At 64.7% G+C, this 54,994-nt stretch carries 55 protein-coding genes and 1 pseudogene (2 of these 56 cut by a window edge); 36 read left to right on the top strand and 20 right to left on the bottom strand.

Going from position 1 to position 54,994, the window contains the following annotated elements:
- Positions 1-362, top strand: partial view of a hypothetical protein gene (locus QFZ30_RS20365; RefSeq protein ID WP_307079388.1) — the 3' portion only. It extends 160 nt beyond the left edge of the window; only the last 362 of its 522 coding nucleotides appear in the window; its start codon lies beyond the left edge, outside the window; the stop codon is at positions 360-362.
- Positions 363-513: 151 nt separating this feature from the next.
- Here the strand turns inward: QFZ30_RS20365 and QFZ30_RS20360 are convergent, their stop codons facing one another.
- The gene (locus tag QFZ30_RS20360) at positions 514-1,107 is read right to left on the bottom strand and encodes a hypothetical protein (RefSeq protein ID WP_307079386.1); all 594 of its coding nucleotides are present in this window, start codon (positions 1,105-1,107) and stop codon (positions 514-516) included.
- A gap of 156 nt (positions 1,108-1,263) precedes the next feature.
- Between QFZ30_RS20360 and QFZ30_RS20355 the strand changes: the two genes are divergently transcribed.
- Positions 1,264-1,644, top strand: coding sequence for a VOC family protein (locus QFZ30_RS20355; protein ID WP_307079385.1), 381 nt, complete (start codon positions 1,264-1,266; stop codon positions 1,642-1,644).
- Between the two features lie 110 nt (positions 1,645-1,754).
- Here QFZ30_RS20355 and QFZ30_RS20350 read toward each other — a convergent pair whose 3' ends face one another.
- Complete coding sequence (locus tag QFZ30_RS20350) at positions 1,755-2,159, bottom strand: DUF5997 family protein (RefSeq protein ID WP_307079384.1); 405 nt, start codon at positions 2,157-2,159, stop codon at positions 1,755-1,757.
- Positions 2,160-2,295: 136 nt separating this feature from the next.
- Between QFZ30_RS20350 and QFZ30_RS20345 the strand changes: the two genes are divergently transcribed.
- Complete coding sequence (locus QFZ30_RS20345) at positions 2,296-2,997, top strand: LysR substrate-binding domain-containing protein (RefSeq protein ID WP_307080402.1); 702 nt, start codon at positions 2,296-2,298, stop codon at positions 2,995-2,997.
- A 162-nt stretch (positions 2,998-3,159) separates the two neighbouring features.
- Positions 3,160-3,678, top strand: a complete 519-nt coding sequence (locus QFZ30_RS20340; RefSeq protein ID WP_307079382.1) for a MarR family winged helix-turn-helix transcriptional regulator — start codon at positions 3,160-3,162, stop codon at positions 3,676-3,678.
- Position 3,679: 1 nt separating this feature from the next.
- Here the strand turns inward: QFZ30_RS20340 and QFZ30_RS20335 are convergent, their stop codons facing one another.
- On the bottom strand, positions 3,680-4,015 hold the full coding sequence (locus QFZ30_RS20335; protein ID WP_307079380.1) for a hypothetical protein: 336 nt from the start codon (positions 4,013-4,015) through the stop codon (positions 3,680-3,682).
- A gap of 210 nt (positions 4,016-4,225) precedes the next feature.
- Here QFZ30_RS20335 and QFZ30_RS20330 point away from each other — a divergent pair, with 210 nt between their 5' ends.
- The 3 genes from QFZ30_RS20330 to QFZ30_RS20320 are packed head-to-tail and all read left to right on the top strand — an operon-like array spanning position 4,226 to position 8,459.
- Positions 4,226-4,999: a LamB/YcsF family protein gene (locus QFZ30_RS20330; protein ID WP_307079378.1), complete on the top strand. Its 774-nt coding sequence runs from the start codon at positions 4,226-4,228 to the stop codon at positions 4,997-4,999.
- A gap of 5 nt (positions 5,000-5,004) precedes the next feature.
- A complete protein-coding gene (locus QFZ30_RS20325; protein ID WP_307080399.1) occupies positions 5,005-6,693 on the top strand; it encodes a 5-oxoprolinase subunit B/C family protein in 1,689 nt (562 codons plus the stop codon).
- On the top strand, positions 6,693-8,459 hold the full coding sequence (locus QFZ30_RS20320; protein WP_307080397.1) for an acetyl/propionyl/methylcrotonyl-CoA carboxylase subunit alpha: 1,767 nt from the start codon (positions 6,693-6,695) through the stop codon (positions 8,457-8,459). Before QFZ30_RS20325 ends, QFZ30_RS20320 begins: the two co-directional genes overlap by 1 nt.
- A gap of 106 nt (positions 8,460-8,565) precedes the next feature.
- Here QFZ30_RS20320 and QFZ30_RS20315 read toward each other — a convergent pair whose 3' ends face one another.
- The gene (locus QFZ30_RS20315) at positions 8,566-8,688 is read right to left on the bottom strand and encodes a hypothetical protein (RefSeq protein ID WP_307079376.1); all 123 of its coding nucleotides are present in this window, start codon (positions 8,686-8,688) and stop codon (positions 8,566-8,568) included.
- 233 nt (positions 8,689-8,921) lie between these two features.
- Entirely contained in the window at positions 8,922-10,178 is a 1,257-nt protein-coding gene (locus QFZ30_RS20310; RefSeq protein ID WP_307079374.1) for a D-arabinono-1,4-lactone oxidase, read from the bottom strand.
- A gap of 150 nt (positions 10,179-10,328) precedes the next feature.
- On the opposite strand from QFZ30_RS20310, the gene QFZ30_RS20305 reads away from it, so the two are divergent.
- Complete coding sequence (locus QFZ30_RS20305; RefSeq protein ID WP_307079372.1) at positions 10,329-11,636, top strand: glycoside hydrolase family 27 protein; 1,308 nt, start codon at positions 10,329-10,331, stop codon at positions 11,634-11,636.
- Positions 11,637-12,132: 496 nt separating this feature from the next.
- Here the strand turns inward: QFZ30_RS20305 and QFZ30_RS20300 are convergent, their stop codons facing one another.
- Both QFZ30_RS20300 and QFZ30_RS20295 read right to left on the bottom strand, forming a co-directional pair.
- Entirely contained in the window at positions 12,133-12,654 is a 522-nt protein-coding gene (locus tag QFZ30_RS20300) for a class I SAM-dependent methyltransferase (RefSeq protein WP_307079370.1), read from the bottom strand.
- Between the two features lie 172 nt (positions 12,655-12,826).
- The gene (locus QFZ30_RS20295) at positions 12,827-12,988 is read right to left on the bottom strand and encodes a hypothetical protein (RefSeq protein ID WP_307079368.1); all 162 of its coding nucleotides are present in this window, start codon (positions 12,986-12,988) and stop codon (positions 12,827-12,829) included.
- Between the two features lie 466 nt (positions 12,989-13,454).
- On the opposite strand from QFZ30_RS20295, the gene QFZ30_RS20290 reads away from it, so the two are divergent.
- The 3 genes from QFZ30_RS20290 (at position 13,455) to QFZ30_RS20280 (ending at position 15,854) form a co-directional block, all read left to right on the top strand.
- Positions 13,455-14,825, top strand: a complete 1,371-nt coding sequence (locus tag QFZ30_RS20290) for a sensor histidine kinase (protein WP_307079366.1) — start codon at positions 13,455-13,457, stop codon at positions 14,823-14,825.
- A complete protein-coding gene (locus QFZ30_RS20285; protein WP_307079363.1) occupies positions 14,818-15,501 on the top strand; it encodes a response regulator in 684 nt (227 codons plus the stop codon). The genes QFZ30_RS20290 and QFZ30_RS20285 overlap by 8 nt, the downstream gene beginning before the upstream one ends.
- A 92-nt stretch (positions 15,502-15,593) precedes the next feature.
- Complete coding sequence (locus QFZ30_RS20280; protein ID WP_307079361.1) at positions 15,594-15,854, top strand: hypothetical protein; 261 nt, start codon at positions 15,594-15,596, stop codon at positions 15,852-15,854.
- Positions 15,855-15,953: 99 nt separating this feature from the next.
- Here QFZ30_RS20280 and QFZ30_RS20275 read toward each other — a convergent pair whose 3' ends face one another.
- Positions 15,954-16,775 carry an MBL fold metallo-hydrolase gene (locus tag QFZ30_RS20275; RefSeq protein ID WP_307079360.1) on the bottom strand — a complete coding sequence of 274 codons (822 nt, stop codon included), beginning with the start codon at positions 16,773-16,775 and terminating at the stop codon, positions 15,954-15,956.
- Between the two features lie 114 nt (positions 16,776-16,889).
- Here QFZ30_RS20275 and QFZ30_RS20270 point away from each other — a divergent pair, with 114 nt between their 5' ends.
- Positions 16,890-17,705, top strand: coding sequence for a hypothetical protein (locus QFZ30_RS20270; RefSeq protein WP_307079358.1), 816 nt, complete (start codon positions 16,890-16,892; stop codon positions 17,703-17,705).
- A gap of 126 nt (positions 17,706-17,831) precedes the next feature.
- On the opposite strand, the gene QFZ30_RS20265 is transcribed toward QFZ30_RS20270, so the two are convergent.
- The 3 genes from QFZ30_RS20265 to QFZ30_RS20255 form a co-directional block, all read right to left on the bottom strand.
- Complete coding sequence (locus QFZ30_RS20265) at positions 17,832-18,356, bottom strand: GNAT family N-acetyltransferase (RefSeq protein ID WP_307079356.1); 525 nt, start codon at positions 18,354-18,356, stop codon at positions 17,832-17,834.
- The gene (locus tag QFZ30_RS20260) at positions 18,353-18,703 is read right to left on the bottom strand and encodes an ArsR/SmtB family transcription factor (protein ID WP_307079354.1); all 351 of its coding nucleotides are present in this window, start codon (positions 18,701-18,703) and stop codon (positions 18,353-18,355) included. Before QFZ30_RS20260 ends, QFZ30_RS20265 begins: the two co-directional genes overlap by 4 nt.
- An 84-nt stretch (positions 18,704-18,787) precedes the next feature.
- A complete protein-coding gene (locus QFZ30_RS20255) occupies positions 18,788-19,528 on the bottom strand; it encodes an aquaporin (RefSeq protein WP_307079352.1) in 741 nt (246 codons plus the stop codon).
- 45 nt (positions 19,529-19,573) lie between these two features.
- Here QFZ30_RS20255 and QFZ30_RS20250 point away from each other — a divergent pair, with 45 nt between their 5' ends.
- The 6 genes from QFZ30_RS20250 to QFZ30_RS20225 all read left to right on the top strand — a co-directional run bounded on the left by QFZ30_RS20250 (position 19,574) and on the right by QFZ30_RS20225 (position 24,405).
- On the top strand, positions 19,574-20,248 hold the full coding sequence (locus QFZ30_RS20250) for an arsenate reductase/protein-tyrosine-phosphatase family protein (protein ID WP_307079349.1): 675 nt from the start codon (positions 19,574-19,576) through the stop codon (positions 20,246-20,248).
- A gap of 148 nt (positions 20,249-20,396) precedes the next feature.
- A complete protein-coding gene (locus tag QFZ30_RS20245; RefSeq protein WP_307079348.1) occupies positions 20,397-20,819 on the top strand; it encodes an arsenate reductase ArsC in 423 nt (140 codons plus the stop codon).
- Between the two features lie 29 nt (positions 20,820-20,848).
- Positions 20,849-21,838 (top strand): thioredoxin-disulfide reductase, encoded by a 990-nt coding sequence (gene trxB / locus QFZ30_RS20240; protein ID WP_307079346.1) that lies wholly within the window; start codon positions 20,849-20,851, stop codon positions 21,836-21,838.
- 203 nt (positions 21,839-22,041) lie between these two features.
- Positions 22,042-23,418: an FAD-dependent oxidoreductase gene (locus tag QFZ30_RS20235; protein WP_307079344.1), complete on the top strand. Its 1,377-nt coding sequence runs from the start codon at positions 22,042-22,044 to the stop codon at positions 23,416-23,418.
- A 54-nt stretch (positions 23,419-23,472) separates the two neighbouring features.
- Positions 23,473-23,907: an arsenate-mycothiol transferase ArsC gene (locus QFZ30_RS20230; protein WP_307079342.1), complete on the top strand. Its 435-nt coding sequence runs from the start codon at positions 23,473-23,475 to the stop codon at positions 23,905-23,907.
- A gap of 24 nt (positions 23,908-23,931) precedes the next feature.
- Entirely contained in the window at positions 23,932-24,405 is a 474-nt protein-coding gene (locus tag QFZ30_RS20225; RefSeq protein ID WP_307079340.1) for a universal stress protein, read from the top strand.
- A gap of 151 nt (positions 24,406-24,556) precedes the next feature.
- Here QFZ30_RS20225 and QFZ30_RS20220 read toward each other — a convergent pair whose 3' ends face one another.
- Positions 24,557-25,513: a phosphotransferase enzyme family protein gene (locus QFZ30_RS20220; protein WP_307079338.1), complete on the bottom strand. Its 957-nt coding sequence runs from the start codon at positions 25,511-25,513 to the stop codon at positions 24,557-24,559.
- Positions 25,514-25,675: 162 nt separating this feature from the next.
- Positions 25,676-26,284 carry a glyoxalase gene (locus QFZ30_RS20215; protein WP_307079336.1) on the bottom strand — a complete coding sequence of 203 codons (609 nt, stop codon included), beginning with the start codon at positions 26,282-26,284 and terminating at the stop codon, positions 25,676-25,678.
- Positions 26,285-26,435: 151 nt separating this feature from the next.
- Here QFZ30_RS20215 and QFZ30_RS22100 point away from each other — a divergent pair.
- The 4 genes and pseudogenes from QFZ30_RS22100 to QFZ30_RS20200 form a co-directional block, all read left to right on the top strand.
- Positions 26,436-26,621: pseudogene (locus QFZ30_RS22100) on the top strand (AAA family ATPase); the annotation flags it as partial.
- Positions 26,593-26,754 carry a hypothetical protein gene (locus tag QFZ30_RS20210; protein WP_307079332.1) on the top strand — a complete coding sequence of 54 codons (162 nt, stop codon included), beginning with the start codon at positions 26,593-26,595 and terminating at the stop codon, positions 26,752-26,754. The pseudogene QFZ30_RS22100 and the gene QFZ30_RS20210, both read left to right, overlap by 29 nt.
- 128 nt (positions 26,755-26,882) lie before the next feature.
- Complete coding sequence (locus QFZ30_RS20205; protein ID WP_307079330.1) at positions 26,883-27,332, top strand: helix-turn-helix transcriptional regulator; 450 nt, start codon at positions 26,883-26,885, stop codon at positions 27,330-27,332.
- A 10-nt stretch (positions 27,333-27,342) separates the two neighbouring features.
- The gene (locus tag QFZ30_RS20200; protein ID WP_307079328.1) at positions 27,343-27,744 is read left to right on the top strand and encodes a VOC family protein; all 402 of its coding nucleotides are present in this window, start codon (positions 27,343-27,345) and stop codon (positions 27,742-27,744) included.
- 65 nt (positions 27,745-27,809) lie between these two features.
- Here the strand turns inward: QFZ30_RS20200 and QFZ30_RS20195 are convergent, their stop codons facing one another.
- Positions 27,810-28,517 (bottom strand): alpha/beta fold hydrolase, encoded by a 708-nt coding sequence (locus tag QFZ30_RS20195; protein ID WP_307079326.1) that lies wholly within the window; start codon positions 28,515-28,517, stop codon positions 27,810-27,812.
- Positions 28,518-28,594: 77 nt separating this feature from the next.
- Complete coding sequence (locus QFZ30_RS20190) at positions 28,595-30,055, bottom strand: glycoside hydrolase family 43 protein (protein ID WP_307079324.1); 1,461 nt, start codon at positions 30,053-30,055, stop codon at positions 28,595-28,597.
- 311 nt (positions 30,056-30,366) lie between these two features.
- Here QFZ30_RS20190 and QFZ30_RS20185 point away from each other — a divergent pair, with 311 nt between their 5' ends.
- The 7 genes from QFZ30_RS20185 (at position 30,367) to QFZ30_RS20155 (ending at position 38,375) form a co-directional block, all read left to right on the top strand.
- The gene (locus QFZ30_RS20185; protein WP_307079322.1) at positions 30,367-31,698 is read left to right on the top strand and encodes an ABC transporter substrate-binding protein; all 1,332 of its coding nucleotides are present in this window, start codon (positions 30,367-30,369) and stop codon (positions 31,696-31,698) included.
- Positions 31,699-31,803: 105 nt separating this feature from the next.
- Positions 31,804-32,706, top strand: a complete 903-nt coding sequence (locus tag QFZ30_RS20180) for a carbohydrate ABC transporter permease (RefSeq protein WP_307079320.1) — start codon at positions 31,804-31,806, stop codon at positions 32,704-32,706.
- 11 nt (positions 32,707-32,717) lie between these two features.
- Entirely contained in the window at positions 32,718-33,671 is a 954-nt protein-coding gene (locus QFZ30_RS20175; protein WP_307079319.1) for a carbohydrate ABC transporter permease, read from the top strand.
- Positions 33,672-33,674: 3 nt separating this feature from the next.
- Entirely contained in the window at positions 33,675-35,057 is a 1,383-nt protein-coding gene (locus QFZ30_RS20170) for an arabinan endo-1,5-alpha-L-arabinosidase (RefSeq protein WP_307079317.1), read from the top strand.
- Entirely contained in the window at positions 35,054-35,704 is a 651-nt protein-coding gene (locus tag QFZ30_RS20165; RefSeq protein ID WP_307079315.1) for a YesL family protein, read from the top strand. The genes QFZ30_RS20170 and QFZ30_RS20165 overlap by 4 nt, the downstream gene beginning before the upstream one ends.
- Positions 35,705-35,782: 78 nt before the next feature.
- On the top strand, positions 35,783-37,333 hold the full coding sequence (gene arfA, locus QFZ30_RS20160; RefSeq protein WP_373462869.1) for an arabinosylfuranosidase ArfA: 1,551 nt from the start codon (positions 35,783-35,785) through the stop codon (positions 37,331-37,333).
- Between the two features lies 1 nt (position 37,334).
- The gene (locus tag QFZ30_RS20155; RefSeq protein ID WP_307079312.1) at positions 37,335-38,375 is read left to right on the top strand and encodes an arabinan endo-1,5-alpha-L-arabinosidase; all 1,041 of its coding nucleotides are present in this window, start codon (positions 37,335-37,337) and stop codon (positions 38,373-38,375) included.
- Here QFZ30_RS20155 and QFZ30_RS20150 read toward each other — a convergent pair.
- Together QFZ30_RS20150 and QFZ30_RS20145 are read right to left on the bottom strand one after the other, a co-directional pair.
- Positions 38,372-39,406: a LacI family DNA-binding transcriptional regulator gene (locus QFZ30_RS20150; protein WP_307079310.1), complete on the bottom strand. Its 1,035-nt coding sequence runs from the start codon at positions 39,404-39,406 to the stop codon at positions 38,372-38,374. The two genes, QFZ30_RS20155 and QFZ30_RS20150, sit on opposite strands and share 4 nt — an antisense overlap.
- A 104-nt stretch (positions 39,407-39,510) precedes the next feature.
- Positions 39,511-40,554: a LacI family DNA-binding transcriptional regulator gene (locus tag QFZ30_RS20145; RefSeq protein WP_307079308.1), complete on the bottom strand. Its 1,044-nt coding sequence runs from the start codon at positions 40,552-40,554 to the stop codon at positions 39,511-39,513.
- Between the two features lie 230 nt (positions 40,555-40,784).
- On the opposite strand from QFZ30_RS20145, the gene QFZ30_RS20140 reads away from it, so the two are divergent.
- The 5 genes from QFZ30_RS20140 to QFZ30_RS20120 all read left to right on the top strand — a co-directional run bounded on the left by QFZ30_RS20140 (position 40,785) and on the right by QFZ30_RS20120 (position 49,974).
- On the top strand, positions 40,785-42,044 hold the full coding sequence (locus QFZ30_RS20140) for a sugar ABC transporter substrate-binding protein (protein ID WP_307079306.1): 1,260 nt from the start codon (positions 40,785-40,787) through the stop codon (positions 42,042-42,044).
- Positions 42,045-42,076: 32 nt separating this feature from the next.
- Complete coding sequence (locus tag QFZ30_RS20135; RefSeq protein WP_307079304.1) at positions 42,077-43,045, top strand: carbohydrate ABC transporter permease; 969 nt, start codon at positions 42,077-42,079, stop codon at positions 43,043-43,045.
- A complete protein-coding gene (locus QFZ30_RS20130; protein WP_307079301.1) occupies positions 43,042-43,860 on the top strand; it encodes a carbohydrate ABC transporter permease in 819 nt (272 codons plus the stop codon). The genes QFZ30_RS20135 and QFZ30_RS20130 overlap by 4 nt, the downstream gene beginning before the upstream one ends.
- An 89-nt stretch (positions 43,861-43,949) precedes the next feature.
- Entirely contained in the window at positions 43,950-45,872 is a 1,923-nt protein-coding gene (locus tag QFZ30_RS20125) for a glycoside hydrolase family 127 protein (RefSeq protein WP_307079299.1), read from the top strand.
- A 160-nt stretch (positions 45,873-46,032) separates the two neighbouring features.
- Positions 46,033-49,974 carry a LamG-like jellyroll fold domain-containing protein gene (locus QFZ30_RS20120; RefSeq protein WP_307079297.1) on the top strand — a complete coding sequence of 1,314 codons (3,942 nt, stop codon included), beginning with the start codon at positions 46,033-46,035 and terminating at the stop codon, positions 49,972-49,974.
- A gap of 57 nt (positions 49,975-50,031) precedes the next feature.
- Here the strand turns inward: QFZ30_RS20120 and rsgA are convergent, their stop codons facing one another.
- Positions 50,032-51,195: a ribosome small subunit-dependent GTPase A gene (rsgA, locus tag QFZ30_RS20115; RefSeq protein ID WP_307079295.1), complete on the bottom strand. Its 1,164-nt coding sequence runs from the start codon at positions 51,193-51,195 to the stop codon at positions 50,032-50,034.
- Between the two features lie 301 nt (positions 51,196-51,496).
- Entirely contained in the window at positions 51,497-52,156 is a 660-nt protein-coding gene (locus tag QFZ30_RS20110) for a DUF2306 domain-containing protein (RefSeq protein ID WP_307079292.1), read from the bottom strand.
- A 104-nt stretch (positions 52,157-52,260) separates the two neighbouring features.
- Here QFZ30_RS20110 and QFZ30_RS20105 point away from each other — a divergent pair, with 104 nt between their 5' ends.
- Together QFZ30_RS20105 and QFZ30_RS20100 are read left to right on the top strand one after the other, a co-directional pair.
- Positions 52,261-52,986, top strand: a complete 726-nt coding sequence (locus tag QFZ30_RS20105; protein WP_307079290.1) for a TetR/AcrR family transcriptional regulator C-terminal domain-containing protein — start codon at positions 52,261-52,263, stop codon at positions 52,984-52,986.
- A gap of 124 nt (positions 52,987-53,110) precedes the next feature.
- On the top strand, positions 53,111-54,262 hold the full coding sequence (locus tag QFZ30_RS20100) for a GGDEF domain-containing protein (RefSeq protein WP_307079288.1): 1,152 nt from the start codon (positions 53,111-53,113) through the stop codon (positions 54,260-54,262).
- A 50-nt stretch (positions 54,263-54,312) separates the two neighbouring features.
- On the opposite strand, the gene QFZ30_RS20095 is transcribed toward QFZ30_RS20100, so the two are convergent.
- Positions 54,313-54,994, bottom strand: partial view of a Gfo/Idh/MocA family protein gene (locus tag QFZ30_RS20095; RefSeq protein WP_307079286.1) — the 3' portion only. It continues 431 nt past the right edge of the window; 682 of the gene's 1,113 nt are visible here — the last part of the coding sequence; the start codon falls outside the window, past its right edge; the stop codon is at positions 54,313-54,315.

Raw genomic sequence — 54,994 nt, 5'->3', positions numbered from 1 at the left:
AGGGGAACATGCCCACCTATGTCAGGTTTGCCCCTTCCCCTTCTGTGGCCGGGGAAAAGCTCAGCAGTTCGGCCCCGTTGATGGCGGAGTGGGCTGACCGTGGTCTTGGCGCCGTCAGGCCCCTGGCAAGTGCCAACGGACAGCTGACCGAGGCGGTGAAAACAGCCCTGGGCGACGTCACAGCCATGGTGGTGCCGGTGGCGCCGGGAGCTGAGGTTTCGGTTGACCACCTGACGGTGGATCAGGCCATGCTCTGGGGCCAGGCACTGGCAAGCCTGCAGGGGAGGGATCGGCCGGGATTTCCCGTCCGATCCGGACGCCGGCCGGCCGGGAAGTGTACGCCGGCTCCGACGAACCCTTGACGCGGGCCATCCGCGCAGTAGAAGGGATGCTTGCGGAACTGGATCCGCGCCACCGGAGTGGGTCCGCGACCTGCACTCATCCCTGGTGGGGCATCAAAGCTGGCATCGGGAGCGCCTCTTGCGGAACCGGTTCTGACCCCCAGTCAATCCTTCATTCCGCGGCGGCAGGAATTCCGGCCGCCTTTTCGGCTTCGGTCAAGGCCATGCGCAGGCGGGCGACGGCGGGGGCATACCCCTGCTGCGGGACGGTGCGGAGCTGCTCGGCTTCCCGCATTGCCCTGATCACTGCCGCGGTTTCGGGCTGCCGGACGTCGGTCATTGCCGGGTAGTCGATGCAGCATGCCGGGTCCAGCTCGTAGCGGCTCCACCGGGCCAGCAGCGTGGTGTGTTCGGCCTGAGCCGCCGTGTAGAGGGGCTGCTCCTGCCGGCGTTGCCGCCGCGTGGACTGCCACGCCCTGATCCTCGGGTGGCTTCGGTAGGCGACCACCCCGGTTGCCCCGCCCACCGCGGCCAGCGCCACACCCGCCCAAGGCGAGCCCAGTGTGGGAATAAGGATTGCCGGGACTGCCACCGCGGAGCCCATGAATACGTCCCAAAACAGGGTGTCGGACGCGCGGCCGGCGGGCTCGAGCACAGAGTGCTGGCGCACGGCAAAAACCGTGGCCGCCACTGCGCAGGCCAGCACGGCTCCCCAGAACAACAGCTGCCAGGTTCCCGCAAGGACGGATTCTGATATGGCGGGCACCGCGGCACCTCCGAGTGTCAGGCCCGGCCCAGGACTCCGGGTTGCTACTTCCATTGCAACCCCTGCAGGCACCGGGGTCAATGGGCAGGACGCCGGGCCGGGGAAGGCCCTGGAACGAAGCTACGCAGCGGCGGCCGCACCGCGTAGCGTAGGACCATGAGACTCAAAATGTGCAGCATCCATGTCCAGGACCCGGCCACCGCCCATGCTTTCTACACGCAGACTCTGGGTTTCGACACGTTGATGGCCATGCCCGAGTACAACCTGTTCATCGTCAAGGACCCCGGAGCTGACGCCGGATCGGTGGGGCTGCTGCTGGAGCCGAGCGACAACCCGATCGGTGCGGACTACATGAATGCACTGCACGGCGCCGGCATCCCGGCCATCGTCTTCGGCGTACAGGATGTGCAGGCTGAATACCGCAGGCTTGTTGACGCCGGGGTGGCCTTCCAGGGCGAACCGACCGAGGATCCATCCGGGGTCACCGCGGTGTTCGATGACGGCTTCGGCAACTTCGTCCAGCTGCACCAGGACTGACCCGACCTTGTCCGCCGGTCCTGACCTTTACGGCCCGGATCTGCGGACAAGCCTGGGATTTCACGGCCGAGCGGTGGGCCGGGTGCCCGCCGCAGTATGCCGGGCTGAGGTTACTCGGCCGTGGCGCGGGCCTTTTTGGCTTCCTTCTTGGCGGCCTCGTCCTTGACGCGCTGCGCTTCGGCCCGGACGGCTGCGTGGGTTGAGCGTTCGGCGACCAGCCAGGCAGGGGGAGCCTGCAGCAGCGCGGTGATTTCCGCCGTCGTCAGCGCCTCCTCCACGCCACCCCGGGCCAGGCCGCTGATGGAGACGTTCAGCTTCTGGGCCACCACGGGGCGCGGGTGCGGACCGTTGCGGCGAAGCTCGGCCAGCCACTCCGGCGGGTTGGCCTGGAGTTCGGCGAAATCTGCGCGGCTGATGGTTGAATCCTGGAACTCCTGGGGCGTTGCGGGCAGGTAGATACCAAGCTTCTTGGCAACAGTGGCCGGCTTCATGGACTGGGAGTTTGCAGAGGTCATGCTTCAAGGGTATCTGGCTGCCTGCTCGCAGAGCACCAAGCAGCACCAGCACCGGTAGCACGGGGCCGGCGGGCGGTACTGTGAAGACGTGCCCGCTGACAATGATTCCCCGCAGAACCCCGTCCCCGCCGAATCCATGGAGCCGGATGCGCCGCGCGTGCTGCGGTTTGCGTACGTGGCGGGAGTGACGCCCGGGAAGTGGATCCGCCGCTGGGAGGAGCGCGTCCTGGACATCCCGCTGCAGTCCTTTATGTCCGACGACGGAGCCCAGGTGGCGGTGCTGCGTGACGGTTCCGCGGATCTCAGCTTTGTCCGGCTGCCGGTGGAGCGCGACGGCCTGAACGTCATTCCGCTCTATGAGGAGCAGCCCGTGGTGGTGGCGCCGAAGGGGCACGAGATCTCGGTGTTTGAGGAAGTGGCCCTGGCCGATCTGGCCGAGGAGACGTTCCTGGACGTGGCGGAACTGGGCGGCCCTGAGCCTGCCATGCAGGTGGTGGCCTCGGGCGCGGGACTGGTAATCCTGCCGATGTCCGTGGCCCGCCACTTCAACGTCAAGGACACAGTGGCCCGCCGGCTCACGGGTGCGCCGGTTACGGAAATCGCGCTGGCCTGGCCAAGCGATGCCACGGATGAGGTGATCGAGGAATTCATCGGAATCGTCCGCGGGCGCACGGCCCAGAGTTCGCGGCAACCGTCCGCCCAGCAGGAGAAGCCCAAGAAGGAACCCAAGCCGGACAGGCGGGGAACAGGTGTCAAGAAGCCCAAAGTGGCGCAGCGCTACGCGCCCAATCCGGACAAGGGCCGGGGCAAAGGTTCACGGAAAAAGGGCAAGCGCTAAGCTCAGGCTGCCGTTTGGGTGCCTCAAGAGGAGGGCACTGAGCCAAATTAGTAAGCATACTTGCAAAGAGGATGCTAAGCATGCTTATGGTAGAGGCTGTAGCGACGCATGAAGGGGTAATGACACCCTTGATTCCGCCATCCGACAGGAAGGTCGCGGCCGGTGAGCAGCAATCTTGATCCAGATGCCCGGAACAGCTACCGGTTACTGACCGTGGCGGCGCGGCTGGTGCAGCGGCGCCAGGACGATGCGCTGGCTCCGCTCGGACTGACCCGGGCGGCCGTGATCGCCCTCGAAGGACTCGCCGCCGGACCGTTGAACCAAGAGCAGCTCGCCGCCCTGATCCATGTCCAGAGCCAGACGCTCGGCAGGGTCCTGATCCGGCTCGAAGGTACCGGCCATATCACGCGGACGCGCCAGGCGGCGGACCGCAGGCAGTTCAAGGTGGAGCTCACCGAGGCCGGCAAGGCTGCGCTTGCTGCGGCGCGGTCGGCCGAGGTCGACGCGTATCCGAGCGATGGGGACGTCAGCTGGAAGGTCCTCCGCGAGGAACTCGCCAAGTTTGTCAGTTCCATCCCGGCGCCCCGGCCGGATGCCGCCGTTGTGCCGTTCCCGTTGCCGGAACACCGGGGCGACGGCCGCGGCACCACGCTCCACGGCGTGGATGATGAACGGGAATGAACTAGGCTGAGCAGGCTTCCTTCAGTTCCGTGACAGACCCGGCCGGCACCTGGTCGCCGGCCTCGGCGATCTGGCCCAACGGCGTGGTGATTTCCGAAGGTACGCCGGCAGTGCCGGCTGCGGAGACCAGTCCGCCCAGCAGGGCCTTGTCCTCAACGCTGACCAGGCCGTCCTGCACGACGGCGCACACCTGCTTCTTCACCTCGTCGGCGGCTGCGGTGGCAACTTTGGATGAAGCGTCGCCCGCGGCGGTTTCGGCGGCTTCCTGCACCGAACCACAGCCTGCGAGCAGGAGCATCAGGGGGACGGCGGACAGGGCGGCAAGGCGACGATTCATCCTTCCACCCTAACAACTTCCTCTTCGTGGCCCGCATCCCGTGCGCTGCGGCCAGGTTGTCCTCGTGGCGGTCCAAGTCGGCCAGCAGGAGCGAAATGCTGGTTGGCGGTACAGAATCGCTGTCTACACATCGTTGAATCTAAGGATTGTTGAACAATCTGGATTTATGGTGCATTCTTGGTGTAGTACATCAATGAGATGAGGATCACAATGGCAAGCATCGATCTGAACAGTGACGTCGGCGAATCGTTCGGGCGCTGGACGCTCGGCGACGACGCCGCCATGTTCCGCTCCGTCAGCAGCGCCAATGTGGCCTGCGGCTTCCACGCCGGCGATCCCAGCGTGATCCGCAGGACCTGCCGCAACGCCGCGGCCGCCGGCGTGGTTGTCGGCGCCCACGTGGGCTACCGGGACCTGGCCGGCTTCGGCCGCCGCTTCCTGGACATCAGCCCCACTGAACTTGCGGACGACGTCGTCTATCAGTTGGGTGCCCTCCAGGCACTGGCTGCAGCGGAGGGAGCGCGGGTCCGGTACGTGAAGCCGCACGGTGGCCTCTACAACGCCATCGTCCACCACACCGGGCAGGCGCAAGCCGTAGTGGATGCCGTGAAGGCCGTGGACCCGGGACTTCCGATTCTTGGCCTGCCGGGCTCGGAAGTGCTCTGCCTTGCGGAGGCCGCCGGCTTGCGGGCGGTCCCGGAAGCCTTCGCTGACCGCGCCTACAATCCTGATGGCACCCTGGTGTCGCGCTCGCTCCCGGGCGCGGTCCTGGAAGACCCGGCCGAGGTGGCCGAGCAGGTGCTGCGGATGGCCACGGAATCATCCGTCCGCACCATCGACGGCTCCGTCCTGAAGATCCAGGCGGAAAGTATCTGCGTCCACGGCGACTCCCCGGGGGCGGTAGAAATGGCCACCGCGGTGAAGGCTGCCCTCGCCGACGCCGGCGTCACGGTTTCGGCATTTACCCTGAGCGGCGGGGCCTGATGGCAATGGAAACTGTCAGTAAACCCACAGCGGCGCCCGGGGTGCTCGCCGTCCGGCCGGTGGGCACGACGGCGGTACTCGCCGAACTCTCCGGCCTCCACGACGTGCTTGCCCTGCAGGCCCTCCTGATGGAGCAGCCGCTGCCCGGCCAGGTGGACGTCCTGGCTGCGGCGGAAACCGTGATGGTCAAGGCGGACTCGCCCGCCGCGGCCCGCCGGATGGCAGGCCTCCTGCTGGACATGGACCTGACGGTCCAGGCCCACGCCGAAGGCAAGCTGGTGGTCATCGAGACCGTGTACGACGGCGAAGACGTCGCCGAAGTGGCGCGGCTGACCGGCCTCGGAGTGGACGGTGTCATAGCTGCGCACTCCGGCCAGGTCTGGACGGTAGCCTTTGCGGGCTTTGCGCCTGGGTTCGGGTACATGGTGGGGGAGAACGAGTTGCTGGAAGTTCCGCGCCGCAGCTCGCCGCGGACCGCTGTTCCTGCCGGATCCGTGGCCCTGGCCGGCAACTATTCGGCAGTGTATCCGCGGAAATCACCGGGCGGCTGGCAGCTGATCGGCCGGACGTCGGCCCGGATGTGGGACCTGGGCCGGGAGCAGCCGGCCCTGGCGGCGCCGGGAGACCGTGTCCAGTTCCGGGCGGTGCGGGAACTCGTGCAGGTTTCCGGGACACCTGCCGCTCCTGAAGCGGCGGCTGCGAGGAACGTGGAAGTGCAGTCCGGCCTTCGGATCCTGTCCCCGGGACTCCAGAGCCTGGTCCAGGACCTGGGCCGCCCCGGACACGGCGGGCTGGGAGTGTCGGCCGCGGGCGCGCTGGACCGTTCTTCCCTGCGCCGCGCCAACCGGATTGTCGGCAACCAGCCGTCGGCCGCCGTCGTCGAAACAGTTTCCGGCGGGCTGAGGGTGCAGGCCGCGGGGGACCAGGTGCTGGCGGTGGCCGGGGCGCCCTCCGCACTGACTGTGGTAACGCCGTCGGGCGCCGACGGGACGGACGAAGAACAGGCGGGATCCGGCGAACCCCACCAGGTCCGCACAGTGCCCATGGCCACGGCGTTTGCCCTGCTGGACGGTGAGATCCTGACCCTCGGGGCGCCGGAGCGCGGGTTCCGAAGCTACCTTGCCATCCGCGGCGGCCTGGAAGCCGACGCTGTCCTGGGCAGCCGCTCCACGGACACCATGTCCGGGATCGGCCCGGCTCCGCTGGCTCTGGGACAGGATCTCGCGGTGGGGAGCAGTACGGAATCCAACGTGGTGGGTAACCCCGAGCTGCAGCCAGACTTTCCGGACGACGGCGTTACTGTGCTGGACATCGTGCCGGGGCCCCGTGACGACTGGTTCGATGCCGCCGCCGTGGCATCACTGTGCACCCAGGAGTGGGAGGTTACCCCCAGCTCCAACCGCGTGGGCATGCGCCTGGCCGGGGAACCCCTCAGGCGCAGCCGGGACGGCGAGCTGCCCAGCGAGGGCACGGTTGCGGGCGCCCTCCAGATTCCGCCCGAAGGCCAGCCCGTGCTGTTCCTGGCTGACCACCCGATCACCGGCGGGTATCCCGTGATCGGCGTGGTGGTGGACCACCAGCTGGACCTGGCAGCGCAGGTTCCCATCGGCGGGCGCCTCCGGTTCCGGCTGGCTTCCGGCTACGGGCCGCCCTCCAACCTTCCCCACTCTCCCCTAGACAAAGTGAGCAATTGATGCGCAAGGTCCTGATCGCCAACCGCGGAGAAATCGCCGTCCGCATCGCCCGTGCCTGTGACGACGCCGGGCTGGAGTCCGTGGCGGTCTACGCGGACGTGGATGCCGATGCGATGCACGTGGCCGCCGCCAGCGAGGCATACAGCCTGGGCGGTAACGCGCCCTCGGAAACATACCTGGACATCGCCAAGCTGTTGCGGGCAGCGGCGGAATCCGGAGCCGACGCAGTACATCCCGGCTATGGCTTTCTCTCAGAGAATGCCGGCTTTGCCCAGGCTGTCCTGGACTCGGGCCTGACCTGGATCGGACCCGCGCCGGAAGCGATCCGCCAGCTGGGCAACAAAATCACGGCCCGGGAGATCGCGGTCCGCGCAGGAGCCCCGCTGGTGGCCGGCAGTGACGGCCCGCTGGCCTCGGCTGCCGAGGCACGCATGTTCGCCGAACAGCACGGCCTGCCGATCGCCATTAAGGCTGCGTTCGGCGGCGGTGGGCGCGGCCTGAAGGTGGTCCGGGGGATGGACCAGATCGAGGAAGCTTTTGATTCGGCGGTCCGTGAAGCCGTGGTGGCCTTCGGTCGCGGCGAGTGCTTTGTGGAGCGCTACCTGGACCGGCCGCGGCACGTGGAGGCGCAGGTCCTGGCGGACCAGCACGGGAACGTGGTGGTGGTGGGAACCCGCGACTGCTCCCTGCAGCGCCGGCACCAGAAACTGGTGGAGGAGGCTCCCGCGCCGTTCCTCTCCGCGGACCAGACCCGTCAGATTTACGACGCCGCCAAGGCAGTATGCCGCGAAGCCTCCTACTCGGGGGCCGGCACAGTGGAGTTCCTGGTGGCGGCCGACGGCACCGTCGCCTTCCTCGAGGTGAACACCCGGCTGCAGGTGGAGCACCCCATTACTGAGGAGACCACGGGCATCGACCTGGTGCAGGAGCAGCTCCGGATCGCGGCCGGCGAGCCGTTGCGGATTACTTCCGATCCAGAGCCGCGCGGCCACTCGTTTGAATTCCGGCTCAACGCCGAAGACGTGGGCCGCGGCTTCCTTCCCTCGCCGGGCACCATCGCCACCTTCAGCGGGCCCACGGGACCCGGGATCCGCCTGGACTCAGGCGTCCGGGCCGGCTCCGTCGTGGCGCCGCAGTTCGATTCGCTGTTGGCCAAGCTGGTGGTCACAGGCGCCGACCGCCAGCAGGCGCTGCGCCGGGCACGCCGTGCGTTGACCGAAATGGAGATCACCGGCGTGGCAACCGTCCTGCCGTTCCACCGGGCCGCGGTCCAGGCGCCGGACTTCACCTCCGAAACCGCCCTCGGCATCCACACCAGATGGATCGAGACGGACTTCGCAGGCCAAATCCCCGCGGACGACGAATTCAGCACGTCCGTTCCGGACGGTGCTCGGCGCACCATTACCGTTGACCTCGACGGCCGGCGGCTCGCCGTCGGCCTTCCCGCCGCGCTGCTGGACGGCTGGGCGCGGTCCGGTGCGTCCCTTCCCTCCGGCGTTCCATTGGGTTCCGCGTCCGACGCCGGTCCCGGTCCTTCGGGCGTAACAGCGGATCCGGACGAGTTGCGTGCGGACATGGCCGGGACGGTGGTGAAGTGGCTCGTGGAGCCTGGCGCCGAAGTCTCGGCGGGGGACGCCGTCGTCGTTCTTGAAGCGATGAAGATGGAAACCCAGGTTGCCGCGCACCGCAACGGGACTGTCACTGGGATCCGGGCAGAGGCCGGCGGAGTTGTTTCAGCAGGCGCTGTGCTGGCGCTGATCGGGTAACCCCCCACCTTGGAGTTTTTGGTCAGATAATGCGCGATAAACAGAGTTTGGCGGGTCGCCGTACGGATTTCACTCGCCGTTAATTGACGGGCTCTACGGTGTTCCCTTAGGCATCATCCGTTGGGAGGGATCCATCATGGCTGACATAGCTGCTCTGCTGGGCAGGCTGGCGCAGGACGAGCTCGAAGAGCTCCGGGCCCTTGGTCCTCAGGGATATCTGCCCAGACATCTGATTTCTGCCTTGGACAATGCTGCCGGTGGGCCGGGTGCAGGGCGCGGATATTACGTTCCGACTGGGAGCGTGAGCGAGACAGGGGGTCCCCATCTTGCCCTGCGCAGCGATGTCTCGGACTGGCTCTTCAGGCACGCTCCTCATGCAAGTCAGAACGCGGATGCTCCCGCGCCCGGGGACTCCGTCAACGATTGATCCGGGCTTGGTCCAGGGGCGCACTTTTACCGTGCTTACCGTGTGCTCGCCGCAGGAACCCCCAGGATGCTGTCCAGCAGGGGGTTGCGGAACTTGCCGTCCGGATCGTAAGCCGACGCCATGGAGCGGAAGTCGGCGAATCGCGGGTAGAGCGATTCCCAGTCGTGGCTGGCCGGCGTGAAGAGCTTGCCCCAGTGCGGCCGTGCGCCGAAAGGGCGCAGCAGCTCTTCGAGCTCGGGGAGAACAGCCTCCACCTCGGCTTGCAGGGGTTTCCACGTGAAGTGCAGGGCCACGCTCTGCTGGCGGTAGAACGGGCTGAGCCAGAATTCATCCGCGGCCCCGGTGCGGACCTCGGAGACAATCAGCAGCGGCGCCACCTTGCCCGCCAGGGTGCGGACGGCCTGCAGCGCTGCGGGTGCGTGCTCCAGCGGCAGGATGAATTCGCTTTGAAGTTCCTCGCCGTTGCTGGGAGTGAATTCGTGCCGGAAATGCGGCAGGCGGTCCAGCCATGGCCCGGATTTGTCCAGCTGCGGAGTACAGTTTTCCGCTGACATTCCAGGGAGAGGGTGTCGCTCCTGCACGGCCGGAGTGGCGCCGAAGAGGTCAGTGAGTGCCGGTTCGGAATCGAGCGCTTTCAGCCAGACCTGGCTGATGGCATCCCCGGAGTAGTCGGTGAAGAGACTCACGCTGTAGGCGGCGGAGACGACGGCGGTGAAATTCTCCAGGGCACTCTCCCATGGGAGGTTCTCCAGGACCCGCTGCCGCATCCGGAAGCTCGGCCGGACGGACAGTTCAAGGCCGGTCACGATGCCCAGGGCCCCGAGGCCCACCACACTGGCCAGGAACTCGTCGCCGTCGTCGCGGGAGTGGGAAACCTGCTCGCCTGAGGGGCGGACCAGGTCAATGCGTTCGACGGCGCCAGCCAGGGAGGGGTTGTTCACTCCCGAGCCGTGGGTACCCGTTTGGATGGCTCCCGCCACCGAGATGTGCGGCAGGGATGCCAGGTTGTGGATTGCGACGCCGGATTGGTCCAGCGTGCGGCACAGCGCACCGTAGCTGACGCCGCCGCTCACCCGCACGGTTTGCTGTTCCGAATCCAGCTCGATCTCCTGCGGCAGGCCGTCGAGGAGGATATGGACGCCGTCTGTGTCGCCCACGCGGTTGAAGGAATGCCGCGAACCCAGGGCCTTGACGCGGGCAGCCCTGGCGACCACCCCGGCGAGCTCGTCCACCGAGCCCGGACGGCGGACCTCCGCGGAAGAGTATTCGAGGTTTCCTGCCCAGTTCTGCATTGAATCGACCTTAGGGTGGGGTGCGTGGCTTCCTCAACTGTGAGCGCTAACAAACGGAGTGTCAAGCCGGTTCCGAGTATGGGCGTGGCGTCTTCAGCCTGATGGAAGGAAGTGCTGGCGCGTACATCTATATCGTTGTAGGTTTGCCCGATGACACTCGCGATCACGCCGCCAATGTGCTGGAACAGCTGGGACTGCTACGGCACTACCGTCACGGAGGAGGAGGTGCTGGCCAACGCTTCATTTATGGCTGAACACCTGCTGCCTTACGGCTGGGACACAGTGGTGGTGGACATCCAGTGGTATGAGCCCGCGGCCCGTGCCGGTGGCTATAACGACGCCGCGGCCCTCGAGCTGGACGCCTTCGGGCGGCAACTGCCCGCCGTCAACCGGTTCCCCTCCGCCGCGGGTGGCGTGGGCTTCAAAAACCTGGCGGACAAGGTCCACGGCCTGGGGCTCAAGTTCGGGCTTCACATCATGCGAGGCATTCCGCGGCAGGCGGTCCGGGACGGCCTGCCGGTTGAAAGCACGGACTTCACCGCTGACCAGATCGCCGACCAGTCGTCAGTGTGCGACTGGAACACCGACAACTTCGGCCTGGACCACCGGCACCCAGCTGCCCAGGCGTATTACGATTCCCAGCTCCGGCTGTTCGCGGGGTGGGGCGTGGACTTCGTCAAGGCCGATGACATGCTGGGTCCCTACTTCGCGGCCGAAATCGCCGCCTACCAGCAGGCCATCTCGCGTTGTGGACGGGAGATGGCGCTGAGCCTGTCGCCGGGCCGCGCGCTGTCCCTGGCGCACCTGGAACACCTCCGCCACAACGCCCAGATGTGGCGCGTTTCGGATGACGTGTGGGACGTCTGGGAGGACGTGGAGGCACAGTTCGCCCGGATGGCGCGGTGGGCCCCGCACCAGCGCGCGGGTGCCTGGGCCGACGCCGACATGCTGCCCGTGGGCCGGATCGCACTAAGGGCCGAACGCGGCGGCGAGCGGCTGAGCCGGCTGACCCTGGACGAACAGCGGACCATGATGACCCTCTGGTGCGTTTCGCGGTCGCCGCTGATGCTGGGCTGCGACCTGCCGTCGTCGCCGCCGGAAACACTGCCGCTCCTCACCAACCGCCACCTCCTGGAGGTTCTCAACGCAAGCCGCAACAACCGTGAACTGCTGCGCGAAGGGGACCTTGTGCTGTGGACAGCGGAAAGCACGACGTCGGAGGACCGTTTTGTGGCGGTGTTCAACACCGGGACGGCTGACTTGGTCCGGACCCTCCCGCTGGGCGACCTCGGGCTCACTTCCGGTGCGGCGGGAAGTGAGGCTTCGGGTGTGCATTCCTGGCGCGCGCGGGAGGCCTGGAGCGGTGATGATGCGGTGATCGGGCTGAAGGATGGCCTGCCGGCCCTGGACGTGAAGCTGCCCTCCCACAGTGCCCAGCTCTTCCGGTTCTCCCTCTAGTGGTGCTGTGGCCGTTCACATAGGCTGAAAGCCCTGACCTGCTATCTCCCGCAAGCCTGCGGCGACGCATAGACGGAAGTGAAATGAGGGCTAGTTCGCAACCACTTCCACTCTTGTGGCGCCGGTCTTGACATCGAACGCCTGGCTGCCAGCGGTTGCGGGTTCGCACGTTGCGGTTGCTGTGTAGTGGCCGTCAGGCGCGTGTCCTATTGCTTCCCCGTTCCGGTCTGTAAATCTGCCAACTTCAGTGAAGGCATAGTCCCCGCTGAAGGAAACGAGACATCCCTCCACCGGAGATTGGGTTGCATCGGTGACCACTACGGTGATCTGATGCAATTCCGTTTCGGCCTGGCATGAGACGACAGTGGCAGCCAGAAGTGCGGCCCCCAAGAAGCTAGCGGCCAACGGACACCTACTGGTACCTGCCATGGCTCGAAAGCATACGGTGTCTCCACTCCCGGCTATTGAGCCACAAGGCCGTCCGTTTGACGAACCCTCACCCGGCAATTGCGGCGATAGCTGCGTGAGGTCGTCTGCCGGGGTCCTGGCGCGTTTCGACGTCGAGGACTTCGAACCCGGCATCCGCCAACAGGCGACTAATCTGGCCTACGGACCAGTAATACGCCTCGGTAATTGCATGGTCCAGCGGTTCGGCGGACGCGCCCTCGAAAAAGCCAACGAGCAGGTGCCCTTGCAGACCGAGAACGCGTGCGAGCTCGGAGAGAATATGGGGTAGTTCCGCCGGGGTCAGGTGAATCAGTGAATACCATGCGAGCACGCCATTCAGGCTCCCGTCTGCTACGTCGAGGGCGCGAAGGGAGGAGACCCGAAACGATACGTCGGGGAAGCGGACGCGGGCGCGCTCTATGAATTCGGGAACGAGGTCAACGCCGGAGATGTCGATACCCCGTTTGTGAAGAAAGTCCGTCCAATGTCCTGGTCCGCATCCCGCGTCGATCACCGGACCGCTAATCTTCCCGGCCCACCGTTCAATGCGACGCCGGTCAAGCTCGTGCATGTCTTCTATTGCACCAAGAGCACTCGTGTAGTCCGCGGCACGCGGCGTAGGCCTGGTGAACCTGAACATCAGTCACGCCACAAGTGTAGGGAAGAGTACTAATGATTCGTTGCACCCCCTACCGCAGCACCGTCCCGTATGGGATGTCCCATTTAGACAGTTCAGATCGTCCTCAGTGGCGCGGGTCCACGACCACCTGAACGTCGTCTTCATAAAGGACATGCCCCGGAGTTGGTGAACGAAGTTCTTCCCATTGCACCCCGTAGCGGTCCAGCAGGTTCAGGTAGCTGGGGATCCTGGCCAGCAGGTGGACGGCACTGGTTTTGTGAACCATGCTTGGGCGTGCGGATTATGAGTACGGTCGTAGACGGTGGGATCGATAAGGTTCGGGTCGGGATACGCGGCGTCGTACCAGGCGTTAGCGCTCTGCCACCACTGGTAGTCCTCATCGCTTAGCTTTCCGTCCCTCGCCAATCCGTTGGCCAGGCCGAATATACCGACGTAGATTCCGCGGGTGTTCGGTTGTGTTGCTTGGTATCTGACAAATTCGGGTGCGACATCCATGCAAGCACTGATCCTTCATTTTTCCGTCAGACGATGGCAGGAGGGGCATTGAGAAATGTTCCCAGGTCAAGACGATATCGGTCGCGGAATCGCTCACAGAGCATGCCGTCAGTCGGACTCGGCACGCGTCGCAGCGTACCCAAAAGCTGGCTCAAAGAATGAATCAGCTGGCTTTTAGGTTGAGATTGCAGCGATGTGGCGGGAAGAGTGTGATTGCCGTGGATATGGTGACTGGCATGGAACCAGTTCTGAAATTTGCGCGGCGTTGGGGCGCCCCTGTGGCGGCCGTCATCTTCTTCTCCCTCTGGTGTGTGGCCGAGGCAGGCAGAATGGGAGGATCCTGGCTGTCATGGTCAGGGAACTGGCCGCTGGCCCTGATGACATTGGCCGTCGCCACGGCCTCCTGGAAACCCCTGGTGTCCCTTGGATTCACGGTTGCACTCCTTGCCGGACAGTTAAGTCACGCCCTGCCGCCGATGTACTCCAATCACTGGGCCATCTACCTGGGCTCCTTTGTGGCTCTTGGCTTCATTTTGTGGACCGCCCCGCCGCGGCTGCAGTACATCGCTGCGGGCACGAACGTGGTCGCCGCTGCCATCATGGCCTTCCTGATGCTCTCGTGGAGATACGGCGACGGTGTCGGCTGGTACCCCCCTGCGTATGCCGGCGACCGCTGGATGCTGCAGGACTATGGCTGGCAGTTGTTCGCGCTTCTCCTGCTGATCGCCGGGGCCTGCGCCGCCGTCGGACTTGTGCTGGCCCTGTATCAGGAACGGGGCAGCCTGTTCCGGGCCCGGGAGCTCGCGCAGAGCAGCCTGAAGGAAACCGAGATCGACCTCATCGTGGAGCAGGAACGGACACGCATCGCCAGGGATCTGCACGACGTCCTCGCCCATTCCCTCGCGGTCATCGCCGCCCAGGCCGACGGAACCCGCTACCTGAGCAAGGACCAGCCCAAGGCCGTCCTCAACGCCCTGGACACCATCGCCCGGTCAGCGCGCAGTGCCCTGGTGGATGCCCAACGCGTGATCGAAGGAGTCCGCGATGACGGCATGGTGACGCCCCAGCCACGGCTGAGCGACATCCCGGCACTCATCGAAGGCATGCAGCGCGGCAGTTTGAAGATCCACTCCAGCGAGTCCGGAACGCCCGTGGAGCTCTCTACCGGACAGGAGATGGCGGTCTTCCGGATTGTTCAGGAATGCCTGACCAATGCCCTCAAACATGGCGGACGCGGCACGGACGTGCGGCTCCACTTTGACTGGAGCGGGCCCGGCCTGACCCTGCACGTGGCCTCGGCCGTTGCCCCATCCGGCCATGAAGACCCTGCGGATCCGGCCATGCCCCGGGTCGGGAGAGGACTTCCAGGCATGCGCGAACGCGCCCATCTGGCCGGTGGCTGGCTGACGGCCGGGCCGGACGGCGAACACTTCCGGGTGACAGTCTTCATCCCCTACGGAACCCGGGATATGAGGGCCGCGGACGGTACAGCCGAAGCCGGGGGAACTCTCGGTGAAATTTCAGGTGCGGAACCCCAGCCAGCGCTGGCCGCAACAGGCCTTCCCCTGCCGGCAGGGGCCGCACGGGAAGCAGACGACCGTGGCTGATGCCGGGGCGCGCATCACCGTGGCCCTGGTCGACGACCAGCCCTTGTTCCGGGCGGGTATCCGCATGCTGATAGAGAGCCAGGAGGACTTGGAACTCTCGGGAGAGGCCGGTGACGGGGAAGAGGCGGTGACCCTGGCAATCGAACGGCGTCCGGACGTCATGCTGATGGACCTGCGTATGCCGATCATGGACGGCGTCGAAGCCACCCGGCGGATCGTGCAGCACGCCGCGGAGGCCGGAACCGACAAACCGAAGGTCATCGCGCTGACCACCTTCAACAGGGATCAGGCCGTGGTCCAGGCCGTGCAGGCCGGAGCGAGCGGGTATCTGCTCAAGAGCGCGGAACCGGAATTCCTGCTGGCAGCGATCCGGACCGTCCACTCCGGCTACTCCGTCATCGCGCCAGGATCCATCCACTCTCTCTTCGAGCATGCTGCCCGCAACGTTCCCGCTATCGGTCCGGACTTGTCCGTACTTAACGTCCTGTCCGTGCGGGAGCGGGACGTCTTTCTACTCGCGGCCAAAGGCCTCAGCAATGGTGAAATGGCGGAGAGTCTGTTCGTCTCTGAAGCCACCATCAAAACTCACCTGCGCAGTGTGTTGGACAAACTGGAGCTCCGCACCCGGCTCCAGCTGGTCGCATTCGCTCACGAACGCCGTCTACTGGGCACCTGAACAGGCAACGGACAAACGCCTGGAAACCGCATGGGGCGCCGCTCCCCGGACCATGGTCGGCGCATTTCCCAAGAAGGAGAACTCAAGGACAAATGACGGACGTTTCAACTGTTGCCCTCAACATGACCTTTCTCATGACCCTCGCCATCGGTTTCCTGATTTTCCTTGCCCACGTTCTCATTTTCACCACCATGCTGATGATGGCCGGCGCCGCCCACTTGACCGCAGTCACTTTCACGGCACTGTGGGACCGGCTCCGGATGGCAGGAGTGCCAAACTACCGATCTAGATCTGCTCGTGATCGGGAAACCCGGCTGGCCAAGTTACGACGCCACGGAACAACCGCCTCGTAGAGCGCATTGAACAACCTATCGGCAGTCGGTACACGCCCAATGCGTGCTCGATTGAGGAACGGCGGTGTCGGGACAGCCCGCAGTTCCTGAATCCGACCGCTATTCGGGCATCTCGTTCCGCTCTCTTTGGGCGAGCCGCTGTAGCTGCCATCTATGCACGTCGGGCAGCCAATCCAACGTGGCCGAGGGACCGACCCGCGGGTCGTCGGGAACACCGCCGTCGAGCAGGGCCTGCACGTACGCGCGATCCTGTCTGATGCGTGGTCGTAGCTGCTCAGCTCCGCCGACTGAGCCGTGACCGGGGATGACGGCATCAACGTCGTCGGCCACGCTCTCGAACAGCCGCAACGCGACGAGGTAGTCCTCGAGCGGATCCGCGGCCTCCAGGTCGAGGAACGGCATCAGGATGTCAGAAAGCATGTCGCCGGCGACGAGGACGCCGCGCTCCTCGATCAACAGCGCCGCATGGCCTGGGGCATGGGCCTGATGCTCTATGATCCGGACCCTGGGGCCATCCCAAGGAATCTGCGCAGCTTCGGCGGGCAGACCGGTAATGAGACCGAGCAAATCCATCGGGATTTCCTCGGCGTACTCCGGCGGGAGCCCCTCGGCTATGCGGGCCTTCCAATCTGCGTTAGACAGCAGATCTTGGATAGAGGCCGCGCAGCGGGCGGTACCGTAACGGGGCGCGTCGCCGAAGTTCGCGTGCCAGAGCACGTGGTCCCAATCAGAATGCGTCGAGAAGCCTGCCACGACGGGCTGGCCCAACTCGCGAAGGTCGTTCGCGAGGGCCGCCATTTCGTCGCCCGTTATACCGGGGTCGATGAGCAACACACCGTCCCGGCCCTGCACGACAACGGAATTACTCTGGATGAACTCGCTCTCGTGAACCAGAACGCCCTCAGCGACTTCCTTCAGCATGAAATGCCTTCCGCTTGTGGTTGCAACCGCTCGTCGTGACCGTAGTACCTGACGGTGATAGATGGCAAGGCACTATGGGCGACGCGTATGAGCCGCGTCGCGCTAAACTGGATCATGACCGGTGCCCCTGCCCGTCTTTTGGCGTGGCTCGTCGTCCTGGTGACCCTCATCACGGCCTGCACTCCTGCAGTGGACCTCGATGAGGCCGCCACCGATCAACCATCCGCGACCTCTTCGCCCCTGCCAGCCGCGGGCGATGCCGCCCTCGCCCCGCTGGGGACTCCGACCACCACCCCGGCACCGGTTCCCACTCCAGCTCTGGTGCCCCAGGCGTTTTCCCTCAACCTCTACCAAGAGGGGGACTTCGTGCCGCAGTACACCTTTGACTGGTGCGTTGGGGCGAGCATCCAGATCGCACACAACCTCATCGATGACACGGGGGGCGGATCGTGGGCCGATCCCGCTCAGCAGGGCGAGCTGTGGGAGATGGCCCGGGCGCGGTCGTCCAACTCGTTCAACGGTGCCAACCCGCTCGGTTGGGCGCAGGTGCTGACCGAGGTCGGGATGGGGCCATACGCCGTCGTCAGCATCGCCGACTACGACGACGCGCTGCAGACTGCGGCGCGTGCCATCGCCGACACGGGCAGGCCGGTCGGGCTGGTCATGTGGCGCGGTCGCCACGCGTGGGTGATGAGCGGGTTCGAATCGCTTGGCGATCCCGACCAGTTCCCGGAGTTCTCGGTCACTGGCATCCGCGTCCAGGATCCGCTCCACCCGCACGGCAGCGGGCAGTGGGGTCCGTCGCCCGCGCCCAACAGCCTGCTCACCCCCGAGCAGCTGGCGACGCAGTTCGTGATCCGGGAGCCGCGACGTTGGAGTAGCGATCTGCCGACCGGCTACCTGCTGGTGCTGCCGCTCGCCGGGGCCTGATCAGGCCTTCGCGCCCTTTCGCGCCGTTCGGGCCCTTCCCGACACCACGAATGGAAGGCCCACATCGCCCCAAGGCTGCCTGTGCATTCCAGTTGCCGTAGCCGGGAACCGCGGGCGGTTCGCCGTTCAGATGGTGGGGGACCGGCGTTCGATCAGGACGGTGTCGCGCCACCGGCCGGTCAAGGGGCCGTGCGTCATGCGGGCAATGCGTTGCCGGCGCCCGACGACGATGTAGCCGTTGGCGAGGTGGAGTCTGAGACTGGCTTCGTTTTCGGGGAAGACGCTGGCCTGGATGGTCCAGATCCCGTCGTTCTCTGTTGACTTAGCCAGGGCCTGAAGCAGCACTGTTCCGAGGCCGCACCCGCGGGCTTCGGCCGCGATGTAGACGGAGTGTTCGACCACGCCTGAGTAGACGGGGCGGGCGGAGACGGGGGAGACGGCCGTCCAGCCAAGGATCATGCCTTCTGCGGTTTCGGCGACGAGCCGGTGGCGGGGCAGTCTCGAGGTGTTGAACCGTTCCCAGTCGGGCGGCTCTGATTCGAAGGTGGCGTGGCCGGTGGCGATGCCTTCGCCGTAGATCCTTTGGACGGCCGGCCAGTCGTCGTCGCGCAAGGGACGGATCGTGGCCGCGGACGGTTCCGGCTGGGTCACAGCGTCGCCAGGAGTCCGGCCGCCGCGTCCAGGGCCCCGGGTACCACGGAGTAGTAGGCCCATGTGCCGCGCTTTTCACGGTGAAGCAGTCCGGCCTCCACCAGAATCTTCAGGTGGTGGGAGACCGTGGGCTGGCCCAGGTCCAGCGGCTCGGTCAGGTCGCACACGCAGGACTCACCGGAGGCGTCGGCCTTGACGATGGACAGCAGGCGCAGCCTGTTCGGATCGGCCAGCGCCTTGAAGACCAGGGCTTTCTGCTTCGCCTCCTCGGCCCCCAGGGCAGGCGTTCCTGCCGGGGCGCAGCAGGCTTCATCCGTTGCCGGGTCGAGTATGGGCAGCGAGTTCATGTACCCATTATGACGCAACATTGATAATCATCAATGTATGAGCTGGGAGATTTCGGGACGGAAGCGAGCGGCGCAGACCTATGGCTATGAGCTGGCCGTTTCGGAACTGTGCGGGAGAACGACGTCGTCCGCGGCGCGGGCCGCGGAGGGGAACAGGATGAGGAGGAGGCCAAGGCCTGCGGCCGCACCGATCAGCTGCGCCGCCACGAAGCCGGGAACAGATGCCGGTGCAATGCCGGCGAAGGTGTCACTGAAGATACGGCCGACTGTCACGGCCGGGTTCGCGAAAGACGTCGAAGACGTGAACCAGTATGCTGCGCCGATGTAAGCGCCCACCGCGGGCGCGGCGAGGATGCCACGGGAGGTGGCAGCCAGGGCGAAGATCAGTAGGACGAGCCCGGCGGTAGCGATAACCTCACCCAACAGATGTCCGGTAGTTGCGCGCTCCTTGGCAGAGATGGAGGTGCCCACATCAAACATGGCGTTGGCGACCACACTGCCGCTGACTGCACCTGCGGTCTGGGCCATGACGTAGGCGCCAAGCTCCGGCAGGGTCAGTCCGGAGCCGCTGCGCCGGCCCAGGATCCAGTCCGCGAGGGAGACGACGGGATTGAAATGCGCGCCGCTCACGGGCCCGAGCATCAGAATCAGCACCGTCAGGCCCAGCACTGTGGCAGTGCTGTTCTCAAGCAGTTGCAGGCCAACGTCGTGAGGGGAGAGCTGCTGCGCGGCGATTCCGGAGCCGACGACGACGGTCACGAGCAGGCTGGTGCCGAGCAGTTCGGCCACGGCACGACGCCACAGCGGCGGCTGGTTGGAGGTCATAACAACAGCTTGACGGAAAGAATTAACTCAGTCAAAATTGAATCAATGAAAACTGAGACAATCGCCGGATTCCAGGCGCGGGTCGCCAAGCACGCGGCCCTCGCCGATCCCGCGCGGCTGCGCATCGTTGATTTGCTGACCCTTGGAGACTTCTCCCCGACGGAGCTGCAGGCAGAGCTGGGCATGCCGTCGAATCTGCTGTCCCACCATCTGCGCGCTCTGGAAAGCGCCGGATTGGCAACCCGTCACCGCTCAGAAGCCGACAGGCGCCGCAGCTATATCCGGCTTGCTGCCAGTGCTCTGGAGGGCTTGGTGCCGGGTGCTGAACACGCGGCCCGCCGGGTACTGTTCGTCTGCACGCGGAACAGCGCCCGGTCCCAACTGGCCACCGCACTCTGGCAACAGGTCAGTGAAATCCCATCAACATCGGCGGGAACGCACCCCGCCGCCCGCATCGCCCAAGGTGCCATCGAAGTCGCCCGCCGTCACGGCGTGGACCTCGCAGACCTCTCCCCGCGCAGGCTGGACCAGGTGGCCGGGGAGGGGGACTTCGTGGTGACCGTGTGCGATAACGCCCATGAGGAGCTGGCCGGACTGGGCGGGGTGCACTGGTCGGTGCCGGATCCGCTGCGCGTGGGCACCGAGGAAGCCTTCGACAAGGCTTTCGGGGACATCGCTGGCCGCGTCAATGACCTCGCACCGCGGGTGCTCGCCGCCTGATCCGAGAATATTGACAATCATCAATCTATAGCCTGATACTCACTGTATCGATCATCATCAATATTTCCACGAGCGCTTCAGGGGGCGGCGATCAGACTTCAACCAGACCGCGATAGACCCGCCACCTAACCGATTCCAGGAGAAACCCGTGAGCACCGAAACCACCAAGAAGCCCTCCGTCCTCTTCGTCTGCGTCCATAACGCGGGCCGCTCCCAGATGGCCGCCGCCTTCCTCACCACCCTCTCCCAGGGAGGGATCGAGGTCCGCTCCGCCGGTTCCCAGCCGGCCGACAAGATTAACCCGGCCGCTGTTGAGGCCATGGCCGAGCTTGGCATCGACATGTCAGAGGAGACGCCCAAGGTCCTCACCACCGAGGCCGTCAAGGAGTCCGACGTCGTGATCACCATGGGCTGCGGTGACGAGTGCCCGTACTTCCCGGGCAAGCGCTACGAGGACTGGGTCCTGGAGGACCCGGCCGGTAAGGGCGTCGAATCCGTCCGCCCCATCCGCGACGAGATCAAGGGCCGCATCGAGGAACTGATCGAATCCCTCACGCCAGCCGCCAAGTAACGCCAGTTCCGAGCACCAGGAGAACTCCCGTGAGCGACACCGAGAACACTGAACAGCTGATCATCATCGGCTCCGGCCCAGCCGGCTACACTGCCGCGATCTACGCCGCCCGCGCGGGCCTCAAGCCCCTGGTTCTGGCCGGCTCCGTCACCGCCGGCGGGGCATTGATGAACACCACCGACGTCGAGAACTTTCCCGGCTTCCCCGGCGGGATCCAGGGTCCCGAGCTCATGGACGGCCTGCAGCAGCAGGCCGAAAGGTTCGGCGCTCAGGTGATGTTCGACGACGTCACTGAAGTAACGCTGGCCGGGCACCTCAAGCGTGTGGTCACCGGCGCCGGCGAGATCCACCAGGCTCCCGCCATTATTCTCGCCACCGGTTCGGCCTACAAGGAGCTCGGCCTGCAGGAGGAGAAGCAGTTCAGCGGGCACGGCGTTTCCTGGTGTGCCACTTGCGACGGCTTCTTCTTCCGCGACCAGGACATCATTGTTGTCGGCGGCGGCGACTCCGCCATGGAGGAGGCCACGTTCCTGACCCGCTTCGGAAAGACTGTCACCATAGTGGTCCGCAAGGGCGAACTGCGTGCCTCCCGCATCATGGCCCAGCGGGCCAAGGACAATCCCAAAATCAGCTTCGCCTGGCACTCTGCCGTCACCGCCATCCACGGCGACGGCAAGGTCACCGGTGTGACGCTGAAGGACACCCGCACGGGCGAGACCCGCGAGCATGCCGCCACCGGAATCTTCGTGGCGATCGGGCATGTCCCGCGGACTGAACTGGTGGCCGGGCAGGTGGAGCTGGACGCCGAGGGCTATATCAAGGTGGACTCACCCAGCACGGTCACCAACCTCTCGGGCGTGTTCGCATGCGGCGACGCCGTGGACCACCGCTACCGCCAGGCCATCACCGCCGCCGGTACGGGCTGCGCCGCCGCCCTCGACGCCGAGCGATATCTCGCCGCGTTAGAGGATGCTGACAGCATCGCTACTGCCCTGGTGGAGGAACCAACCCACGCCTGACCAAGGACGGGAGAGGGGGTGAGCCAAATGAAGACAGGATGCTGCGGCGACTCGGGTTGCTGCGACGACGATCAGGACTGCTGCTAGACACCCCGCAGCCCGCCCAACTAGGCAGCAGCAGTCGTTATGAGCCCTCAAACGACATCTACTGCTACCTAGTTGGGCCCCGAACCGCAACACCTACGGATCATATAGAGGACACCATGGATTCAGCCAAGAACCTTCCCGTCGCCGTCATCGGCGCCGGCCCCGTGGGCCTTGCCGCCGCGGCCCACCTCCTCGAACGCGGCCTCGAACCGCTGATCTTCGAAGCCGGTCCCTCCGCGGGCGCCGCCATCGAACAGTGGCGCCACATCCGCCTCTTCTCACCGTGGCGGTTCAACATGGACGCAGCAGCCGTCCGCCTGCTCGAAGACTCCGGCTGGGAATCACCCCGGCCCACGGCGCTGCCCTATGGCGGAGAACTGATCGATGAGTACCTGGCCCCATTGGCCGCCCTCCCTGCCATCAACTCCCGGCTGCAGACTGGCGCCCGCGTCGTCGCCGTGACCCGTTCCGGCATGGACAAGACCCACACCCGCAACCGCGAGACCACACCCTTCGTCGTCAGGATCGTGCACGAGAACGGAGAAGTCCGCGATCACACCGTGGCCGCGGTCATTGACGCCTCCGGCACCTGGTCCACCCGAAACCCGTTGGGGACCGCCGGGCTGCCGGCCATCGGCGAAAACTCCGCTGCGGACCGGATCTCCTCGTCCCTCCCGGACGTCACCGGCCGGGACCGGGCATCGTTCGCCGGCCGCCGCGTCCTGGTGGTCGGCGCCGGACACTCGGCCGCCAACACGCTGATCAGCCTTGCAGGCCTGGCCAAGGAAGAACCGGACACCCGGATCCTCTGGGCGGTCCGCGGGCCGTCCGCCGAGAAGGTCTACGGCGGCGGCGGCCTCGACGGCCTGCCCGCCCGCGGCCAGCTCGGCTCCCGCCTGCGCCGCCTCGTGAAGGCAGGAACCATCGAACTGCACACCGGCTTCGGCGTCGCCTCCCTCAAAGCCCTCGACTCGGGTGTCACCGTCGGAGCTGTTGACGGCCGGACCCTGGAGGCCGACGTCGTGGTGCCCTGCACCGGCTTCCGCCCTGACCTGGACGTTCTGCGTGAACTCCGGCTTGACCTGGACCCGGCCGTCGAGGCGCCCCGGGAACTGGGCCCGCTGATCGACCCCGAATTCCACTCCTGCGGCACCGTGGCCCCGCACGGCGCGAAGCTCCTGGCACACCCGGACAAGGACTTCTACATCGTGGGGATGAAGTCCTACGGCCGGGCACCGACCTTTCTGCTGGCCACCGGCTATGAGCAGGTCCGCTCCGTCGTGGCCGCACTGGCCGGGGATCGCGAAGCTGCGGACATCGTCCAGCTCGAACTCCCCGAGACCGGGGTCTGCTCCACCGACGGCGGCACCAGTTGCGACGTCCCCGCCGTGGCCACTCCAGACTCGGCGGAAGCCGGCTGCTGCGCCGCTCCGGAACCGGTGCTGGTCGGCTTCCCGACCGGCCTGACCCACGGCCGCTCCGGAGAAGTCTAAGCCCAAGGTCAAAACCCTGACCGCGTCACTGCTAACAAAGGAAACAACGCTCTCATGACCCAGGAAACCACCAGTTCAGCGAAGACTCCGGCCGTCCTCTTCGTCTGCAGCAAGAACGGCGGCAAATCCCAGCTCGCCGCCGGTCTGATGAACCAGCTCGCCGGCGGCGCCGTCACCGTTTATTCCGCAGGCACCAAACCGGGCAAATCCCTCAACCCCCAAGCCGTGGAGTCCCTGACCGAACTCGGCATCGACATCACCGGCGAACACCCCAAACCCGTCACCGAGGACGTTTTGGACACCGTGGATAGCGTCATCGTCCTGGGCAGCGAGGCCAAGCTCGTACCCCACGAAGGAACCCGCTTTGAGGTCTGGGAAACAGACGAACCCTCCGAGCGCGGAATCGAAGGCATGGAACGCATGCGCCTGGTCCGGGACGACATCAGGGCCCGGGTCCAGAAGCTTCACGCGGAGCTTACCGGGAACTAAGTATGCCTTCCACCAGAGGCGCCCATGTCCGGTGAAGGATGGCCGGACGGACCCATCGTGCTCGGAGTCGGATGGAACTTTTCAGAGCACCTGATCCGCACCGCCGCTGAGCTTGCGGCAGCCCTGGGACAGCATCTCGTCTGCGCCTTCGTGGACCCGGCCAGTTACCTGACGGAATGGGAGCCCGAGGGTCAACGGGCAGCCCTGTCCCTGGACCCGACCGTCGACGAGGAGGCGGACTTCCCGTCCAAGCAGGTCCAAAGGAATCTGGAATCCATTCTCGGGCAGCCGGGGGAGGCCTGGTCGTTCCGCGTGCTGAATGGCGCCGTTCCCAAGGCCCTCAGCCGCCTGGCAGAGAACACAGGTGCGTCATTGTTCGTTGTCGGCGCCGACCGGCCAGGATCCCTGGCCTGGGTGGACAGGCTCCTCGAAGGATCCGTCTCCGCATCCCTGATCCACCACCAGCAGCGCCCAGTCCTCATCGTCCCCGGAATCTGACCGCCGCCCTTTTTGATGGGTTGGGTGCTGTGTCACCGGCCCGAAAATTCCGCAAGTTACCGATAGGCTTTCCGCTCTGTTGCGCCTGATCCTGGAGTGCTTCACTGGAAGGTACGACGACGGCCATGCCGCCTATTGCTGCGTCACAGCCTTACAGGGCGGCTGCCCATCCGGCTGGGTCATCGCCGGGTGGGATTGCTTGGATTCCCCGCAACAGTACGAGTGCGTGCAGCCACTGGTGTTCAAGCACGGTGAGTGGTCGCACTGATTCGTATCCATCGAGAAGGGCGTCGCGGGCCCGTGCGGGTGTCGGTTGCCAGTTGGTGAATCGGGTACCGAGTAAGACGAATGCGTTGGCGAGGTCGCTGACGCAGTAGTCCAAGGCGACTTCGTCGAAGTCCAGAACGGCGATGATCTCTGAACCCGACGTGAGCACATTGGCGGCCCGGTAGTCATTGTGGATCAGCTGTGGCTGGCTGTCGATCCGGGGGAGCGACGCTAAATGGGTGCGGAGTCTTGCGGACGCGGCCGGCGCCATCCCGGTGTCCTCATGCTGCAGCCATGTCTCTATCCGCCGTCGCAAATCCAAGGACGTGCCTGTGTGGCGCCCGAACCCGTTCAGCCGGCTGTCCCTCTGTGTGGCCAAAGCGGCGTGCAAGCGGGCTAGACAGGCGCCGGCCCGTCGGACCGCTGTGTCGGCAGTGGTGTCAAGGAATTCGCCGTCTATGTGCGGTTGCACTGTGATGGAGAAGGAACCGATGATCACCCGGCGCTGACCGTCAACTGAGGCCAGTGGGGCCGCCACTGGCACGCCTTGCTTGTGCAGCGCTTGGATCAGATCTGCGATTGCCTCAAATTTGCCGAACCGTTCCTGGTCTCGGGACCACTTTGCAACCAACGCTCCCCGGTTCGTGCGGACCCAGGCGATGGCGTTGTGGCCGCTGATGATAATTCGGTCGCAGGCCTGTACATCGATGGCCCAAGCTTCGGCCAGGACCTTGGTCAGCCAGCTGACAGCCTCGTCGAAGCTGTCCAGGTCAAACCTTTTCTTCAGGGCGCTTCGGGGTTCGGTCGATTCCCAAAGCATCGACAATCCAGGTGGGAACATCTTCGAAAGTGTACTTGCCCAGGCCTCCTGAACGAGTACGCATCGGAGGGAGCTGCAAAAGCCCGGAGGTTCAGCCACTGTCGCACGTACCGGTTCAAGAGCACCTCCGACCCTGTCGTTTTCAGGCTGACCGCTCGCCTGCCTGGTGTTCGGCTGCGGCATTCACAGCGCGGCCTCCCACGCGAACCCGTCCGGGTCGGTGAACGGACCGGCATTGCTGCCGATCGCGAGTCGATGGGATCCGGTGCCGTCCGGATCGACGCCGGCGTCCTTGGCCAGGGCGCGCCGCCCGTAAAGCCCCAGCTTGACGGGACTCGACGGCATGGCGAACTCGACGTACTTGCCGAAGCTCTTCCCTACGGTGAGGCCGTGGTCGACGTAGAACCGCTTGCTCGCAGCAACGTCTGTGGCCGCCATCAGGAGCACGATCTTGTCGACCTCCGGGGTAGCCGGACCGGTGTCCTTCTTCGCCGACGTCGCGATCTTCCAGATCGCGCCATCCGGAGCTTGTACGACGCCGCCGTAGCCCCACATCGACTTACTGACCGGCTTCAGTGTCGTGGCGCCTGCCTCCACAGCGGTGTCGATCAGGCTGCTGACGGTGGACGGCTGCGACACGATGAGCGACAACGTGAACCCACGGAAGCCGGTCGTCGGGGCATCCGAGGCTCGCACGCGCAACCGCGTGCCCAAGCCGAAGGCGGCGGTGTAGAAAGCGGCGGCGACCGTGGGGTCAGGTACATCGAGGGTGACTGATTCTATGGAGGTCATGGCAGGTCCTTCAACGAGTTGGGCGGTAGGTGCTGTTGACTTTATGCTCCGGCCTCCCTGATCGCTTCTCCGATCCTGACCGATCCGCTCCGCTGAGCGGCACATTGAATTACCTCTGTTGCAATCAGCGCAAAGAACCCAACGAACGCTGATGGGCCGAGGGCCTACCAAAGGCCACAATGAAACTATGGCTGAATCTGTGATCTTGATTAATGGTCTTCCCGGCGCCGGGAAGACCACGCTGAGCAGAGTCCTTGGCAAAGAGCTAGATGTGCCAGTCGTCTCCAAGGACACGATTAAGGAAGCCCTTGCACACCCCACCCGCCCTCACACCAATGGCCGGAGCAATTGCCGCCGGACTGTTCGTTACGGCCGGCTTACACCTCTGGCGTCGGAACGCCATCCTGAGCGTCCTGGGCGGAACCGCCGTCCACGTCGCCCTGGCGTCCAGGTTCCCGGCCTGGCCCTGAACACGCCGGAACCCGCGAGTAGGGCGGGTGCCTGGGCGGCGAGAGTGAACTCATCCCGAAGCGGAGGGAATCACATGAGGCAAGGAGACTCGTCAACAGTGGGTCCATCAGCAACTAGACTTGGCGGCATGACGCCGCAGGAGCTGGCCAACCTCGCCCACCTGCGCCGGGCCCGCGACCTGATCGACCGCGAGTACGCCCGGCCGCTCGATGTGCCCACCATGGCCGCCGGCGCCCTCATGTCCCCGGCGCACTTCTCCCGCCAGTTCAAGGCGGCCTACGGCGAGTCGCCGTACAACTACCTCATGACACGGCGGATCGAACGCGCCATGGCCCTGCTGCGGGCCGGTGCCAGCGTGACGGATGCCTGCATGGAGGTCGGCTGTACATCGCTGGGGTCTTTCAGCTTACGCTTCACTGAGATCGTCGGCATCACCCCGAGCGAATATCGCTCCCGCGAGCACCAGGCTGTGAAGGCCATGCCCAGCTGCATTGCCAAACAGCACACCCGGCCGGACCGCAAGGGCAATCAGACACTGAGCAGGATTGAAGAAGCGCCCGCGTCACAGCTGCAATAGCGTGTGAGACATGAACATTTCATTGAAATACGCACACGTCACCGTCAACGATCTCGATGAGTCGCTTGCCTTCTACCGCGACGCGCTCGGCCTGGAAGTCCGGAACGACGTCGGCTCGGACGGACAGCGCTGGGTCACCCTAGGCAGTTCCGCCCAGCCCGACCTTGAAATCGTGCTGTCCCCTCCTCACGCCGGCCGCTCGCAGGCCGACGGAGACGCGATCCAGGAGTTGCTCACCAAGGGTGTCATGCCCATGCTCGTGTTCAGCACGGATGATCTCGACGCCACGTTCGAGGCCGCCCGGGCCGCCGGTGCGGAAGTCCTCCAGGAACCCATCGTCCAGCCCTGGGGCCCGCGCGACTGCGCCTTCCGTGATCCTTCCGGCAACATGCTCCGCTTCAACCAAGCCTGACACGCTGGATTAGCAGGGTCTCCTCCGCAGGCCCTTTTGGTCCGGGAAATCATGGTGAACCGCGGTCAGCCCGTGCGGTCCACCGCTCTGAGGATCGCCTGGCCCAACTCCGCAGGCTTGGTGAACTGGGGCCAGTGTCCGGTGGGCAGGTCCACAAACTCCACGTCGTGGATACGGGCAAGCTCCGCAACGAATGGATGGCCGGCGTCGATCCATTCCTGGAGCAGTGAGGACGGGAACTGACATGCGATCACTGTCGCCGGGACCTCGTAGCGCCGAACGTCGTGGAGGTGCTGCTTGCCATACGCAACGCCCTTGGGCTGCGGGATGGCGCGGGCCCGGAAGGCTGCGCGGAGGCCGTCGTCGTCGAGGTCCACAAGGTCTGCGTCCTCGAAGCCGTCCCACGGCGGAAGCGGCACGTCGTCGCCGTCGGCCGGTAGCTCGTCATTGATGACGCCGCCCTCGCCCAGGGGTCCGCTGTCCACGTAGATGGCCCGCGCCACGCGGTCCGGCCGGGAGTCAACCACGCCGTGGATGATGGCGCCGCCGCCGGAGTGGCCCACCAGGACCACTTTGTCCTCGAGGGCGTCCACGGCGGCCACGACGGCGTCGATATGATCCTGCAGTCCAATGCCGGAGCGCTGCGCGTCAACCGATTCGAGGCCGGGAAGAGTGAGCGGATGCGGCCGGTGCCCCGCCGCAGCCAGAGGTGGTGTGACCTCCGCCCACGACGAGGCGTCCAACCAGAAACCGGGTACAAGGATGATGTCCATGACGGAACCCTACCCGGCATGGGTCGGTGAGTTAAGACCGCAACACTTTCGCGCAACTCGGGACGTGCGCCGGGCTGCTACTTCACTGAAAGTCCGACGGCGTCCGTGCTCACCTTGCCGTGCGCGTTCTGGAACACTGCACGGACCAGGAGTCCGTCCCGGTCCGTGGACACGGCGGCGAGCTCCAGTGTGGAGCGGTAGGTACCTTCGTCCGTCCGCCTCGTGACGGGCTGGATATCGACCTGTTGCCAGCTTGCTCCGCCGTCGGACGAGGTTTCCCAGACCGCAACCGGTCCGGGTGTTCCTGTGGCGGCGGCACTGAAGGCGGCCTTCTTGCCTGCACCCACGGCCTGGGCCTTCGGCTGCTGCTGCACCGCAGGAAGCTCCACGGTCTGGTCAAAGGTTGGCCAGCCGTCCACCCAGTTGATCTTCTGCAGGCCGAGCGTGGGGAAGTAGGGGATGGCCTGGTTGGAGCCGTCGTAGTAGTGGAAGGCGAGGTAGTCGCCAAAGACGGACTGGCCGCCCGGGCCGGTGATGGCGCCGTGGGAATCGAGCACCACGGAACCGCCGCCGCCGAACATGTCACGGCCGTCCTTGTCCAGGTACGGGCCCTTCACGGACGTGGCACGCCCCACGGCCACCTTGTACGTGGAGTCCGCGCCCCGGCAGCAGGAGTCAAAGGAGACAAACAGGTAGTAGTAGCCATCGTGTTCAGTGATGTACGGGGCTTCGATCGGGTTGCCGGGCATAAAGCGGTCCGCGATATTCACAGTCTTGGACTGCCAGTCCGCCACGGGCTTGCCGGTTGGCCATTCGATGGGTACCAAGAAGATCCCGTACCAGAACGAGCCGATGGCCATGTAGGGGGTGCCGTCCGCATCCTCGACGATGCCGGCGTCGATTGCGTTGAACGTTTTGCCCGGGTTGGCGGGGTCCAGTCCTGACACCGGCGAGGACACCACCAGGCCCTGGTCCACCCACTCGTAGTCCGGGTCATGGGGATCAAGAGTGGTGTTGGTGGCCAGCGCCGTGATGGAGTTGTTGCCGCCAAAGCGCGACGCCGAGTAGTACAGGTAGTAGGTGCCGTTATGTTCGGTGATTTCCGGTGCCCAGAGGTTGCCGGGCAGCTCGCCGTCGGAGAAATGCTCATCGATCCAGGTCGGAATCTGATCCCATATCGTACCGCTGTATTCCCACGTGGTTCCTTGATCGGAGGACGACCAGATCTGGATGGTGCCGCCGTTTTCACGATTCAGCAGGCCGGTGGAATAGACGTACCAGGTACCGTCACCGTCCACGATCAGGGCGGGATCGTGGATGGGGGAGGTCCGGCCCACCACGGTCTTGCCTCCCGGCAGGTCAGTCTGCAGCTTCTGCCCGGGTTCTTTCTGGGTCTTTACCGGCGCGGCCGCTGTGCTTGCCGTGGCTACTGCCGGCGCAGTTGCTGTGGTGGGCGGCAGCGCCGCCGCCGTCAAGGCGAAGCTGAAAACCGCTGCCAGTCCCGCGGCGCGCGCTGCCCATGAACGTGACTTCGTCATCACGTGGTCCTTCCGAAAGGTGGTTGGGGGAATTGATTTTCGACGGCGGAGGGATGCGTCCGGGCCCGCGAATATTGCAACGTTGTAACGAAGAATATGGCACGGGGACCGGGCAGCGTCAAGGAAGGGCGGCATGGCGGGCAACAAATTTGGGCATCACCCTTGACGATCGCAGACCAGCTGTGTGAAAGTTCTTACAACGTTGCAAACGAAGAGCCCCGGATGCCGGTCCGCCACGCGGACAGTGGGGCTCACCACCGCATCCAACCAATCAAACTCGACCACTCCACCCAACCCGGAAGGACCGCGTGATGATGAAGTCACGTCCCATGGCCGCAACCTTGGCGCTCTTAGCCGCCGCAGGCCTGATGCTCGGCGGATGCTCCGCCCCCACCGGTGGGGACACCGGCGAAAAGAAGCTGACCTTTATGTTCCGTGGGGGTGAGGACGAGAAGAAGGCTTACGAAAAGGCTGTTGCCCAGTTTGAAACTGACAACAACGTGGACGTGGACATCATCGTCACCACCGCGGACCAGTACGCCACCAAGCTGAAGGCCGCCATAGCCGGCAAGCAGGTCCCGGACATTTTCTACATTGGCCCCGGCGACGTCCAGGCCTACGTACAGAACGGCATCGTCAAGGACATCACCGAGTACGTGGAAAAGTCGGACACCATCGACCTGGACAACATCTGGGAATACGGCGTTGACAGCTACCGGTACGACGGCAAGCGCGTGGGCGAAGGTGCCATTTATGCCCTTCCCAAGGACGTTGGACCGTTCTCCTTCGGCTACAACAAGACCATGCTGGAAAAGGCCGGCATCCCGTTGCCGGACAAGGACAAGCCCTACACCTTCGATGAATTCGTGGCCGCCGCCAAAAAACTCACTGCCGACACCAACGGGGACGGCACCCTGGACCAGTGGGGCACAGGCCTGAACGTTCAGTGGAACCTGCAGCCGTTTGTCTGGTCCAACGGTGGCGACTGGCTCAACGCGGACCGCACGAAGGTCACCGTGGATACCCCGGAGTTCGCCGAGGCACTCCAGTGGTTCGCGGACCTGCAGAACGTCCACGCGGTCACGCCCTCCGTGGCAGAGGCGCAGACTCTCGATACCTACCAGCGGTGGATGAAGGGCGAAATCGGCTTCTTCCCGATCGCCCCCTGGGACCTCTCCACCTACCAGAAGCTCGACTTCGACTGGGACGTCATCCCCTACCCCGCCGGCAAAACAGGCAAGACGGCCTCCTGGACGGGCACACTCGGCATCGCCGTCTCGGAGAGCACCAAACTCCCGGAGGACGCCGTCAAGCTGGTGGAGTACCTCACGGCCAACAAGGAAGCCCAGCAGAGCCTGGTTGACGCCGGGATCCAGATTCCCAACCTGAAGGACATGGCCGAGACCTGGGCCGCGGATACCACCACCAAGCCCGCAAACAAGGCCGAGTTCCTGCAGATAGTCAAGGACTACGGCCGTGCCCTTCCCGGCGGCAACACCTTCAACGCCGAGTGGTACGACGAACTCTTCACCAACATTCAGCCGGTCCTGGACGGCAAGCAGACCGCCGCGGACTACCTCAAGGAAGCGCAGCCCAGGATGCAGGAGTTCCTGGACGCCGCCAACCAGCAGGCAGGCAACTAGCCCCACAAGCCAGGTGCCGCGGCTGCACCGGAGCGCGGCCGCGGCACCTTTCCACGAGTCTTTCTGCCCTGCACCCCACCATCTCGAATCAAAGAGGATCCAAGGATGTCAACAACCGTCACGCGCCGCTCGCGGCTTCACCGGAAGGAACACCAGGCCGCCCTTGTCTTTGTTGCCATACCGGTGATCGGGTTCCTCCTCTTTACGCTTTTCCCCCTGCTGTTCTCTGTCTACGCGTCCTTCACCAACTGGAACGGCATCTCCGCGCCGGTGTTCAAGGGCCTGGACAACTACACCAAGATGTTCGGCGACCGGTACTTCCTCAAGTCGCTGTGGAACACCATCTACATGATGATCGGCATTCCGGTTGGCCTGGCCATTTCGCTGGCGCTGGCCCTGGCCATGAACCGCAAGATGCGCGGGACCACCTTCTTCCGAACCGTCTACTACCTGCCGGTGATCTCCTCCATCGCCGCGGTGGCCATCCTGTGGCAGTGGGCCTTCAACGGCGACTTCGGCCTCATCAACCAGGGCCTTGGGCTGCTCGGGATCGACGGCCCCAACTGGCTGCAGGACACCGCCACCGTGAAGCCGGCCCTCATCATCATGGCGGTGTGGAAGGGCCTGGGATATTCGATGCTGCTCTACCTGGCGGCCCTGCAGTCCGTGCCCCGCTACCTGTATGAGGCCGCCGCCCTGGATGGCGCCACGGCATGGCAGCAGTTCCGCCACATCACCATCCCCATGGTCCGGCCGGTCACGTTCTTCCTCATCGTCACCAGCATCATCGGCGGCTCGCAGATCTTCGTGGAGATCAACATCATGACTCCCACCGGCGGCCCGGAGTTCGAGTCCGCGTCCATCGTTTGGTACATCTGGCAGAAGGCGTTCGACAACCTCCAGATGGGCTACGCCTCGGCCATGTCCGTGGTACTGGGGCTGCTTGTGTTCGTGATTACCTTCATCCAGTTCCGGCTCAACCGCCGCAACCAGTTTTCGATCGATTGAGGCAGGACGCCATGTCGGCACAGAACGTCATCACCACCCCTCCGCTGGAACCCACCGGGCCGATCCCCGGCAGTGCCGGCGGCCAGGACAAGAGCGGCCCGCGCCGGAGAACCCAGGGCCAGAGGTCGGCCAAGGACGGGCTGCGGCTGGGCAACATCCTCACCACGCTCGTCCTGTCCGTGGGGGCCATCATCATGATCGCCCCTCTGGCGTGGACCTTCTCCACGTCGCTGAAGACCAAGGACGGGGTGTTCGAGCTTCCGCCGCAGTGGATCCCGGACCCCTTCGTCTGGGAGAACTACGCCCGGATCTGGACGGCCGGCCCCCTGCTCAGCGGAATCCAGAACAGCCTGATCGTGGCCTGCTCGGTCACCATCGTCGGATCGCTCACCTCGGCGCTCGCAGCCTTCGCGTTCGCCAAGATGCGGATGCCCTTCAAGAACGTCCTCTTCCTGGGCCTGCTCTCCGGCCTGATGATCCCGTTCCCCACCCTGATGATTCCGCAGTTCACCATCTTCGCCAGCATCGGCTGGGTGGATACCCTGCTGCCGCTGATCGTGCCGGGCGTGTTCGGCAACATCATCATGATCTTCTTCCTGCGCCAGTTCCTGAACAGCGTGCCGGATTCCATCGTGGAAGCGGCCAGGATCGACGGCGCGTCCTACCTGCAGATCTTCTGGACCCTGATCATGCCCGCCATCCGTCCGGCACTGGCCGCCCAGTTCATCCTCTGGTTCATGGCGGTCTGGAACGACTACCTGGCGCCCATCATCTACCTGAACTCGCCGGGCACACAGACGCTGCAGCTGGTGATCGCCAACTTCAACGCCCAGTACGCCATCCAGACCGACTACCCCCTGATCATGGCAGCATCGTTTATCGCGCTGCTGCCCGTGCTGATCGTCTTCATCGTTTTCCAGCGCCAGATCATCGAATCCATCGCCCTGTCAGGATCCAAGGGCTGAACCATGCAGATTGCTGACATCATTCCCGCTGGGAAGCCTCCGTCGGAACTGCTTCCGCTGCCGGCCTCCGCATCCGTGGATTCCTCTGCCTGGGGTTCCCGGCATGCCCACGATCCCACGGTGGTCCTCGACGACGACGGCACGTACTACATGTTCTCCACGGACGCTGTGGCCAACTCAAAAGATATTCCCGCAGGGGTACACATGCGCACGTCGACCGACCTGGTGGCCTGGCAGTATGCGGGAACCGCGTTCGACGGCGTCCCCGGCCCCGCCGCAGAGTGGTCCGGTGCTCGCGGCCTGTGGGCCCCTGAAGTGGTCCGCTGGCCGGACGGTAACTGGCACATGTACTACTCCGCCTCCACGTTCGGCTCCAACACCTCGGCCATCGGGCTGGCGGTGGCTCCTGCCCCCGCCGGCCCCTGGGACGACCGGGGAATTGTGGTGGCCACCCGGGCCGGCGAACACACCCAGAACGCCATCGACGCCGCCGTGGCCTGGGATGCCGACGGCGCCCCCTGGCTCACCTACGGCTCCTTCTTCTCCGGCATCTACACCCTGCCGCTGGACCGGATCTCCGGGGAGCCGCTGGCCACAGGGGACCTGGGCACCCTCATCGCCCGCCGGCACCCTTCGGTGGACGGAGCCGTGGAGGGCGCGTTCGTCCTGTACCGCGCCGAAGAGGACCGCTACGTGCTGTTCACGTCCTACGATTCCCTCTTCAGCACCTACAACGTGCGGGTGGCGGTGGCGGACCACATCGCCGGGCCCTACCGGGACTTCCGCGGGAATTCACTGATGGACCTTACTGCCCCTCCGGCGTCCACTGGAACCAAGCTGCTGGGCAGCTACCAGTTCGACGGCGGCACTGGCTGGCTTGCCCCCGGCCACAACTCGGTCCTCACCCAGGCCGGTCCGGGCGGGGCCACCGAATATTTCGTGGTCCACCACGTCCGCTTTTCGGCGGACCCGTCCCAGCACGTGGTCCAGCTCCGGCGGCTTTTCTTCAATGCGGCCAGCTGGCCTGTTATCTCACCCCAGCCGTTTGCCGGCCGGGGAAGGGAGGCGCTGGCTGTCCCCGAACCGGTTGCTGGACTGTGGCGCGTGCTCCGGTTTGATCCGGAGTCAACGGACCTGGTGCCTGCGGTGGAGCTGGAACTCGAATGCCTGGCCTCAGGCAAACACGGATCCGCTGTTTCCGACGGCACGCCGGCCCATGCACGGTTGCTTCTTCCCGGCCTCCCGGACGGTTCGGGCGCGGCCAAGGAACTTGACGCGGTGGTGTTTGGCTCCTGGGACTGGGCGCGCGGTCACGCTGCGCTGTCCTTCAGCGGCATCGATCAGCACGGCGTGGCCTGGAGTGGCACAAAGGGGGACCTGTCGTGAACGATTCCCCGCTAGGCTGGGCCGGCCGCGTGATGGAGTGGCTTGGCTTTGCCACCAGGCTGGTGCTGGTCAATGTCTTGTTTGTGGCGGGTACGCTGGCCGGCCTGGTGGTCTTCGGGCTGTTCCCGGCGGCCGTTGCCGCCACCACTGTCCTGGCGAGGGTGCGCAGCGGCGCCGGCGAACACCTGGTGCGTGACTTCGTCACGGTGTATCGCTCACAGTTTTGGCATGTCAACCGGGTGGGCAGCATCTTCTGGCTTGCCGGCGTCGTGCTCTTCCTTAACAGCCTGACCGTGCTGGGACCGGCGGGTGTCGCGATGCTGTCCTCGCCCATCTATGCCGTGCTGCTTCTGCTGGCTGCCGTTGCCGGCGTGGGCATCATCATGGCGGCAGCCACGGCCGTTGCCGTGTGCAGCCGCTACCGGGACTCGGTCACCACGACCTGGCGTACGGCGTTCATGCTGCCTCTGGTGTCGCCGGTGATGGGCATTTCCCTGCTCTTGAGCCTGGTGGCCTTTGCTGTTGTCTTCTCCGGGATGACCTTCCTGGTGCCGCTGGTGGGGGCCTCCGTCCCGCTACTGATCTCGGGTTGGCTCGTGGGCCGGCGGCTGGAAGGCCTCGAACCTCCTGAACCCGCCACCGCGTAACGACCGTCCGTCCCGCCAGGCTTTCCGACAGCCCAAACTCCACATTTTTCTACAACGTTATACAGAACAGGAAGAACCGTGACCATCACCTCCGCTGCTATTGAACAGACCGATCTGGCTGTTGTGGCACCAGCCGTCATCACCATCGACCGGTCGGCCGTTATTGCCCCCGTGAACCGGCGCATTTTTGGCTCCTTCGTGGAGCACCTGGGCCGGTGCGTCTACGACGGCATCTACGAACCCGGCCACCCGACCGCCAACGAGGACGGGTTCCGGCTGGACGTCATTGAGCTGGTCAAGGAGCTGGGATCCAGCACCATCCGCTACCCGGGCGGCAACTTCGTTTCCGGCTACCGGTGGGAGGACGGAGTAGGCCCACGGGACCGGCGTCCGGTCCGGCGGGACCTCGCCTGGCACTCGCTGGAATCCAACCAGGTGGGCCTGGACGAGTTCGCCCGCTGGTGCGAGCTCACCGGCTCCGAACTCATGATGGCCGTCAACCTGGGCACCCGCGGCATCGAAGCTGCCCTGGACCTGCTGGAATACGCCAACCACCCCTCCGGCACCACCCTCAGCGACCAGCGCATTGCCAACGGTGCAAAGGACCCCTACAACATCCGCATGTGGTGCCTCGGCAACGAGATGGACGGGCCATGGCAGATCGGCCACATGTCCGCTGACAACTATGGCAAGCTTGCGGCCCGCACGGCCTCCGCCATGAAGACCGCGGACAAGGACCTGCAGCTGGTGGTGTGCGGTTCGTCCAGCTCCTCCATGCCCACGTTCGGCGAATGGGAGCGCGTGGTCCTGGAGCACAGCTACGACTACGTGGACTACATCTCCTGCCACGCGTACTACCAGGAGCGCAACGGCGACCTTGGCTCCTACCTGGCGTCCTCGCTGGACATGCAGTACTTCATTGAAACCGTGGTGGCCACGGCCGACCACGTCAAGCACAAGCTGAAGAGCAAAAAGACCATCCAGCTGTCCTTCGATGAGTGGAACATCTGGTACCTGGATGAGCACCAGGCCTCGGACGAGGTCAATGAGGAATGGGTGCACGCACCGCGCCAGCTGGAGGACACTTACTCCGTCGCCGACGCCGTAGTGTTCGGAAACCTGCTGATCACCCTGCTGAAGAACCACGACCGTGTTGCCGCGGCCTCGCTCGCCCAGCTGGTCAACGTCATTGCACCCATCATGACCGAACCCGGCGGCGACGCCTGGCGCCAGACCACCTTCTTCCCGTTCTCCGTGACCTCGCGGCTGGCCCGCGGTGAAGTGCTCCGCCCCCGCATCGAGGCAGGAACGTACTCGACGGCGGTGTACGGCGAAGCGCCGCTGGTGGACGCCGTGGCAACCGCCGACGCCGCCACCGGCCAGTCGGCCCTGTTCCTGGTGAACCGCAGCATGACCGAGGCGATCGATGTGACGGTCCGCGTGTCCGAGCTCAACGCAACAGTGGTCACCGAGGCCGTGACCCTCCACGATGAGGACGTCTACGCCAAGAACACCCTGCAGGACCAGAACCGGGTGGGCCTGAAGGAGCTCACGGGCGCCGTCCTGGAGGAGGGGACGCTCACGGTGACGCTGCCGCCAGTGTCCTGGTCCGCCGTCGCACTAGGCTGACGTGCACGTCCCAACGAAGTTCGCCACGGCCAGCCGCCTACGGGTGCGGCTGGCCGCGGCGCTGGCCGCCGTCGTCCTTTTGCTGTCCGGTTGCGCCGCGTTCCCTGGCGCGACGGCGCAAGGTGAGTCCTCCCCAGCCGCTGGGCTGGCCGGGGATTTCTTCACTCATGACCCAGCGTTGGTGGCCGGGGAGGACGGCGAACCGTGGTTTGTCTATTCCACCGGAAACGGCCAGGTGGCCGACGGAAACATCCAGATCCGGCGCTCCACCGATGGCGTCAACTGGGAGTATGCGGGTGAGGTGTGGCAGGAGAAGCCGGCCTGGCTCACGGCAGCGGTTCCCGGCGTTGACAACCTGTGGGCGCCGGAGCTGTACGAGCATGGCGGCACGTGGTACCTCTACTACTCTGCGTCAACGTTCGGCAAGAACCTGTCCGTGATCGCGCTGGCAACCAACACCACCCTGGACCCTGCGGATCCAGCCTATAAATGGGTGGACCAGGGACAGGTGATTTCCTCGAAAGGGGAGAGGTTCAACGCCATCGATCCGGGCATCGCCGAGGATGAGGACGGGACTCCGTGGATGTCCTTCGGGTCCTTCTGGACCGGCCTGCAGATGGTTCAGCTTGAGTGGCCCACCGGGCTGCGCGCCGGGAGCGAACCGCCGCTGACCCTCGCGGACCGGAAGGCGCCGCCCAACGCCATCGAGGCGCCCTACATCCTGCCCCATGACGGCGCCTACTACCTCTTCTTCTCCCGCGACTTCTGCTGCCAGGGCCTGGAGAGCACGTACAACATCGCGGTGGGGAAGTCGGACACCATCACCGGCCCTTATCTGGACGCCGACGGCAAGGCACTGCTCGACGGCGGCGGCACACTGCTCCTGTCGTCCGACGGCGGCAGGATCGGCCCGGGCGGGCAGTCCGTCTCCGGGGACACGCTGGCATTCCACTACTACGCGGAAGAACTCGACGGCGCCTTCAGGCTGGGACTGGCCCGTCTGACGTGGAAGGACGGCTGGCCGACTGCTGACTGGGGCTAGACGTCAGCCCGGACCCTGGCCCGGGTGCCCAGGGTGGACTCGCGGGGCACCACGCGGAAAGCCGCCTCGATCTCCCGGGGCGGGCCGCCATCCGGATTCTTGATCCGCTCCATGAGCAGTTTGATGGCGGTCTCGGCAATTTCATCCCGGCCCGGGTCAACCGTGCTCAGGGTGGGGAGCGTGTAGCGGGTCTCGTCCAGGTCATCGAAGCCGATCACCGCGACGTCGTCCGGGACGCGGAACCCCGCCTCCTGCAGGACGCGCACCGCACCCTGGGCGAGGGTGTCGTTGAGCCCGAAGACGGCGTCGAAGATGGCGCCGCGGTCCAGGAGCTCGTGCATCGCGGCCGCGCCGTTGGAGCGGTGCCAGTCCCGGACGTAGGCCACGATGCCGTCGTCGTACGGGATGCCCCGGGCTTCAAGCGCCTCACGGTAGCCGCGTAAACGCAGTCCGGCGGAACCGATAACCTCACCCTTGTGCGCCCCCACCACAGCAATGCGTGTGCGGCCAAGGTCCAGCAGGTGTTCCGTGGCCGAACGGGAAGCCTCGACATTCTGCATTGTCACGTGGTCGGAACTGCTGTGGAAGATCCGCTCGCCCAGCAGGACTATCGGCACATCAGCTTTGATGAGGTCAACATCGTCCTGCCCGAGTTCAAGGGGACTGAAGATCAGGCCGTCAGACATTTTGAGCCTCGGGCTGGACATGACTTCCAGCTCACGGTCCCGGTCGGCGCCTGTCTGTTCGATCAGTACCACCAGGCCGTGTTTGGCGGCGGCTTCGATCACCGCGTCCGCCAGTTCAGCGAAGTACGGCAGGCTCAGCTGCGGCAGGGCAAGGGTAATGGCTCCGGTGTGTCCGGAGCGCAGGCTGCGGGCGGTCAGGTTCGGGCGGTATCCCAGGGCCTTGATGGCTTCTTCAACCTTGGCCCGGGTGGTGTCCCGGACATGTGGGTGGTTGTTGATCACGTTGGAAACGGTCTTGAAGGACACACCCGCGACGCGTGCCACGTCGTGAAGGGTCGCTGCCATCCCGCATCTCCTTAGTGAAAGTTCCAGGCCAAGCGGCCCGTCAAGGAGAGTTTACAACGTTGCATCGCCTTTCAGGCAGCTAAACCTCCCTGCGGGACCGTTCCTTATTTCCCGACCCGCGTGGCCAGGCTTCCGTCGAGGCCTGCCGTCGATTCCCGCGGGACCAGCCGTACGGGCAGCTTGTGGAGGCCCGGACGCGTCACGCCGGCGATCGCGGCCGCGAGTTCGCCGGCGACTGCACGGCCCATGTGCTCGAGGTTCATGTCTATGGTTGTCAGGGGCGGGCGGGATGTGGTGCTGAACAGCTCCCAGTCGTCGAATCCTACGACTCCTACATCCTGGGGGACCGAGTGCCCTTCTTCGCGCAGGGCGTCGACGACGCCACGGGCGATCTGGTCGCTGCCGCAGAAGATTCCGTCAAAGTCGAGGCGCGCGTTCAGTAACGCGCGCACCCCCTGCCGTCCCCACGATTCACTCCAGTCGCCGTACAGGACTTCCCCTGAGACGAAGCCCAGGCCGTGGCTTTCCAACGCCGTTTTGGCCGCGGAACTCCTTTCCTGTGCTGCCTCGAAGCGCGGCTCTCCGTTGATCATCGCTATCTTCCTGCGTCCCCGCGCCACCAGATGGTCGATGGCCAGTGCGGCGCCCATGGCGTTGTCGGGAGTAAAGGAGCAATCGGTCGCGAGGATGGAGGGAGTGTAGGCATAAACGACCGGGACAGGGACATGTTCGGAGAGGGAGGGGCGGGCGTTGGCATCGTCGCCGAGGACGATGATGCCGTCCACGCGCTTGGCAATCAGCGTCTGCAGCAGGAACTTTTCACGCACGAGGTCTTTGCGGGCGTCGCTGATGATGACAGAAGTTGACCCCGCTCCGAAGGCCTCCTCAACGCCCATGAGTATGGGCAGGACGAACCGGCTGGAAAGGTCGGCCGTCAGTACTCCGATAGTCCCGGTGACCGGGAAGTTGAGGGCCTGGGCGAACGGATTCGGTGAGAAGTTCAGTTTTTCAGCGGCGTCAAGAACCCGTTGCCGGGTGTTTTTGTTGACATGGTTCCTGCCGTTCAAAGCCTTCGACGCGGTGGCGACTGACACGCCTGCGGCCATGGCAACGTCGGTCAGGACCGGCCTCTTTTCTGCCTTTGTCATCGGATTCCTCTCCCCACGCCTCTATTCCTTCACCCAACGATACCGAAAAATTTTCCGAAAACGCAGCCGGTCCACACCAAACCCTACAAAGAAACCGTTGACACATGCGAATATTGGCTGGTAATTTCTTCTGAAACCACTTTCGGGTTTTCGGAAATTGTTCCGTCGGGCGCCTGATCACCGCTGCGGTAGGCAGTCAGATTTTTCACGGAAGAAAAGGACGAAGCATCATGCTCAGAAAAACCACCCGCCACACGCTGGCCGCAGTCAGCGTCATATCGCTGGCTCTCATTGCCACCGGGTGCTCCGGCGGCGCGCCGGTGGGTCAAGAATCGTCGGCGGCTCCTACCTCGTTCACAGTGTGGGACCCGTACCCCCAGCACACTGAAGGTTCGGACTGGGCAGAGCGCATCAGCGCCTGCGGAGATAAGGCCGGCGTCAAGATCGAACGCACCGCCTATGACACCCAGGCCCTGACCAACCAGGCCCTGCTGGCTGCGCAGGAGGGTACCGCCGCTGACGTCATCCTCCTCGACAACCCGGCCGTCTCCACCCTGGCCGACACCGGCGCCCTGATCGACATGGAAAGCGTCGGCCTGGACACCTCGGCCATCGAACCAAACCTGCTGGCTGCAGGAGTGGTGGACGGCAAGACCTACGGGATCCCGCTCGGCGCCAACACCCTCGCCCTCTACTACAACGCCGATGTTCTTGCTAAAGCCGGAGTGGACCCCGCCAGCGTCACCGACTGGGCCAGCTTCCAGACTGCCCTGGCGAAGGTCAAGGACGCGGGTAGCAAGGCCATCACGTTCTCGGCCATCGGGACCGAAGAGGGTTCGTTCCAGTTCCTTCCCTTTTTCTGGGGATCAGGTGCGGAGTTGAAGGATCTCGATTCCCCGGCCGCCGTTGAAGCACTGGAGCTCTGGACGAACTGGGTCAAGACAGGCATGGCTCCCAACTCCGTCATCAGCAATTCCCAGAACACCACCTGGGAAGAGTTCCTCACCGGCGACTTCGGCTTCGCGGTCAACGGCACCTGGCAGGTAAACGCCGCGGCGAAAGCCCCGTTCAAGACCGGCTACATCCCGATTCCGGCGAAAAGCGGGGGAGTGGCGCCTGCACCCACCGGGGGCGAGTTCCTGCTGATGCCGGTCCAAAAGGACGAAAGCCGCTACGACACGTCAAAGAAGATCATCGAGTGCATGAGCACCACTGAAGGTCAGGTGGAAACCGCCAACACCTTCGCCTACTACATTCCCGCCACCAGCGACGGCCAGACCCTGCTGCTCAAAGAACATCCTGAACTCAAGGTTTGGGTTGACGCTGTCAACAAGGCAAAGGGCCGCACCAGCGACAACCTCGGCACCAACTATCCCATCATTTCCGAGCAACTGTGGACAGCCGTCCAGAACTCGCTCAGCGGCGCAGCCTCGCCCACAGATGCCCTCAAGGCAGCTCAGAAGGCGGCGTCCGAGAAGACGTCCAAGTGAGCTAATACCTGTCCGTGAACGGAAGATATGCCATGACTACCACCCCCGCCCCGGTACGCACCCGTACCGGGGACCGGGCGGCTCCTGCCGCCCAGCCACGCCGATCCCGACGGCGCTCGACCGATGGTTCCCAATGGATAGCGTGGGCCTTCGTCACGCCCCTGGTGATCTATTTGCTCGTTTTCTACGCGTTCCCGTTGTACCGGAACATAGAGCTCAGCCTGCACGATTACACCCCGCGGGCCTTTGTCCGGGGAAATGCCGAGTTCGTCGGTTTCCAGAACTACGTGGACATCTTTGGGTCGTCATCGTTCGCAAAAGCCGCAACCAACACCGCGCTTTTCACCATCGGATCGATTGCCTTCCAGTACGCGGCGGGCCTGGCCCTCGCGGTCTTCTTCCGGGCAAACTTCAAACTTTCCGCAGTGCTCCGCGGGCTCTTCCTGATCCCGTGGCTCCTGCCGATGATTGTCTCGGCATCAGCGTGGGCCTGGATGTTCAACAGCGACAACGGCATCATCAACGCTGCCCTCCGGGTGGTGGGCCTGGACCCGGTGAATTGGCTGACCTCCCCGGACGTCGCTCTGACCTCCGTGATCATCGCCAACATCTGGCTCGGAATCCCCTTCAATCTGGTCATCCTCTACTCGGGCCTGCAGAACATTCCGGCTGACTACTATGAGGCGGCGTCCCTGGACGGCGCCAATGCATGGCAACAGTTCTGGAGGCTTACCTTCCCGCTGCTCAAGCCGGTTTCAGCGATCACGCTGCTGCTGGGGCTCATCTACACGCTCAAGGTCGTTGACCTGATTTGGATCATGACGGCGGGCGGCCCGGGCGATACCTCCACAACGTTCGCCACGTGGTCGTACCGGGAGGCATTCGGTGCCGGGAATCCCGATTTCAGCCCCGCTGCCGCCGTCGGCAACCTGCTGATCGTCGTGGCGCTGGTCTTCGGGCTGATCTATCTCCAGATGCAAAGGAAGCTCGAGAAACAATGACCGGAACAAGATCACTGTGGAAGACCCTCATTGCGCTCGCCCTGACGGCCGTGATGCTCTTCCCCGTCTACTGGATCGTTAACGTTTCACTGACAAAGACCAGCAACCTGCGACGTTCCCCGCCGAGCCTGCTGCCCCTTGATCCCACTCTGGAAGGGTATGTCGCAGCATTTTCGCAACAGCTTCCCCAACTTGGCACCAGCCTTCTGGTGGGTTTGGGAACTGTGCTGCTGACTCTCGCCGTCGCAGCACCTGCCAGCTATGCGATGGCCACGCTGAATCTGAAGGGGCGCCAGGGACTCAGTTTTATCCTGCTCGTGGCCCAGATGGTTCCGGCCGTCGTCATGGCCATGGGTTTTTACGCCATTTATCTCAAGCTGGGAATGCTGAATTCCTTGTGGGGCCTGATCCTTGCGGACTCGACGATTGCCGTACCCTTTGCCGTCCTCCTGCTTCAGGCCTTCATGTCCGGGATTCCCACGGAGCTCCTGCAAGCGGCAAAACTTGACGGCTCGGGCGTGTGGCGGACGTTTGTCTGGATCATCCTGCCGCTCAGCCGCAACTCGCTGCTGACCGTATCGCTGTTCGCGTTCCTCTGGGCCTGGTCGGACTTCATTTTCGCCTCCACCCTGAACCGGAGCGGCGACCTCATTCCCATCACCTTGGGCATCTACAAGTTCATCGGCAACAACACCACGCAGTGGAACGCCATCATGGCGACGGCCGTCATCGCGTCAATCCCGGCTGCCATCCTGCTGGTCGTGGCGCAGCGGTATGTTGCCGCCGGGGTGACCGCAGGCGCCGTCAAAGACTGAACATCCGCGATCCGTGGCCCCAACGGGCACGCTTTCCCGGTTCTACCCTGACTACTTTTCAACTCAAGCACTGAAGCGGAGACAAACTCGTGTCAACGACCAAACTCGCCCTCACCGGAGGTCCCGTCCACCCGGCTGTGTCAGCCCTTCGTCCCCTCGGCCCGGAAGAGATCTCTGTTACCGGTGGCTTCTGGGGCGACCGGCAAGAACTCAACGCGCGGGTCATCCTGTCGCATTGCGAGCAGTGGATGGAGCGGATCGGGTGGACGTCCAACTTTGACCGGGCCGCTGACGGCACCATCAGTGGCGCACATGCGGGCATCGAATTCGTGGACTCAGAGGTCTACAAGCTCCTGGAGGCCATGGCATGGGAGCTGGGCCGGCAGCATGAAGACGGCCTGGACAGGCGCTATCGCAGACTGGTTGCCCGGGTAGTCTCCGCCCAGGAGCCGGACGGGTACCTGCACACGAGCTTCGGCCGGCCAGGCCAGCGTGCCCGGTACGCAGACCTGGAATGGGGCCACGAGCTCTACTGCTTCGGACATCTCCTCCAGGCCGCCGTGGCCCGCCTGCGGTCCGGACACGACGACGCCCTGGTGGCCGCCGGGCGGCGCCTGGCCGACCACCTCTGGCAGGAGTTCGGCCCGGATGGCCGCAACGCCGTCTGCGGCCACCCGGAAATAGAAGTCGCGCTGGCGGAATTCGGACGGGCCACCGGGGAACCGCGTTACCTTGAGCTCGCCCGGCTGTTCATCGAACGGCGGGGCACCGGGACCCTCAAATCCATCGAGTGGGGCCAGGAATATTTCCAGGACGACGTACCCGTTCGCCAGGCCCGTGTTCTGCGCGGGCACGCCGTCCGGGCCTTGTACCTCGCGTCGGGAGCCCTCGACGTGGCGACGGATCAGGGCGACGAGGAACTTGCCCGCGCCGTCGAACTGCAATGGGAAAACACAGTGGCCCGCAGGACCTACATCACCGGAGGGATGGGTTCCCACCACCAGGACGAAGCATTCGGCGCGGACTACGAGCTGCCCCCGGACCGGGCGTACTCCGAAACCTGCGCCGGCATCGCATCGGTCATGCTGAGCTGGCGGCTCCTGTTGCGCACCGGGGACCCGAAATATGCCGACCTCATGGAACGCACGCTCCTGAACAACATACTGGCTTCCCCCCGGCAGAACGGGCGGGGGTTCTTCTACACCAACACCCTGCACCAGCGCATCGAGGGCAACGTGCCCAACCAGGACGAAATCAGCGCCAGGGCGCTCGCAACCCTCCGCGCGCCCTGGTTTGAGGTGTCATGCTGCCCCACAAACGTGGCGCGGACACTGGCCAGTGTCCACCTGTACTTTGCAACAGCCACCGACGACGCCCTTCAGATCCACCAGTACGGCGATGCCGAGATCAGGACACAGCTTCCGTCAGCCGGGCGCCTGTCCGTCACCATGCGTACCTCCTATCCGGATGAGGGGCGGATCGAGGTGGTGATTGTGGACGCTCCTGCCGTTCCCGCCGGCATCTCGCTGCGCGTACCTGCCTGGGCCAAGGGGGAGGCCAGCCTGCACGTCAATGGCGAAAAGCAGGACCCCTACCAGGAAGTCCGCCGCCGCTTTGAGCCAGGGGACACGCTCACGCTCAGCCTTCCGATGCGGCCCCGCGTCATCCACCCCCACCCGCACATGGATGCAGTCCGCGGGACCGTTGCCCTCGAGCGCGGACCGCTCGTGCTCTGCCTGGAATCAGTGGACCTTCCCGCCGGCACCGTGAACGACGTTTCCTTCGATCCGGAGGTGGCTGTGGCGGACATAATCAACGGCGCCAGGATCGGAGTTGAGCCTGCGGCAGCCGGGCACCCCGACTGGCCCTATGCGGAGCACGTCGAGGCCGAGCGGCACGGGCCGTGGACCGTCAACCTTGTTCCCTACCATTCCTGGGGAAACAGGGGCCCGTCCACCATGAGGGTCTGGATCCCCGTGAAGACTCAGTCTTCAGGGGAACAGCCTTCGTAGGTATCTTTCCGGCGCCACGATCCGAAAGGAGCAAACGCCCGGCGAGGCGCGCATCGCCGTCTCGCCATCCCCTCGCCATCACTCGAATCCCCACTCATCCCATGAAAGTGAGCATGTCGTGCCACAGAGAAGTCCGCGACGTACCCCAGGACAACAGCTATTGGCCGTTTCGGCCAAGGTGACATGCGGCGCAATTGCCGCCACCCTGGCCGGCGCAGCAATTGTCCAACCGGCTGCTTTTGCCGCCCCCAGCCCCGCCGAGAGCCTGCTGGCCCAGTATGACTTTGATGCGCTCGACGCCGGCACCATAGCCGACACGTCAGGCAACAACCGGAATGCCAAGGTCATCAATCCGGCCAGCGCCGCCATCGTTCCCGGTGCCGACGCCGGTTCGGGTGCGCTCGCGCTCCCCGGCGGCTCCCCGGCATCCAGCGGAGCGTATGTTGAACTCCCCAAGTCCATCCTCGAGGGCAGGACCGATCTCACCGTCTCCACCCGGGTGAGATGGAACGCCTCAACCACGCCGTGGCAATGGCTGTTCGGCCTGGGCACCGACACCACCAGGTACCTGCTCACCACGCCCTATAACGGGGACGGAGTCCTTCGCAGTGCCATTACGTCCGCGGGGGCGGGCGCCGAGGCCAAGGTCTCCGCCTCGCAGGCCCTGCCGGGCGGTGCCTGGAAAACCCTCACGGTGACGCTGGATACTGCCCAGGACAGGCTGACAACCTACCTCGACGGCGCCGCTGTCGGTTCCGCGCCGACCACGATGAGCGCTGGCGAGCTTCTCAGCGCAACGTCCACGAGGGCCGGATACATCGGAAAATCAACGTATCCCGATCCCCTGTTCCAGGGTGACATCGACGATTTCCGCGTCTATGGCACGGCCCTCACGGCTGAGCAGGTGGGCGACCTTGCCGCCGGTGATACTCCCACGCCGACCGGGCTGAAGCAGACCGCTTTCGATGTCCGCACGGCTGAGGGCGTCGCACCCCAGCTGCCTGCCGCCGTCGGATCCTCCTTCAGTGACGGCTTCGACCGGCAGGTGGGCATCCAATGGGACCCCGTGGACCCTTCCCTGTACGCGCAACGGGGCAGCTTTACCGTTAACGGTTCGGCAGCAGGCCGCCCAGTCTCCGCCGCAGTTACGGTAGTGCGGGAAGGCGAACTCTCGATTGATCTGGGGACAGACACAGGGGCCTTCCACGGAGGTGCCTCCGGAACCCTCTACGGTCTCTACGGTGAGGGTTTGCCGTCGAACAACCTCATTGACGGAATCAACCTTCGGACAGTGTCCACAAAAGCCCAGGACGGCCCGCAACACCCTGGCGCAGACGCCCTCGAAGTGGTCAAGGCATTGGCTGACAGCTCCGACGGCGATGTCTACATCTACATGACGGACATCCACCGCGGTTTTCCTTATGAGTGGCCGGGCAGCACCCCGGCCGAAAAGATGGCACTCTTCAAGGAGAAAATAGCCCTTCAGGTGGACCAGGTCCTCACTCTTGAGCCGGAGTATCAGGACAACATCGTCTTCGTGCCCTTCAATGAGCCTGAAGGCAACATGTTCGGTACCGGTGACTGGAGCTACAACCGGGTCAGCTGGCTCAGTAACCCGACTGAATACTTCAAGGCGTGGGACGAAGTGCATGCGCTTATCAAGGGCAAAATGCCCCAGGCCCGGATCGCCGGTCCAAACACCAGCCTGCTCTTCGGTCAAGTCAAGGGCTTCCTTCAGCACACAGTGGACGCCGGAACAGTTCCGGACGTCATGACCTGGCACGAGCTCAGTGATCCGGCCAAGATCCGCAGCAGCGTTAAGACGTACCGCGCCTGGGAAGACGAACTTTTTGCCGGAACTGGCCACGCAGGCAAGGACCTGCCCATCAACATCAACGAGTACGCCCACAATTACCACACCTCCGTTCCAGGCCAGATGATCCAGTGGGTCTCGGCTATCGAGGAAGCGAAGGTCGACGCGGACATCGCCTACTGGAACATTGACGGGAACCTCAGCGACTCGGCGGTCCAGGCCAACCGCGGCAACGGTCAATGGTGGCTCTTGAACTCGTACGCGCAGATGTCGGGCCACACCGTCAAGGTGTCCCCGCCGTCGCCGGACAAGAGCTACACCCTGCAGGGCGTAGCCACCCTGGACGCCCCAAAGAAACAAGCACGCGCGCTCTTCGGCGGCTCCTCGGGTTCCGCCCACGTGAGGTTCGACCACGTTGACAGCGCACTCTTCGGCGGAAGTGTCCACGCCAGCATCCGCGAGGTCCAGTGGACAGGCCAGATCGGAGACTCGCAGGGACCCGAGGTCATCAAGGACATCGAGCTTCCTGTCGTGGACGGTTCGGTCTTCTTCGACTTCGGGGCAGCCGGACTGCCCGCCGTCAAGGAATCCTCGGCCTACGAGATCATCCTGACTCCGGGAACCCACACTTCCGTGACCGCCCAGGCTCCCAAGCTATGGCAGGCCACCTACGAAGCGGAAGACGCGGGGCACACCGGCACCGGCTGGAGCCGCAACGGCCCCGAAGGCCGGCCTGCCGACGTCGGAAAGTTCTACACCTCAGGCGGCTACAACGTGGGCGGGCTACGCTCCGGATCAGACGTCAAGCTTGATTTCAACGTGTCCGTTCCCCAGGACGGTAAATACGACCTCAGCGTTTTCGCGAACTCCCTCAACACCTTCAACCTCATCCAGGAACAGGGGCCGACCAACGTCTTTGTCACCGTGGATGGGAAAGTCGAACAGGAAATCTTCCTCACCCTTGGCTACAAATGGGTGGTGTGGGACCACACGGACACCGCCGTCGACCTGACAGCCGGCAATCACGTCATCTCCCTCGCCGCACGAAGCCTGGACGGAACCAAGGCAACAAAGGGTGACGCCATCGTCGACAAGATCGACCTCGCCCTGGCAAACCCCGACGCCGGGCAACGGCTGTACGAAGCGGAGTACGCAACCCTCCACGAGGCAACCCTCGACTACTCGGCCAGCAACACCTCGGCATCCGGCGTCGCGGCGCTTGCTCCGGGCCAGTCGGCTACTTTCTGGGTCTATTCACAGGAGGACGGCGAATCCACCCTTGGCATTGACACACTGGGAGGCGGCACGGGGGCGCTGTCCGTGAACGGCCAGGCCATTACCGATGTGGGGGAGTCCAGGAGCCTTCCCGTGTTCCTTACTGGCGGGATCAACAAGGTGACCGTCACAGGTACCTCCGGCACGCTCAAGGTGGACCGCGTCCGCACTGAGGACACCGATGGCACTCTTGCCTCCGCCGTGTATCAGGCAGAACAAGCAACGGTCAACGGCACCGCCGCCGTCACCGACCTTTCCCTGGCAGAGGGCGGCAAGGCCGTCACAGGAATCGGAGGGGAGCCGGGCAACGTCAACAGCCTGGCTTTCAACAACGTGATCGTCGATACGGCTGGAACGTACGCGCTGACCGTCCGCTATTCAAACGAGGAGCAGTCACCGGCTTCCCACTACAACCCTGACCCGCTGGCACGCCCGGCAGACATCTCCGTCAACGGGGCTGAATCACGGCGTGTCCTGTTCCCGCACACGTTCCACCAGAACAACTTCTGGGAGATGACCATCGCCGTCGAGCTCCAGGCAGGCACGAATTCCATCGCCTTCAGCTCGGAAGAACTGCCCAACTTCGACGGAGAGACCTACATTTCGGACACCTGGCCCGGGATCCTCCTCAGGTCCAGCTACGCGCCCAACATCGACCGGATCAGCGTGACGCCATACAAGGTAAGTGCCGCAGTGGAAGACCACGAGCCGGACTTTACCCCGGCCTACCCTGCAAAGAAGCTGAACGGCACCACCGAACAGAACTTCGGACTGGAAGGGCAGACAGTCTCCGAGGGAGGTTCTGACGTTTCACTCAAGAACCTTCCGGCCAACGAATGGGTTTACGCCTTCCTCGACTCGTCCGGCCTCGGCTGGTACAAGGCTGACGCAGCCGGAACCGTTATCGCGAAAACTCCGCAAACCACCAAGTCGGGGAATTACCGAATCGTTGTTTTCAACTCGGAAGGAAACCTGATCGGTTGGGACAGCCTCAACGTCAAGAAGCCCAAATAGTCCCGTAAGAACTGCCTAAGGGGCCCGGACAGCGTCGCTGTCCGGGCCCTTACAGCGTCAGCGCCGCTTCCGCTTTGACCGTTGCTCCTCCTGGCGCTCGGAACTGGCGCGCTCCGCCGAACGCTGGGATTTCCCTCCTCCCACCACCTTCTGGTGCCACTCACGCTGGTATGCCCGGGTGGCTGCGGCATCCTTGCGGCGGGCCAGCGCGGCAAGTTCGCGCTGGAGTTTCAGGTAGTTGTTCCAGCGGCGGTCCTCGAGTGTGCCGTCAGTGAGTGCAGCCTGCACGGCGCAGCCCGGCTCCCGCTGATGGGCGCAGTCCGAAAACCGGCAGAGGCCGGCGAGTTCCTCCACATCGCCGAACATCTGCTCCATGCCGTCGTCGGCGTCGAAAAGCGAGAATCCCCGTACGCCTGGAGTGTCCATGAGGACCGCGCCGTTGGCCAGCGGGACAAGTTCCCGGGAGGTGGTGGTGTGCTTGCCCCTGAAATCGCCGGACCGGACTTCGCCAGTGTCCTGCACGTTGCGGCCCACCAATGCATTGATCAGCGTGGACTTCCCTGCCCCCGACGGCCCCAGGAGGACAAGCGTGCAGTTTGGCGGCAGGTGGGCCAGCAGTTCGTCCATCCCGTCGCCGTTCTCGGCAGACGTGGTGACCACAGCGACGCCCGCCGCCTGCAGGATTGCCTTCCCGACGACGTCGTCCGCCACGTCGGCCAGGTCCGCCTTGGTGATGATCACTAGGGGAACAGCGCCGGAATCCCAAGCGGCGACGAGGGTGCGTTCGAGGCGGTTGTGCGTCAGGGGCCGGTCAGCCGGTACCACTACGCCCACCACGTCCATGTTGGCGGCCAGGGCCTGCGCGGCGGAGGAGGCCTCGAAGGCCCGCTTGCGACTGAGCTCTGAACGCCGGGGGAGTACGTCCACGATCTGGCGGTCCCCTCCGCGGTTGGGTCCGATCCATACCCAGTCCCCGGTAACGGGAACGCCGGCGTCGAGCGGGTAGGGCAGGTGGAGGAGCTCCGCGCCGACCGCGACCAGGACGAGGCTGCGGTCAACCCGCACCACCCGCCCGCGTTCGCAGGGTCCCGGTGCCGGGTGTTCATCGAAGTGCTGTGCGACGGCGGTGGAATAGCCGTAAAGGAACGGTCCGGCTTGCTCGGGTTCGGTAGAAATAGATTCAACAAGACTGTCCAGGCTTGTGCCTGAAGAATTTTTCAATGTGATACCTCGGGATATGTCCCCTGGCACCGGCCAGTCCCCGGGCGAGGCCCAAGGTGTTCTGGCGTGCGGGCAGTGTGCCCTATGCGGTGCGGAAGCTGGAGACAGGGGTGGTTGGTTTGACGTTTGCGGGGCGCACAAGGCGCGCGGCTGTAACAGTCATCAAAACCACCTCCGTTCTCTCCCGGTCCTTACGGGCACCTCCGAAGCGGGACGCCTGACCGGTTTCCAACTCTAACCCCACGGAGCGGCGTTCGGCTAGGGCAATGGGGGCCGGTTTCACGCCACGTTGACTGAAGACTCATTGCGTCCGCGCGGATAGCAGTGATCGCCGGTGGATGACGTACTCAGCCACGGCAAGATTGATCACCCATGCGGCCCCCATCAGCAGAGCCCCGGTGAGCTCATCGGGAGGACCCACGAGGAGCATCCAGGGCAGGATCACCAGGGCTTGGGTTCCCGCGGCGATGCCGATCGCATAGCCGCGCGTCATCCACGCGCTGTGCCGCACGAAGTCCCGGCGGCGAATCGCCAAGAGACCCATAATGAGGCTCACCAGCATTGCGGAGCCGAAGAACAGCCGAATCGGGACGTCGGTGGTGCCGGCCGGGAGGACGTAGAACAGTGCCATCCACAATCCGGAGAGGGCAGCAAGCAGGCCCGCGGGCACCAGGATGCGTCCGGCGATACGGTGCCAGCCGCGCCTGCGTCGAAGCGACGGAACGAACTGGAACGCCCCCAGCAAGCTGTAGATGGTGACACTGAGAATGTGGATCACCACGGGGACAGGCGAGGCAAAGAACCGCGCGTTCGCAGGCGTGATGGCGGCACCTCCGGTTAGTTCTGTCAGGCGCGACGCTCCGGCCAGCACCGGGATAAGGCTGAGAAGAATCAGCCCGGCAGGCACGGGCCATTGGGCTCGGGAGCGCCTGACGGGCGGGGCGGTGGCAACCGTTGGCATAGCGAATCCTTCATGACTTGGTGTACGGCGTACACCTGATGAGCTCAACGCTAGGTGTACGCAGTACACTTGTCAAGAGGAAACCCCTAAGGAGAGGTGTGCAGATGACTGAGCAGATCGAAGCCCCGCGCCGGACCCCCCTGAACAGGGTCCGGGTGCTGGAGGCCGCCGTCTCACTCGCTGACGACGTTGGCATCGAGTCGCTCAGCATGCGCAGGCTCGCCCAGCAACTCGGGGTGGTGCCCATGGCGCTCTACAAGCATGTTGCCAACAAGGATGAACTCCTCGACGGCATGGTTGACGTCATCGTTGGGGAAATTGATCCCCCTGCACGCGGCCCCGGCTGGAAGGACGCGGTCCGGTTGAGGATCCTCTCCGCCAGGCAAGCGCTCCTGCGGCACCCGTGGGCGCGCCAGGTGGTGGAATCCCGCACCAGCCGGTCGCCGGCGGTCCTTGAGTACATGGATGATTTCATCGGGATGTTCCTGGCAGGCGGTTTCTCCGTGGATCTTACGCACCACGTGATGCATGCCCTCGGCAGCCGCATGTGGGGGTTTACCCAGGAGCTGTTCGACGACGCCGGCAGCCACGAGGCGGAGGCCGACGTCACGCCGGAAGCCCAGGCCGCCATGTTCCAGGAGATGTCCAGGCGGTATCCGAACATCCTGCAGGTTGCCATGGCCGCCAGGCACGATGATAGGTCAGTGGTAGGGCAGGGATGCGATGACCAGTTTGAGTTCGAGTTCGCCCTCGACCTGCTGCTGGACGGCTTTGAGCGGCTTCAAGAGCAGGGCTGGGATTCCACGCAAGCGAAGCTGGGGCGCCCATAAGTCTGATTTATGCGGGCCTGCGACGAGCGCCAGGAATCATTTTCCACCCTAGCGGGCGGCACTGCGTAGAGCAGTGTAATACTGGGGCGAGCATCACTTCGCTGCCAGGGGGAATTCGGGGAATATGGTTCTGGATACAGCGACCCTGAGGATCGCCTTTGCCCTGATGGCGCTGGCGCTGGGGCTGTTGTTCTACTTCTCGGCCTACCGGACCACACGCTCCCCCTACAGCGGCTGGTGGTGCCTGGCCCTGGTGTTCTTCCTCTCCGGCTCCGCCGCCTTCCTCCTCGACGGCACCCCGCACCAGTGGTGGGCAAACCCGCTGGGGAACGTGCTCCTGGTCCACGGCGGTGTAGCTGTCTGGGCCGGTGCCCGTTCGCTGCGGTCGATGCCGCCGCCGCGATGGGCCTTCAACGGGATTCCGCTTGCCACCTTGGTTGCATCCGCCGTCGACAATCCTGCCACCAATGTCTGGGCCGGCGGTCCCGTTTTCCTTGCCGGGATGAGCTTCTCGATCGGCCTGGCGTCCCGTGAGTTGTGGCAGCTGGAGCCCGGATACTCGCGGGTCAGGATCCCGATGGCAGCCGTGGCTGCCGGCGTGTCCGTTTTCTATCTTGGCCGGCTGGTTGCTTTCCTCCTGGACGGCCAAGCCGGATCCACCTTCGTGACGATATTTGGCTCCGAGGTCACCACCCTGGTCACCATGGTGATGCTGGTGGTGGCGTCCTTCAGCATGGCGGCGCTCAGCAGTGAGCAGCAGACCCAGGCCCTTCGGATGGCGGCCACCAGGGACGATCTCACCGGGCTCCTCAACCGCAAGGCATTCCTGGACCTTGCCTCGGAGCAGCTGGCCCATCCGCCGGTGGCCAAGCCATCAGGGGTCCTGATCCTTGCCGATCTGGACCACTTCAAGGCAGTCAACGATACCTATGGCCACGCTGCCGGGGACGAGGTTCTGCAGGCCTTCGCCGGGGCCTGCCGGGACACTGTCCGGTCAACGGATCTGGCGGGACGCTACGGGGGTGAGGAATTCGTCCTCTTCATCCCAGGTGGCACCGCGGACAGCGCGGAGAGAATCGCCGACGCGATCAGCCTGCGGCTGGCGCAGGCCTCAAAAGCAGATGGACCGCAGATGCCTACCGTAAGTTATGGCATCACCACGTACGACGCCGGCACAGCAGGCCTGGAGGCGCTGATCGCCTCCGCGGATGCAGCGCTGTATACGGCCAAGTCACTGGGCCGGAACCGCACCGCCCGCAGCGACCGCACCTTCTGATCCCGAGTTTTTGTCCAGACAATGGCAGATTTGCCGCCCCAAAAGGCGGTTTATGTGGACAAAAACTCCACGGGAATGGCTGGGCGGGTCAGCGGCACGGGCTCCGGCCGGGATGCGGTGCTTCGGACCGCGACGGCGGACCCGCTGCGGGCCGACTCGAGCACGGACTCCATGACGTCCAGCACGTGGAAGGCCAGCTCCCCGCCCGCCCTCGGTTCCGCTCCGGCGGGGGTGGCTGCGAGGTCCGCGATGCCGAATCCCCTGCCGGCCTCCATGAAGCCGGCCGAGGCCGGAAGGGTCTCCCACTCCGGGGCGCCCAGAGCGAAAAGCTCAACATCGCCGTCAAAACGGTTGGGGTCAGGGACCACCAGCGAGCCGGCCTGGCCATGGATCTCGATGTTCGGCGACTTGGTGCGCACCGCATCGAAACTCATGACCAGTGTGGAGATGGCGCCGCCGGCATGGACCAGGATCCCTGTCACGTGAGAATCGACGTCCACGGGAATCACTTCGCCGGCGCGCGGACCCCGGCCGATGGTGCGCTGGCTGCGGGTGTGGCTGGCTGCACCGGTCACGGAGACCACCGGCCCCAACAGGGTGACCAGGGCACTGACGTAGTACGGACCCATGTCCAGGAGCGGCCCACCGCCCGGCTGGTAGTAGAAATCCGGATTGGGATGCCACAGCTCATGCCCGGGGGTGGCCATGGTGGCGGTGGCCGAAATGGGGGTT

Source organism: Arthrobacter pascens, assembly GCF_030815585.1.
Lineage (GTDB): Bacteria > Actinomycetota > Actinomycetes > Actinomycetales > Micrococcaceae > Arthrobacter > Arthrobacter pascens_A.
Note: the sequence above shows the minus strand (reverse complement) of the source record. Positions and strands in the feature narration are given on the sequence as shown.

What these genes read in the sequence shown, in the direction of transcription:
- QFZ30_RS20250 (WP_307079349.1), top strand. Translation starts at nt 19,574, where the DNA reads ATGAAAACTGAGACAATCGCCGGATTCCAGGCGCGGGTCGCCAAGCAC.
- QFZ30_RS20260 (WP_307079354.1), bottom strand. Translation starts at nt 18,703, where the DNA reads ATGAACTCGCTGCCCATACTCGACCCGGCAACGGATGAAGCCTGCTGC.
- QFZ30_RS20140 (WP_307079306.1), top strand. Translation starts at nt 40,785, where the DNA reads ATGCTCAGAAAAACCACCCGCCACACGCTGGCCGCAGTCAGCGTCATA.
- QFZ30_RS20350 (WP_307079384.1), bottom strand. Translation starts at nt 2,159, where the DNA reads ATGACCTCTGCAAACTCCCAGTCCATGAAGCCGGCCACTGTTGCCAAG.
- QFZ30_RS20270 (WP_307079358.1), top strand. Translation starts at nt 16,890, where the DNA reads ATGACCGGTGCCCCTGCCCGTCTTTTGGCGTGGCTCGTCGTCCTGGTG.
- QFZ30_RS20200 (WP_307079328.1), top strand. Translation starts at nt 27,343, where the DNA reads ATGAACATTTCATTGAAATACGCACACGTCACCGTCAACGATCTCGAT.
- QFZ30_RS20225 (WP_307079340.1), top strand. Translation starts at nt 23,932, where the DNA reads ATGTCCGGTGAAGGATGGCCGGACGGACCCATCGTGCTCGGAGTCGGA.
- QFZ30_RS20100 (WP_307079288.1), top strand. Translation starts at nt 53,111, where the DNA reads ATGGTTCTGGATACAGCGACCCTGAGGATCGCCTTTGCCCTGATGGCG.
- QFZ30_RS20275 (WP_307079360.1), bottom strand. Translation starts at nt 16,775, where the DNA reads ATGCTGAAGGAAGTCGCTGAGGGCGTTCTGGTTCACGAGAGCGAGTTC.
- QFZ30_RS20295 (WP_307079368.1), bottom strand. Translation starts at nt 12,988, where the DNA reads ATGGTTCACAAAACCAGTGCCGTCCACCTGCTGGCCAGGATCCCCAGC.
- QFZ30_RS20305 (WP_307079372.1), top strand. Translation starts at nt 10,329, where the DNA reads ATGACACTCGCGATCACGCCGCCAATGTGCTGGAACAGCTGGGACTGC.
- QFZ30_RS20355 (WP_307079385.1), top strand. Translation starts at nt 1,264, where the DNA reads ATGAGACTCAAAATGTGCAGCATCCATGTCCAGGACCCGGCCACCGCC.
- QFZ30_RS20235 (WP_307079344.1), top strand. Translation starts at nt 22,042, where the DNA reads ATGGATTCAGCCAAGAACCTTCCCGTCGCCGTCATCGGCGCCGGCCCC.
- QFZ30_RS20300 (WP_307079370.1), bottom strand. Translation starts at nt 12,654, where the DNA reads ATGCACGAGCTTGACCGGCGTCGCATTGAACGGTGGGCCGGGAAGATT.
- QFZ30_RS20105 (WP_307079290.1), top strand. Translation starts at nt 52,261, where the DNA reads ATGACTGAGCAGATCGAAGCCCCGCGCCGGACCCCCCTGAACAGGGTC.
- QFZ30_RS20320 (WP_307080397.1), top strand. Translation starts at nt 6,693, where the DNA reads ATGCGCAAGGTCCTGATCGCCAACCGCGGAGAAATCGCCGTCCGCATC.
- QFZ30_RS20190 (WP_307079324.1), bottom strand. Translation starts at nt 30,055, where the DNA reads ATGACGAAGTCACGTTCATGGGCAGCGCGCGCCGCGGGACTGGCAGCG.
- QFZ30_RS20130 (WP_307079301.1), top strand. Translation starts at nt 43,042, where the DNA reads ATGACCGGAACAAGATCACTGTGGAAGACCCTCATTGCGCTCGCCCTG.
- QFZ30_RS20150 (WP_307079310.1), bottom strand. Translation starts at nt 39,406, where the DNA reads ATGGCAGCGACCCTTCACGACGTGGCACGCGTCGCGGGTGTGTCCTTC.
- QFZ30_RS20185 (WP_307079322.1), top strand. Translation starts at nt 30,367, where the DNA reads ATGATGAAGTCACGTCCCATGGCCGCAACCTTGGCGCTCTTAGCCGCC.
- QFZ30_RS20290 (WP_307079366.1), top strand. Translation starts at nt 13,455, where the DNA reads ATGGAACCAGTTCTGAAATTTGCGCGGCGTTGGGGCGCCCCTGTGGCG.
- QFZ30_RS20195 (WP_307079326.1), bottom strand. Translation starts at nt 28,517, where the DNA reads ATGGACATCATCCTTGTACCCGGTTTCTGGTTGGACGCCTCGTCGTGG.
- QFZ30_RS20180 (WP_307079320.1), top strand. Translation starts at nt 31,804, where the DNA reads ATGTCAACAACCGTCACGCGCCGCTCGCGGCTTCACCGGAAGGAACAC.
- QFZ30_RS20310 (WP_307079374.1), bottom strand. Translation starts at nt 10,178, where the DNA reads ATGCAGAACTGGGCAGGAAACCTCGAATACTCTTCCGCGGAGGTCCGC.
- QFZ30_RS20325 (WP_307080399.1), top strand. Translation starts at nt 5,005, where the DNA reads ATGGAAACTGTCAGTAAACCCACAGCGGCGCCCGGGGTGCTCGCCGTC.
- QFZ30_RS20205 (WP_307079330.1), top strand. Translation starts at nt 26,883, where the DNA reads ATGACGCCGCAGGAGCTGGCCAACCTCGCCCACCTGCGCCGGGCCCGC.
- QFZ30_RS20135 (WP_307079304.1), top strand. Translation starts at nt 42,077, where the DNA reads ATGACTACCACCCCCGCCCCGGTACGCACCCGTACCGGGGACCGGGCG.
- QFZ30_RS20110 (WP_307079292.1), bottom strand. Translation starts at nt 52,156, where the DNA reads ATGCCAACGGTTGCCACCGCCCCGCCCGTCAGGCGCTCCCGAGCCCAA.
- QFZ30_RS20315 (WP_307079376.1), bottom strand. Translation starts at nt 8,688, where the DNA reads ATGTCTGGGCAGATATCCCTGAGGACCAAGGGCCCGGAGCTCTTCGAG.
- QFZ30_RS20175 (WP_307079319.1), top strand. Translation starts at nt 32,718, where the DNA reads ATGTCGGCACAGAACGTCATCACCACCCCTCCGCTGGAACCCACCGGG.
- QFZ30_RS20220 (WP_307079338.1), bottom strand. Translation starts at nt 25,513, where the DNA reads ATGTTCCCACCTGGATTGTCGATGCTTTGGGAATCGACCGAACCCCGA.
- QFZ30_RS20335 (WP_307079380.1), bottom strand. Translation starts at nt 4,015, where the DNA reads ATGAATCGTCGCCTTGCCGCCCTGTCCGCCGTCCCCCTGATGCTCCTG.
- QFZ30_RS20345 (WP_307080402.1), top strand. Translation starts at nt 2,296, where the DNA reads ATGGAGCCGGATGCGCCGCGCGTGCTGCGGTTTGCGTACGTGGCGGGA.
- QFZ30_RS20215 (WP_307079336.1), bottom strand. Translation starts at nt 26,284, where the DNA reads ATGACCTCCATAGAATCAGTCACCCTCGATGTACCTGACCCCACGGTC.
- QFZ30_RS20230 (WP_307079342.1), top strand. Translation starts at nt 23,473, where the DNA reads ATGACCCAGGAAACCACCAGTTCAGCGAAGACTCCGGCCGTCCTCTTC.
- QFZ30_RS20170 (WP_307079317.1), top strand. Translation starts at nt 33,675, where the DNA reads ATGCAGATTGCTGACATCATTCCCGCTGGGAAGCCTCCGTCGGAACTG.
- QFZ30_RS20255 (WP_307079352.1), bottom strand. Translation starts at nt 19,528, where the DNA reads ATGACCTCCAACCAGCCGCCGCTGTGGCGTCGTGCCGTGGCCGAACTG.
- QFZ30_RS20330 (WP_307079378.1), top strand. Translation starts at nt 4,226, where the DNA reads ATGGCAAGCATCGATCTGAACAGTGACGTCGGCGAATCGTTCGGGCGC.
- QFZ30_RS20145 (WP_307079308.1), bottom strand. Translation starts at nt 40,554, where the DNA reads ATGACAAAGGCAGAAAAGAGGCCGGTCCTGACCGACGTTGCCATGGCC.
- QFZ30_RS20280 (WP_307079361.1), top strand. Translation starts at nt 15,594, where the DNA reads ATGACGGACGTTTCAACTGTTGCCCTCAACATGACCTTTCTCATGACC.